Below are 43242 nucleotides of genomic sequence, written 5' to 3' on the forward strand. Positions count from 1 at the left end.
GGAATAGTGGGCACGACTTGGATTCGCAAGCCACGTCTCCAAGCTCGGCTTTATCTAAGCGAAAACCGATAAGATAAACGACACTACTGAGCCCAGTGGCTTCCAGACTAAGTCTAATCTTTGCAAGCAACACACTGATATAATAATTTTGATACTTTCAATCTTTAGTAAGATAAATAGTCGTAATTAATACCCCGATCATGATAGAATGAAGGGGTATTTTTAATGCATTCAAATGAAAGAAGAGCGAACTAAAATGATTCAAATTCCTCAAAATATGACAGATGTAAAAGTGAAAATTGCAGAACTAGAAGAGTTAGGACATAAAAACGACGAGAAGCAAGTTGTTTTTGAAGCGATTCAGGATAATGCCCAGTCTCTACTAGACGAACAACTAGAAGGTCATTACTATTCTTGCAAGTTAAACGACGATACAATTACAATTTTTGATGTCATTCAAAAACCGATTGGTGACATTAAATCTCAAGGGGCCTCATTTGATGCCGATTTTCGTCAAGACGCTAATAAGATGTTAATCTATTTGAATACGGAAATTCATCGTGTGATTAATCAGCGTTAGTTAGCTTCAAAATTTTAAATAAGCTAAGGAGTTTCAGATGACAATAAAATTAATTGCGAGTGACATTGATGGTACGTTTTTGGATGATCAGCACGAGTTTGATCGCCAACGGTTTCAAGAACAACTGGATGAAATGAATCACCGAGGTATTCACTTTGTCGTTTCCAGTGGTAATCAATATCAACATTGTTTGCGCGTGATGGATGGCATCAATGGGGATTTGACCTACGTGGTTGAAGACGGCGGGTTGGTTGTTGAAAATGACCAAGTGCTAGACTCGAGTCCGATTGAGCCAGAATTGTGGCAGTCGGTGGTTGCAAGCATGGCCAGCAAGCTCGTTTTGGCGAACGGAGTGATTGTGTTGTCAGGTCAAAAAGGTGCGTATACTAATGTGACGAACTCGACAGAAACTTGGGGTCGCACACGGTATTTTTATGAAATGTTGACCCACAGTGATCGTTTGACGGATGTAGATGATGAAATTTATAAAGTCGATGTGAACTGGCCTGGTGTTGGGGATGTACGGGATAAACACGCTACACTAGTGGGTGAGTTTGGTGATCAATTGGCAGAAGTGATGAGCGGCTACAGCGGCATCGATATTATCAAGCCACACGTCACGAAAGCATATGGATTGGAACAACTGCAACGCATTTGGAATGTGTCAATGGCAGAAACAATGGCGTTTGGCGATAACCAAAATGATGCCGCAATGTTACAGGATGCCAAGTATGGGTATGCTATGAAAAATGCGGCTCCGGAAGCGAAGGCTGCGACATCGCTTGTGACACCACTTGATAATAATCATAGTGGTGTGTTGGACATGATTGATCGTGTTTTGATAGATCAACTTTAACTATAAAAGTGTAAATAAAAGCTTTGTGCCAAATTAATTTTAGAATTTGGTGCGAAGCTTTTTGTGTAGAACAATGGGTTTTGCCTTTAATTTGTTCAGATTTCGAATAAAATATTGATAATGAGCAGAAGTACATATATTTATTATAGAATTGATAAGCAAAAAGTTTGAAAAAGAAGCAAAGGCCATGTTACTGTACGGTTAATATATTTAGCGGGCTGTCCGGTTGATGGATGGCTCATTTTCATAAGCAAAGTCAGTAAGTGAAATAAAAAGGTGAAGAGGGATGTCGATGAAAATTTTAGTATGTACGGAAAATTATTTAATGGATGGCCTGAAAAGAGCAACAACAGTCGTAGCTAATGAATTGGCGAATCGGGTTGAAATTAACTATTATACGTTGGCTGATATCAAACCTTATTTTGATTTAAATGCGCCGCTAATTGTGGCAAAGCACCCTATAGATTCAGGAGGCAAGAGTTTTCGTGGTGAAAAGCCATTGCAGAAGTTTAAACAACAAATTAGAGATTTAGCAACAGTTTTAGCTGAAGGCGATTACGATGTTGCCCTATTTACGGCCGGATTGTTAACTAGTTTTACACCTGAAATTAAACGACGAGTACCAGACGTCCGGGTGATTACGTGGATGCATAATAATGCGGATACTTATCTGAACAATTATTATGCGCAAATGAAAAAGGAATTTTGTAGCGGATTAAGAGCTGCTGATTTAGTGGTGACGCTAACTGAACATGATTTAAAAGGATTCAAGCAATTCAACGCCCAGACAATCAAGATTCATAATCCGTTGACTTTAAAGTCTGCTGGTAAAGCAAATTTGGAGAATCATGTGATTAACTTTACTGGACGGATTGATATTCAACAAAAGGGGATCGATTTGTTGTTAGAATTAGCAAAAGATCTGCCAGATAATTGGATGCTTTCAATCGCGGGTGGTGGGAAACCAGATGACATGGAAAAATTTAAAGAATTAATTCAAAAACATGACGTTGCTGATAAAATAATTTATCGAGGACATTTAAACAATCGAGAGTTGACCGAAAATTATCAAAATTCATCTATTTTTGTAATGACTTCACGTTGGGAAGGATTACCATTGGTGATTGGAGAGGCAATGAGTTATGGTTTACCAGTTGTTTCGATGTACAATACTGGTGCTGAAGAATATTTGGCAAATGGTAAATATGGAGTATTGTTGTCTAATCATTGCTTGCCAGATTTTTATCAGGCCATCAAACCATTATTAGATAGTGTGGAAGAACGACAAAAGTATGCCAAGTTATCATTGAAGCGAGCACGAGATTTTGAGTTGAAAAAAATCACAAATCAGTGGTTACGGTTATTGAAGGGGATGCAACGGCCACACAAGGGTGGACAACAACTTGCTCAGTAGAAAAAAACTTAATAAATGAAGTGGCCGGAGGAATGTGCTATCACCAAATAGTTGATGCCAAAATTTTAGGTTGAAATTTGAACTCAAGTTCATTAGAATTACACTATAGGCGTCGGTAGTGTAATGGATAGCACATGAGATTTCGGTCCTCATGATGGGGGTTCGATTCCCCCCTGACGCATCATTAATATAGAGGTACTTTAATACAGGTGAAAACCTGTATTTTTTTGTTTTTTAACTAAAATTGAAGAACATTTTCCGGCAAAAATGATAATTACAGTTTACTTAAGAGAATTTTTAATTATAATGGTTAAATAAGAATTAAATTACTAACCATTTTCTAATTGTTTGTACTACTTAAACACTGTAAGGAGTCAGCCTATGCAAAACAAATCATACATACATAAAGTTATTGAGCAATCGATAATCATGTTGTTTTTAATTGCTTTTTTCAATATTGACAATACAAACCATCTCAATGTAAGACTTAATTTCTACAACATTTGGCTTTTTTTGTCATGGATCTGTCAGTTTTATATAGTAAAAAGAAAAATTTGGTCATTAAGCAACCTATCGTTTTTACAACTTGGTACCAGAATTACCCAACAGGAACATGCAAAATATCATAGAAAAGACAAATGGGGAGATAACAGTTATGCAAATGTGCAACACAATTTAAGCACCCAAAGACTGGCATTGTGGGATACTAATTTTGATATGACGGTCAACTTCTTTATTAGAATTGGATATGCTTTGCTTGGTCCGATAATTTTAATGTTTGATATCGTTAAAGACTTAGTGGAAATGAATGAGCACCAAAAATAGTAGGTGTCACTGGCAGTAAAATGAATGAGTGTTTAAAAAGTATGGCAAAACTACTACAGCTTACCATGCTTTTTTTGTTAAAATGAATATTTAATTTCTTATTTGATTTCAATTTAAAATATATTAATCCTGTGAACTAGTTTGCACCGAAGAACTTTTTGATTGGCTACTGGAACTACTACTAGGTTTTGAACTTGAACTAGCCTTACTTTGTGGGTTAGAACTTGCTTTGGCAGATTCGCTGGAAACTTTTTCTGCATTCGTTGAGTTTTGTTTGGCAGCTCTTGCCACCGAACTAGCATCTTTAGCGGATTTTGCCTGTGCACGTTTCAACGAAGCAGCCATTTTTCTGTTGGCTGCTTTTTCACGTGCTAACGATTCTTTAGCTTTACTGATGGAACTACGAGCACGGAAAATTGAGGAAGACTGAGCGTTAGATCTGTCTTTAGCACTAAGGCTAGATTCAAACTTGGCAATTGATGCGGATTCGGCACGTTTTTCTTTTCGGGAGCTAGCGGCACTCAAGGTCAGATTATTAGCGGGTGGTTCGGAATTGACATGACGAATATAAACAAATGCCATTGTTGCAATAAACAGTAAGGCAATTGATGTCCAAAGCGTAAACTTAAGAATTCTTTTTCTACGCTGTGTATTGCTGGAACGGGAATCTTGTCGTTTCATGAGTACTAGTGCACCTCCTAAACTAGCATTGATAACCGGATTATAACTAATTTTTTATCTTAGCAGGGTAATCCCCAAATTGTTTTTTTAAGTAGTTTCGTAATTCAAATTCACCAAAAACGGTAACTTAGGAAACGTTCTTAGTCCTTCATTATACGATCTAGGGTCAGAAAAAGGAAAGATTTTTGATACTATCGTAAGGCTTATTCATGAACGTATCAAAAATAAATTTTGAATAAACCTGTGTATTTATTCATTAAATAATGAATAAAAGCTTAAATTATTGATTGTTATTTGAAAAACTGCATATATTTCAGGAAAAGTGCTAAAATAGTCAAGTATTTCTATTTTAGAGAGAAGGATTTGTTTTGGAAGAGTTGGAGAACACAAAACAGCATAAAATTGGGCTGGTTGGCTTAATTCTTATGGTGTTTACCTCCATTTATGGAATTTCAAATACTACGGTTGCATACGATCAAATGGGGTATGGCGCCATTCTGTGGTACGTTTTGGGGGCAATTTTATTTTTTCTTCCTAGTGTAATGATGTTTGCCGAATATGGCGCTAGTTTTAAAGAAGCTCATGGTGGAATTTATTCGTGGCTGGCAGGTTCAATTGGAGAAGAACTGGCATTTATTGGGACGTTCATTTGGTTATCCGGGTGGATCGTTTGGTTGGTTTCGGAATCATCCAAGATCTGGATTCCATTTGCGACAATGTTCACAGGATACGACACGACCCAGTCTTGGCACTTTCTAGGATTGAATAGTGTGGAAACGATCGGTCTTATCGCGATTGTGTTTATGTTTGCCGTGACATTTTTCTCAACGCATGGAATTAATCAGATTGCGCGGTTTGCAGCGTTTGGCGGAATTATTACGTTAACCATCACCGCGCTATTTTTACTGATTAGTTTAGTTTTATTGGCTGTTCAAAGTGGACATTTAGCAGAACCATTTACAGCGCGTTCCATTATTCATTCACCAAACGGGCAATTTGGTTCGCCAATTGCAATTATGTCGTTTATTGTATACGCAATTTTCGCCTATGGTGGCATGGAAACTATGGGTGGTGTTGTGGATAATGTGAAAAATTCATCCAAAACTTTTCCACGCGCGATGATCATTTCGACCATTATTATGTTGATAGCTTATTCCCTAGGCATCTTTCTGTGGGGTGTGAGTGCAAACTGGCACGCCGTTCTTGGTAATAAAACGAGTGATTTAGGCAACGTGTTATATGTTTTAATGAATAACTTAGGTGTGTCAATTGGGAAAACTTTACATTTATCAGCAGCCGCCAGTGTTAATTTGGGAAACTGGTTTGCGCGGATTATTGGTATTGAAGAGTTCTTGTCCGATATGGGTGCGTTTTTCGTTTTGGTTTATTCACCTTTAAAATCCTTCATTATGGGATCACCGGCTAAATTTTGGCCTAAAAAAATGACCAAATTAAATAAGTTTGGCGTTCCTGCGTATTCGATGTGGCTTCAAGCTATTATTGTGGCGGTGATTGTGTTTGCCGTTTCCTTTGGGGGTAGCAATGCACAGTCCTTTTACACGGTTTTGCAGGATATGGAAAACATTTCCTCGGCTGTGCCGTACTTGTTTTTAGTCGGCGCTTTTCCGTTCTTTAAAAAACGCACGGACTTAGAGCGACCCTTTGTTTTCTTCAAAACAAAGGCTATGACGTGGACAATAACGATTGTGACGTGGCTGGTAATTTTGTTGGGAATTATATTTACGGTAATTGAGCCACTTTCAATTCATGATTATTACACCGCATTTTGGACAGTTATTGGACCGATTTTCTTCGCGCTGGTTGCTTGGATTTTTTATGAAGTGTCTGTAAAACAACGAAAGATTAACGTTCCTCATATTGACGATATTGATTGAGAAAAGCATTGGTGTTGAGCCAATGCTTTTTTTGAGGTTACTTGATTTTACTAGTTAGGGACTAAATATAACTGGTACATTTCTGATTAAAAAGACTAATATTGTAAACAGTGGGGATTAGTATTTATTAGTAAGGAGGAACCAGAATGAGTGAAGAAATCGAGTTTATAGATCGCCATTATTCGGAATTTGAAAAATTGTTGATTGAATTTGTGGAAACGCGATCGGTAAGTAATGAAGATGACGACATGACAAATTGTATTAATTTCTTAAAACGAATTTTTGAAAGATTACTGGACGCCCAAGTAAGTGTCATTGAAACAGCCGGATTACCATCGCTCGTTGCCCAAATCAAAGGGACGACTGATCGAACGGTGCTCCTTTATGGTCATTATGATACGATGCCTGGCGGTGACCGCAGTTTGTGGGATACGGATCCGTTTAAACTGATTTTGAAAGACGGTAGATATTTTGGCCGTGGTGTTGGTGATAACAAAGGACAGTTGATGGCTCAGATTCTAGGCATCTATACCTACAAGCAACTCCATGGTGAGTTGCCGTTCAACATCACATTTTTGGTGGAAGGTGAAGAAGAACGTGGCAGTGTGAACTTAGGGTCAACAGTTGCAAAACTGCGGGACTCATTACTGAAACAGGTTGAGTTGGCGGTAGTGGTTGATGGATCGATCAATCAAGATGGCGAGCACGTGGTCCGATTAGGGAATCGCGGGTTGTTTGGGTTTGAACTGACTGCGCATACCGGTCAGAATGATAATCATTCAGGGAATGCCGGTAATATTATGACGAGTGCTGCAATTAAACTCATTGAAGTATTGAGGAGGCTGTATGATTTTGATACGAAAAAAGTTCTGATTCCTAATTTCTATCAGGGTGTTCCGATAAAAAATGAAATTAAGTTAGATTTATTGGACAAGCTACCATACGATAAGAAACAAATTTGTGCGCAACTCGGATTGAGCACAATTCCTGATAAAATTGAGTTTTACGAACGCTTAATGTATCGACCAACGTTTAATATTGCGGGCATTGAGAGCGGATATACAGGAAAGGGCCTTAAAACCATTATTCCGCATCAAGCCACCGTTAAAATTGATTGTCGTCTAGTTGGGCATCAAAATATTGAAACCCTTAAAAAGGGCCTTGAGGATGTTCTTGCGAATGAAATACAAAATAAGGAAGTTTCAATAAACTACCTAGGTTCGATTCCGCCGAGCACTTCTGATTTATCTAAAAGTCTGATCACCACTTTTACGTCAATTGTGGAACAAGCAACTGGATCTGTTGTTGTGGAACCTGTCATGGCGGGAACTGTGCCTAATTATGTTTGGACCGATATTCTCAAAGTGCCGGTAGTAACCATCCCATACGCTAATTACGATCAGCATAATCATGCGCCCAATGAAAACATGACGAAGAAGGATTTTGTTGATGGAATTCGGATTTCGTATGAACTGGCGGATAGAATGTTTAAGTAACAAAGTTAGTTTTGTTTAGGTACTAAAAATTGATCAAATAACAAAAGGAAGCCATAATCAAAATTGATTGATGGCTTCCTTTTATTTATCGAGATGGTTAAGTTAAAATGCTATTGCCGATTGATTATGGTTAACAGCATGTAATAACCGCTGGCCTTCTTTAATTGCATTTGCGATGCTATATACGCCAGAATAATGTTTAATTTCAATGTGGTTTTCAATAAGATCAACAATTTTTCTGTTTTGTCGTACCGCATCAATATCTAACATTCTAAGCAATGCCCACTCAGTATCCTCACCATAAACGACTAAATGTTTTGGCTTAATAATATTGCATTCTTGAATAAATATATTAGCACATTCGATAAATTTAGCTCGATTCTTTTTAACTTGAGATTCGGCTTCTTCTAATGAATCGAAATGGCCTGAATTATTTTTCTTCGATGCTTTTTTGTTTTGATCAGTCTTAAATAATGTCTCTGCCATTTTTGTAATATTTGAATGCATCAAATTATATCTACCTATCTTTGATGATATATATTCTAATTTTTCAGCTTCACTTAGCACTTTCCAGTCGTTACTGGACATGTATTCTTTTTTTCTTCTACTAGGAGTGGATATGAAGAAATTTTGTTTTATGTTGGCACTATTACTGTCGATAGTATCTTTGATAATATCCGTTATGTAACAGCCATCAAAACTGTCATCAAAGTGGGATTCAACAAAGTTGTATACCATGTTGCTGTCCAATTTAGGTGATTTGCTGTTCTTTTTTTTAATTGTTTCATCTGTGTGAAACATATACCAATCATCTTTTTGATCTGCTAGCTCTTGAGAATTTGCAGTATTAGAAATATTAAGTCCGATAAACATTGCGCTGTTATTAAATTCTGATTTTCCTTTTTCCTCACTAAAGTCTGTAAAGGATTCATCAAAATCTAGATCCGTTACTTTCAACTTGTAATGTGTTAAAAGATTTGTTGGTGTTGGCACCAAATCATCCTTCGGAAAATCAGAAAGGAGCCGTGCAGAAGTTAACAACTTATCGTCCACAGTGACTTTCTTATAAGTTAGAAAGGAAGAAATTTCATGCATGTGTGGTTTTCTACCTTCATCATTGCCTAAAGTTACTTGAATATTATCTATTTCTTTAGCTATTTCAGCATTTGTTTTCATATTTTGTATCCTCCAATCAAATCGCTAATTTAGTTTTTTTTGAATGTTATGATAGAGCTCGTAAATTAATATGTAACCAAGTTTGTTACTTTAGTTTTCTCATGCCTGTGCAAGGCATGTCTTTCTCCTTTCTTGATGTTATCAGCAAATGTGTGGTACTAAGTGAAGCTCTATTTACAGTACGCGGTTATTATACATAATGCCAACGACATAATTTGGCGATGAAGATATATAACTAAAATAATTTGATCTTTTTCAATAGAAAACAGATATTTTTAAAATAAATTTGTGTGAATCAAAAATTATCAAATCTTTTTTTCTTTCTCATCTCAGATTGCCATATTATGGCACAGTACAGTGATAACATAATGATGTTGTCAAGCCAAGCCACATCAATCTAAGGAGATAATTGCGATGAGTGAAGATAAATTGATCCAAAACGATGATCTGAAAAATGAACAAGACGAGGAACCTGCTTCAAATCATCAGAAATTGGAACCTGAATATGGAAAGTATATGTATTGGGAAATTATCCGTGACTTTCCGATTATGGCAGACTATATTGGTCACTATATTCAAGGAAATCGATTTACGGCTGTTAATTTGATAGATTTGGCATCATCGCTGGGGCTTCGATTAGACTATAGTAGTGAACTGCGAACTGACTTTAAGTTATATCGCACGAAAAAAAGTGATATCGATGTGCTCATCGTTTCCGCGCGCCATGCCAGTATCCAGGATAAAGCTTGGTATGCAGCAAAAGGCATGGCAAACTATATTCTTGGTGACGCTGAATATGTGCCCGACTTCTCGCAAAATCAAGGTGCCTTAAACAAATGGACTGATGAAAAAATAGCTGCTAAGTTGTTGTTACCTAATGATTTGTTGGAAAGAGATATTGACTTCGCAACTACCTATAATCGGGATCTCCTTAATGAGGTTGGGGGAACGCAACGCTGGGGCACTATTTCCGTATGCCCGGTTGAACATCATCGGCCATACTGCCGCGCAAATTGCCAATGTCCCGGATTGGTTAATGGAACAAAGGGTTGACGAATTCTATAATGGCTAGAAACGGCATTGAGAATAAAATGACGTTATGTTAAAAGAATGATGGTAGTGTCTTTGCGGATGCTACTTTTTTTGTGCGCATAATTTGAATAAAACATTGGATGTTTGAAACAGAATGCAACGTTAATTGGAGTGAAGCATTGTCTGTTAGTGATTTTTGAGTATTTTAAATTAAAAATATGATTTTGGCGTATTTAGCTAAGTGCAAGATAAATTTCGAATGAAATGACTAATTATGTGTTTAAGCGCACACATAAGTGGTATGATGGTTGGCTACATAAAAAAGTAAATGAACACAGTCAAAAAGAAATGAGGAAACTTTTCATGACACGAAGACAAACACGGTTCAAGGGTGATCCCTCCATATTTATGACAAAAGTTGAAAACAAACCTGACTTAACGATAGCCATGAACAATGTTGTTGAAAATTTTTTCAAAAAAGATTTTCAAGTTGATTTGATTCCGGATCATGGCAGTTTAAGAGGGCGTCGAGAAATCATGCGCTTGATTCAAACCGATTTCCCAAATTTAACGCAAGCGCAATGGCATCAAGCGTATTTATTTTTAAAATACAGACATGCCTATTTTGACGCCAGCTTTGTGTTAAAAAGTGTCAGCTTATATTTAATTGTGAAATGGGTAACTACTCAAAATTTAAGTGAATTGGAACAACAGTTTATGGCGGCAGTTACCATTGAAACCAGTGTAGAACTTGATATCCAAACTAGTGATCCTGCGTTTACGGAGAATATAAAGCAACTTAATGAAGAACTGCAGGAAAAACAAGGGGCTGACAATCATGATACAGATGATTCTAGCACTCGTTTTGATGTGTGGAACGGCAATAACGAAAGGGTACTAACTCATCTAGATCAATTAGTTGAAACGCAAAAACCAGATTGGAAAATTGTAAATTGGAATTCCAAACTTTTGTGTGAATACTGGCTAGAACCCACAAAAAAACAAGTGGTTAGTTTGGATGCAATTGTTGACCCAATGCTCTTAGAATTAGAAGCCAAACATACTGAGTTAGGTGAAAAATGTTATGAGGATTCATTTCTAGCCAAGGCTCCAGCTGAGAAAAAGATTACTTTTATGGACCTTACAGCAATTGTGGCTGACAATCCGTTAGCCTACTATTTATTAGGTAAATTGGCGGTTCACTCGACCACGATAGGTCTATTGATTGTGAATCAACTGCAAGTATTTACACATAACAATCGTTACTGGTACCATGTGGGTCGTTATTCACCAAGTGTCAGGAAAGATGCCTTATTAATCGAAACAGCGCTTTTACCTTTAGCCAGTTCGCCAAAACAAACGGAGTGGGACTTTTTTACCTTGCTCGTGGATAAATTTGGTCAGTTTTGGGATTAATCGTCCTAATGGAAGCTACTATACAGGAGCGGATGTTAAAAAAGTTTAGGCGTACATGCATGGTCGGAGTTGCTTCATTAAAACTAAATTAAAAAATATGTTGACTTTTAATTTACAACTCCTATAATAAGCATCATCAAGTCGAAAGGGGTGAAGTCACATGACCAGTTTTGTTAAAGCAATTTTAAGTAATTTAGTCATTATTAGCTTCTTAATTAAAGCGCACGGTTCTGCGACTTCAATCCTTAGCTAATAATTTTTTAGTATCGTCATAAGAGGATAATTAGGTTGCTCGCTGTGCTTCGTAAAGAAGTATAGCGGGCATTTTTTTATTTATTGAGAAAAAAGAGAGCGAATTGTATGGATAAAAAATTGAAAGTTTCAGCTTTGTTTCTGGTGGCCGCTACGATGTTGGCAGGCTGCGGGAGTAAAAGTGCAAGTGCAGGAACCCATGATTATGCGACTAAACAAAGTTATAATTTGATGGCTAGTACTGAGGTGGAAACGATGGATCCGTCCCTCGCGGATGACTCTACCTCACTGACACAAATAGAAAATACAAATGAAGGACTTTACCATCCCAATAAAGCCGGTAAGTTGGTTGCTGAAGCGGCCACCAAAACAAAGGTTAGCAAGGATGGCATGACGTATACATTTACAATACATAAAGGGATGAAGTGGAGCAATGGCGATCCCGTCACCGCACAAAACTTCGTCTATGGTTGGCAAAGAAGTGTTAATCCAAAAACGAAGGCCCCAAATGCCTTTCTGTTTGCGCCAATCAAGAATGCTGATGCAATTACAGCAGGCAAAAAGAATCCCAAAACTTTGGGTGTCAAAGCAATCAACAAGACAACTTTCAAAGTTACTTTAGTTAAACCAGCACCATATTTGAAACAGATGACGGCACTACCTGCTTTTTACCCCCAGGATAAAAAGGCGGTCGAAAAGTATGGTAAATCTTATGGGACTTCCAGTACAACCACAGTTTACAATGGGCCCTTTGTTCAAAAAGGGTGGACGGGTAGCAATTTAACTTGGAAACTGAAGAAAAATAAAAAATACTGGGATAAAAAATCTGTTCATTTGACCACGGTTAACATGCAGGTTGTTCAAAATTCCAGCACGGCATTGAATTTGTATCAAGTTAAGAAGTTGGATGACATTTCTTTGTCAGGTGAGCAAGCCACTCAAGAAAAGAATAATAAAGATTTTTATTCAACACTGGCAAATTCCATGTCCTATGCAGTTTACAACTTTAAGAATAAGGCAATGCAAAATATCAATATTCGAAAAGCAATCTCGCTTGTGCTGAATCGTAAACAGGTTACCAGCAAGGTTCTTGCCGATGGTTCTATTACCCCTAAAGGTTTTGTACCATCTAAATTGACTGAAAATCCAAAGACTGGCAAGGATTTTGCAACTGATGCAGCAGTTGCCAATTCGGTTACTCAAAACAAGAAGCTTGCCAAAAAGTATTGGGCTAAAGGAATGAAACAACTTGGAAAAACTAAATTGACGATCAATTTGATGTGCTGGGATGAAGGATCCAATTCACAGGTTGCTGAATATATGCAAAGTGAAATCAATCAAACTCTGAAAGGTGCGGATGTGAAAGAAACTACCTTGCCAAAGAAATCAGCAATCACAAAGATGTCGAGTCATAAAGGGTTTGACATGGCGTTGACCGGTTGGAGTCCAGATTTTCTTGATTTGATGGATGTTTTGCAGCTTGAACAAACTGGAAATCCTTATAACTTTGGATCATTTAGTAATAAGAGTTTTGATAAGGATATGAAGGCTGCCATTACAACAGATGCAACTAATAGTCAAGCTCGTTATGATGATTATGTAAAGGCTGAAAAGATCTTGATGAAACAACAAGGTGTAGCCATGATTGATCAGGGAGCTTCAACATTCTTGCATAATCCTAAGGTAAAGGATGCCGCAACAACCACTGACGGTGGCACTTTCTTTAAGGGTGCTTATGTTGTTAAATAATTTAATCTAAGATTTAAAACACAGAAAAATCTCTGAATTTCAACAGTAAAAACTATGACTGTTACGAATTTTTTGGAGATTTTTTTGTTTCCAGAAATTTATTTAGGTATTATCACATGGCTGTGCTAGACTTTAAAAGGATAAGTAGTTACTGAAAAGGGAGTTTATAAATTATGACTTTTGATGGAATTGTTGAAAATCTTTTGTCTGAAATCAAAATGCGGACGCATCCACGTACTGATGGCATTAAATATCAGTTTAGAGAATGCACATTTCCTGTGACATTTACGCGTGATGGGTACAAAGAAGCGGATGGTTGTGCAATCTTTTTGATGGAGCCGGACGGTAAATATACCGTGAAAAAGTTTGGTACTCGGTATATGGATGTGGATGATCCAATCCGAGGTATTTATCACGGTGCTATTTTTGATTGTGAGGAAGAGCCTGATAAAATGGATGCCCTCATTGAAGCTGTGGAAAAAGGGACTCCTGAAATTAAATAAGCTTTTCTGTGGCGATTTAAAGCTCTTTAACTTTTCTAGATAGGTAAGTAACGCAGAAAAGTTATTGAGCTTTTTTGTTTTGTGAAAGCGCTGCAATTTGGTGCTAAAATGAGGTGTACCAATAAGTAAATTAAAGTTTTGAAGGGAAGCCTCACAATGGCAGAATCAACTCAATTAATTTTAAATGCAATCAAGCAAACAACGGACGAATGGCGAGCAAATGATCAAAAAAGGGATGCTGGATTGCCCACTCAATTTCCTGATGTGACGCGGTACGACAATCTGAGCTATGGTCCCGCCGGTGTGGAGAACCTGTTGGATGTTTACACACCAAAAGAAATTAAGAAAAATGTGCCCGTCATTATTGATGTTCATGGTGGTGGAAATGTCTACGGATCTAAAGAACTGTACCAACACTATTGTTTGGGATGGGCACGAGCAGGCTTCGGCGTAGTGAACTTTAATTATCGTTTGGCACCTAACACCCCATTTCCAGGAGCACTCCGAGATACAGCTTTAATTGGCAAATGGGTTTCTGAACACGGTGAAGCCTATCATTTGGATACGAATAACGTATTTATTATTGGTGATAGTGCAGGCGGTACGCTGGCCGAACAATATTTAACGGCGTATTCAAATGAAGATTATCGAAAATCCTTAGGCTTAGCAGATAGTGGCAAGCTTCAAATTCGGGGTGGCTGTTTGAATAGTGGCTTTTATTTCATTAAACGCGCTGGGGCGGTGCCTGAAAATAGCATGATGAGTGCCTATTACACGCCGGCAGTGTTAAAGAAATATGATCGGGAGCTGCATACGGAAAACTTTGTGACCGAAAAATTCCCATCTGTATTTGTTATGACCGCAAATCATGATTTTTTGCATGATGAAGGAATTCGGTTTGATCAATTTTTGATTGACCGGGGGATTACCCATGAATTTCGGGTTTATGGTACTGAAGAAGAACCTAGGGAACATGTTTTTCAGTTGAATCAGCGGGATAATGTGGCGGCGAAAGCTAACCATGCTCAGGCAGAATTCTTGCGTAGCTTAGTAAAAAAATAAATCAGAATGAAATTTTTCTGTTATTTCGAAAGTGAATTAAGCTCAAATAAGAGTATTTTTATTCGTATTAATGCTAGTTTGGCAGTCTTTTTTCAAAATTATCGACTTAGGTTTGAAGATTATTACTGAATAAAAAAAGAAACTGACCATTTTTAATGAATAAAGTGGTTAGTTTCCTTTTATATAAACGGAAATTTTATTCAGCAAGAACTTGGAAAAATAAAACTGAGCCCCATGGCTGACCTTTGATTAAGCTCTTAGCTTCTTTTGCGGCAGCTGCTGAGTCATCTGGGGTGACTTTGAATTCAAGCTTCATACCTGTTTTCTTAACGAATTCGTATTTGAAATCGCCATCGGATTCAGTTAAAAGTTTGGTAATATCGTCTTGTTTCTGTGGTGAATTGATTGCAATCATATTTTTCTCTCCTTGTATTATGTCAAATTTTGTTTCCTAGACACATAAATTCTATTATAAATAACAGAAAAAGTAAACCCTTTCAAGCTTGTTGAACTGGGAACATAGACGTAGTGTTCTAAGGTAGTCAGTTGGTCAAAAGTTAGGCGATTTGTGCTTGAAAAAGTGAGTTTTTGATAAATATTGATAAGTCGCTTGTAATCGATTTAAATTTCGGGTAACGTGAAAACATAAACATTGCTGAAGCAGAAAGGAAATTCTATATGGCTGATAGTGAAATATTTGGGAAAAAACGTGCTGATTATTTAAAATTTAATGGCAATTATGCAGCAGGAACTTTTTTAGATAATAATGTTCAAAAATCAAATTATACTAAAGTTGCCCTTGTGCCAACGATCGATACCATTAACTCATGGTCGAAACTATATAAGCAATTTAAACTTGGTGAAGACTATTCAAATGACCAATATTGGCAAGATAAATCGAAGTATTTGTCCGATGTGACCCAGGCAAAAGAGTGGTTGGAAGAATTATTCAAGGATGCGTTTAAAATCACAGCGATTGGCGCCGAATTTTTGGAGAGTGTCGGTAACCGTTCGTCAGAAAACTCGGTTCAACTGACAGAAGCGACTGACATGGATAATAATTGTTATTACATTTTGCAGAGTGGTTTTCCAGCGCTTGAAGCCAAGAGTAATGCCATGAAACAGTCCCCAGATTTTGCGTATGATCGTGATGTATTTAATGTTGATGACCAGCGAAATATTTCCTTTGATGAGCGCAACATGGATCTGTTAATCATGGCAATGGTCAAAGATTATTTTGATCGCGACATTACGCCACAAGAGTTGGTCTCCAAACTGCCCGCGTTTCGAGTTTGTGGTACGTTTAATGATTATGGTCGCCCAGCTTCTGATGGCAATCGGCTGTGCACAATCATCAAAACGAGTCACAAGAATGATTTAAATCAAGCTTCTGACGAAACTCAATTGGCAGCATTGAAAGCTGGTAAGCCATTAGCAGTCGATGTTGATCGCAGTGCGGCCTGGAAAGCAAACGAAAAGAAACGTTTGGAATGGTTGTTGGCTGGCGAACCTGCAGCGCAAGTTGAAAAATAGCAAATAATGAGGCCCCAACAAAAATTGTTTTTGTTGGGGCCTCATTTATATTTCCTGAATATTATTTCCAAGACGTTCTTTTTATTTCAGACGACTAATTTGATGAAGGACTTGCTGATGAAGCATGGTATTGGGGTTTAGTCCTGGTTGATCGTTTGGCACTGATAAACCGAGTTTGGAATAATAATCTAACCAATAGGGCAAAACAGCCCCAGTCGTTTGGTCAGAAAAGCTCATGGGAATCAGTTTGAAAATTTGGTTGTTTGCAAAGGCATAGTATATGAAATCAGCACAGTAGTAGCCTTGCTCACCAGGAATATAGCTGGCATTATAAGGTTGATTCAAAAGCTGTTTAGCTTGTCGAATGATTTGTGACGCGTTGATTTTTTGATTGGCACGAAACAAGTCAATGTGAGTCCAATTTCGAGTTTTAAAAGTGGAATAAGGCTCACGGATGCTGCCAGTTGAAGGCAAGGCGTGGAGAATGAAAATTTGGTTGTCAGTTGTTACTTCAACCAGCGCAACGTGATCATAAATATCACTTGTCAAAGATACGGTGCTATCTACAATGGCCTGAGAAAGCTCATCGGGAATACTTTGTAGAAAGAGTAGGTCAGCATTTTTAAACATGATGTTCTCCTTGTTGATTCTTGCGGGTAAGGTTGAATTGTAATTCTTTTCTTTTAACGATTTAATCTTTTAGATTTCCACAACCGGAATCGAACCAGAGCCAGTCACCAGAGTGGAAGGCAGAACTAGATACGTTTAACGTTTCCGCGCCATACCCAACCTTTAGCACTGCCATGTTTGGAGTGTACATAGTAATAAATTGCGCCACTTTCAATTTTTTCGTGCCTAGTTGCAATCCAAATTGTTCTGGGATAATTCTTTAGGTAATGTAGCTTTTTACCACCAGGCTTGGAATAAATCCAAGCATTACTAGTTTTTCGTTTGGTGTTAAATAATTTCATTGACTTGTTCCAAATTACAAAATTACGGCTATATTTTGTACACCAGTTAGCATTAGTTTGGGGAACAATGAAAAAAGTGCGGCTATTATGGTAATATTTTCCGGATTTAACTATATAGCCCCCGGTACTCATTAAATATCCAGATCTATAAAATGCTGTACCTCGTTTGATGGTGCCATAGTTGTAGGCGATGTTTTTTGCTTCATAAGTGCCAGTCTTTACTTTATAAACTTTAACGGTCTTTTTAGCAATAACATGTGTTTTTGCTTCTTTAGCATAAGAGTTACCGCTTAAATATTTTGATGCTTGCGCGTTAGTAGGAAACAACACTACAAAGACTAATGCTAATAGCAAAGCCAAACTAATATTTCTTTTTTTCATTCTTAACTCCTCCGGAGAGTATAACAATTTATCCATAATTTAAATGGACTAGTGAATTTCATGGATATCAATTAATCGCTCCACAAATAAGTATAACAAAAGCAAAGCGTAATGTTAGATGAAGTACGGTTTAATTTGAACAATTATGTGTAAAGGGTCTTTAGAGATAGTAACCAACCTAGTTATGTGAAGCAGATATCTTTGGTACGACATTTAGTCAGTAATTCTGGGACAAGTTACATTCATTTTGGTTTAGGGCCTACTTGATGTTTTTAGAAATATCCGACTTATGCTAGTGGAGAGGTTGACGCAAAGAGTGTATCGATGCGACTTGGCGATTTATCTCTGTAGCGCCCACACTCTTGTGCCAACGTTGCAACGAAACAAAATATAAAACCATTGCCAAGTAAAGTTTCAATCTGACATTTGCAGAATCCAGGTTGACATCCGCCAAGTTTAAGACTATTGTAATCACAACACAAAAGACCTTTAACTTAGTCCGAGAGACCAAGAAGGATTCCGATGAAAGTAACAGGAAGATCCCTTGGCTGAACGGCTAAGGGATCTTTTTTAAAATTAAATAATGTCACTGAACCATTTAAATGTTTCCTGAGAGAACAAAACGGTGCAGTAAAGTCTTTGCAAAAAAACTTTTCGCAAGGGGTCTACACGCAACAAGCTAGTGCACTTAGTTAATCAGAAAACGATTAACTAAGTGCTTTTTTTGTGAAATGAAAGGGAGAAACACCATGGCAGAACAAATACAAGCAAATTTAGTTTCAATCGATCAGTTAACCGCAGATGAGGCCGTAGATTTAATTCATGAAGCTCAAGATTTTAAAGCTGGTAAACAGGTACAGTTACTAAAGCCAGCGTATGCGATGAATTTATTTTTTGAAGATTCCACCAGAACCAAAACCAGTTTTCAAATGGCGGAGAAAAAACTAGGGATGCAGGTCTTGGACTTCAACGCCGCAACGAGTTCTGTAAATAAGGGTGAAAGTTTATATGACACCTTGCGAACAATTGAAGAAATTGGCGTCAACATTGCGGTGATTCGCCATCCCAAAAATGAGTATTATCAAGATTTAGTTGAGAATCCTAACTTAAAAATTGGAATTGCCAATGCCGGCGATGGTTCCGGGCAACACCCTTCCCAGTGTTTGTTGGATATGATGACCATTCAGGAGCAATTTGGGCACGTTAAAGGTTTAAAAGTGTTGATCAATGGGGACATTTTCCATTCTCGAGTAGCAAGATCCAATGCAGAAATGCTTTCCCGATTAGGCGCCGAGGTTTACTTTTCCGGTCCTGAAAAGTGGTTTGATGCGAAGCTAGAAAGATATGGAAAGTTTGGTGACTTTGAAGAACTTTTACCTCACATGGATGTGATTAACATCTTGAGGGTGCAACATGAACGGCTTTCAGGAAGCGCAAATAGTGATTTTGACGAGCACACCTATCGCGACAAGTTTGGCATTACCGCAAGCCGCATTCAGAAAATGAAATCTGATGCCATTATTTTACATCCGGCCCCAGTTAATCGGGGTGTTGAAATTGATGATGACTTAGTTGAAAGTCCCCATTCAAAAATTTTTACCCAAATGAAAAATGGGGTGTTTGTTCGAATGGCCATTTTAAGTAGTATCTTGCGCTACCAAAAACTTTTGTAGGAGTTGAGTTGGGATGACACTGTTATTAAAAAATGGAATTGGGTTGATCGATCATAAGTTACAAACACTGACAGTTTTGATTGCAAATAACCGTATCCAAGAACTTAACGGCTCGACAGCCGAAGCAGATGAAGTGATTGAGTTACATCAAGATTTTATTTCTCCTGGTTTGATTGACCTTCATGTGCACTTACGCGAACCCGGTTTTACCAATAAAGAGACCGTTAAAACGGGGGGTATGGCGGCTTTACATGGGGGCTTCACGACAATTGGAGCGATGGCAAATCTGAATCCAACTCCAGATACTGAAGAACGTTTCAAACGGCAATTAGAACTTAACAGGCAAACCCCAATCAAAATTAAACAGTATGCGCCCGTTACCAAAAATCGTGCAGGCCAGTTTGTAGTCAATTTTGGTCAACTGGCAAAGGCCGGGGCATTCGCATTTAGCGACGATGGCTCTGGAATCGAAAATGCCCACATAATGCTGGAAGCGATGCGAGAACTTGCCAAACTACATTTGCCATTATGTGATCATGCGCAGGATATGGCTTTGACAAATGGCGGTGTCCTAAACGCGGGGATGACTGCTGAAAGGTTGGGCGTACCCGGAGTGAATAATGTTAGCGAAGCTGTGCAAATCGCCCGTAATTTGGTTTTAGCGGCTAATACAGGTGTGCATTATCATGTTTGTCATGTGTCCACTAAGGAAAGTATCAATTTGATTCGGCTTGCTAAAGCGCAAGGTGTGAACGTTACCTGTGAAGTGACCCCACATCACCTTTTGTTAGACGATTCCATGATTGTTGGTGATGAAAAATCGCAGTTTAAAATGAATCCGCCGCTGCGAAGTCCAGAAGATCGCTTAGCTTGTGTGGCCGGATTGATGGATGGCACGATTGATATGATTGCTACGGATCACGCCCCACATACGGATGCCGAGAAAAAACAAGGAATTTTGGCATCACCCAACGGAATTGTCGGATCAGAAACGGCCTTTGCGTTGTTATATACGAAATTTGTCAAAACTGGTCTTTGGCCGCTGGATAAATTAATCGATTGGATGAGCGGGGCACCAAAACGGCTGTTTCACTTAAACGAAGCGGGACAACTTAAAGTTGGGTCTTTGGCCGACATTGCGGTCTTTGATTTAACTCAGGAAAAAATAATTGAGGCTAAAAATTTCTTGTCAAAGGGACATAATTCACCTTTCCTTGGTGAAAAAGTTTTCGGAACCACAGTTTTGACAGTAGTGGATGGAAAAGTGACATATCGGAGGAAGCCAAATAATGACTAAAAAAAGATATTTAGTATTAGCAGATGGCGGTATTTACGAAGGAAATGCGTTTGGTGGCGAAGTCAGCTGCACTGGTGAACTGGTTTTTAATACAGGGATGACTGGCTATCAAGAATCTATCACCGATCAGTCTTATAACGGTGAGATCCTCATGTTTACATACCCGTTAATCGGAAATTACGGCATCAATTTTGATGATGATGAATCAGTCACACCAAGAACAGCGGGGGTGGTCGTCCATGAGTTAGCACGCAAAGTTAGTAATTGGCGCAGTCAAATGAACCTGGATAAATTTCTGAAACAGCATCAAATTCCCGGCATCTCTGGGATCGATACAAGAGAGTTAACCAAGATTGTGAGAGCACAAGGTACCATGAAAGCGGCACTTGTCAACACTGTGGAAGAAGCGCAGGACTTTATTCACGGTGGTTTGAAAACGACACTGACTACCTTGGTTGAACAAAGTACGACGCAAAACGCGTACCCGAACCCCAATTCTGGCAAACGAATTGTGGTGATTGATTTCGGTTTGAAACATAGCATTTTACGCGAACTTGCTCAGCGTCAATGCAACGTCACGGTCTTGCCAGCCACTGCCACCGCTAAACAAGTTCTAAATTACCAACCTGATGGGGTTTTTCTAAGTAATGGTCCTGGTGATCCGAAAAATGTGCCGAATGCCTTGGAAATGATTCGCACAGTTGAAACACAGGTGCCTTTGTTTGGAATTTGCTTAGGTCACCAGTTGTTTGCCTTAGCTAATGGGGCCGATACGTTCAAGATGAAGTTTGGGCATCGCGGGTTTAACCATCCTGTTCGAGAAATCGCAATTAATCGGATTGACTTTACGGCGCAAAATCATGGCTACGCGGTCGCCGCCGATTCAGTTGAGCAAACCGATTTGTTGGTGACTCATCAAGAAATTAACGATGAAACTATTGAAGGTTTACGGCATAAAAAATATCCCGCCTTTTCGGTTCAGTTTCATCCAGATGCCGCCCCCGGTCCCCACGATGCAAGTTACCTTTTCGATGAGTTTTTAGATAATATCGACAGTTTTCAACGTCAAAGGAGGGTCAGCACACATGCCTAAACGTCAAGATATTCATAAAATTTTAGTGATCGGTTCTGGTCCAATCATCATTAGCCAAGCCGCTGAGTTTGATTATTCTGGCTCACAAGCTTGTTTAGCTTTAAAGGCGGAAGGTTACGAAGTCGTCCTCGTCAATTCTAACCCGGCCACAATTATGACGGATCCAGAGATTGCCGACCAAGTTTATATCGAACCACTGACTTTGAAATTTGTGAGTCGGGTTATTCGCAAAGAACGGCCGGACGCCATTTTACCAACGGTGGGTGGTCAAACGGGATTGAACATGGCTAAACAACTGGCTGAAGCTGGTGTGTTAGCTGATTTTAACATTGAACTTTTGGGAACCAGTTTGAAGTCGATCAATCAAGCTGAAGACCGGGAACAGTTCAAAGAGCTGATGCAAAAATTAAACGAGCCGGTACCCAAATCGTTAACGGTAACGACCGTCAAAGAAGCTCAAGACTTTTCTGCAAAAATTGGGTTTCCCGTTATCATTCGACCAGCGTATACATTGGGTGGAACAGGCGGTGGGATTGCTGAAAACATGGATGAGCTCACCGCCATTGCTGAGAACGGGTTAGACTTGTCGCCAATTACGCAAGTCTTAATTGAACAGAGTATTGCTGGATTTAAGGAAATTGAGTTTGAAGTGATGCGGGATCACAATGACAACACGATGGTGGTTTGTTCAATGGAAAACTTTGATCCAGTGGGCATTCACACCGGTGATTCAATTGTGTACGCACCAGTGCAAACTTTGTCGGATCGTGAATATCAAATACTACGGGATGTTTCCTTAAAACTAATTTCAGCATTGAAAATCGAAGGCGGGTGCAACGTTCAATTGGCCTTGGATCCCAACAGTTATCAATATTACATTATTGAAGTCAATCCACGGGTGAGCCGTTCGTCAGCATTGGCTTCAAAAGCAACCGGTTATCCGATAGCAAAGATGGCGGCTGAAATTTCGGTAGGTTTAACGCTTGATGAAATTAAAAATCCAATTACCCAAACAACTTATGCAGCATTTGAACCCGCTTTAGATTATGTGGTCTGTAAGATTCCATGCTGGCCATTTGATAAGTTCAATCATGCGGATCGTCTGTTGGGCACCCAGATGAAGGCTACTGGTGAAGTCATGGCAATTGGCCGTAACATTGAAGAGGCTACTCAAAAAGCGGTCCGTTCGTTGGAAATTGGGTCCGATTTGATGGGCTCATCAGAATTAACAAGGCTAACAGAACAGGAACTCACAGAACGGTTAGTCAGAGCTCGCGATGATCGGTTGTTTTGTGTCATGGAAGCTTTACGGCGGCAGTGGTCGGTTGCCGAAATTCATGAATTAACTAAGATAGATGAATTTTATTTAGATAAATTGAGCCATATTTTAGAAATTGAAACTCTGTTGCAACAACATCCCGGTGATTTAGCGGTGTTAAAACTTGCCAAACAGAATGGCTTTACCGACGTCGTCATTGGCAAGGCTTGGCATAAAACAGCTGATGAAATTAGAGCCTTACGTCGAACTAAACAAATTTGGCCAGTGTACAAAATGGTTGATACGTGTGTGGCCGAGTTTGAATCGCACACGCCTTATTTTTACAGTACCTATGAAGAAGAAAACGAAAGTCATTCAAGTGAGCAACCCACCGTTATGGTCATTGGCGCAGGGCCAATTCGGATTGGACAGGGAATTGAGTTTGATTATGCGACTGTGCATTGTGTTCAAACTTTAAAAGCTGCTGGTTATCGGGCGATCATTATGAATAATAATCCCGAAACAGTTTCAACGGACTTCTCAATTTCGGACAAACTTTATTTTGAGCCTTTGACACTAGAAGATGTTTTAAACGTTGCTGATTTAGAAAAGCCACGCGGAGTGATTGTTCAGTTTGGTGGGCAAACCGCCATCAATCTAGCGAAACCATTAGCCGATCATGGTGTCAAAATATTGGGCACTGCGGTCGAAGACGTCAATCGTGCTGAAGATCGAGATCAGTTTAATCAAATTATTGAAGAACTTAAAATTCCCCAACCATATGGCGATACCGCCACTACCAATGAAGAGGCCCTCACAATTGGTGAAAAAATTGGCTATCCGTTGTTAGTACGACCAAGTTAGGTGTTAGGTGGCCGGGCCATGGAAATTGTGCATAATAACGAAGAATTAAAGCATTATATGCATGCAGCAATTGAAGTTTCGCACGAGCACCCCGTTTTATTAGATCGGTATTTAGTAGGTAAGGAGTGTGAAGTTGATGCAATTTGTGATGGTGACACAGTTGTGATTCCGGGCATTATGGAACACATCGAACGCGCTGGCATTCACTCTGGTGATTCAATGGCCGTCTATCCACCGCAGACATTATCCACAACCGTTATTAAACAAATTGAACAGGCCACCATTCAATTAGCTCATTCCTTGAACTGTTTTGGGTTGATGAACGTCCAGTTTGTCATTCATCATGAACAAGCTTATGTTATCGAAGTGAATCCACGCGCCAGCCGGACTGTGCCATTCCTGAGTAAGACGACTAAAATTCCAATGACTCAATTAGCAACGCAAGTCATTATGGGTCAAAAATTGGCCGACTTAGGGTATGAGACTGGAATTCAGGCGCCGTCCAAACTGGTTCATGTCAAAGCACCGATTTTCTCCTTTAGTAAATTAAACCGCGTGGACAGTTTATTAGGACCGGAAATGAAATCAACTGGAGAAGTGATGGGCAGTGACTGTTCCTTTGAAAAGGCACTGTACAAAGCGTTTGAAGCCAGTGGGGTTCACTTACCAGCCCACGGCAATATCTTGATGACCGTGCGGGATGCTGAAAAGCCCCAAGCAACTGAATTAGCTCGACAATTAGTTCAGCTCGGTTTTAATTTGTACGCGACAGAAGGAACTGCTCAGTATCTTACGGAACGCGGCGTGTTAGTTAAACAGCGAGTCGAGAAGTTAAGTGAAAATTCACCGCAAATTGCACAATTGTTAACAGATCAAAAAAATCAACTGGTCGTGAATACGGTGGATGACAATATGGAGTCCGTTAATGATGATACCAAGATTCGAGCGCTAGCAATCAGTCATGAGATTCTTGTATTGACCTCACTAGATACCTTATCAGCAGTTGTCACCATGCTAAAGAGCCAAGCTTACTTAATTCAAGCCATTTAAAAACGGAGGTTGCATCGAATGTCAGAAAATAAATTAGCAGTTAGTTTACCTGGTTTAGAACTTAAAAATCCTGTGATGCCAGCCAGTGGAACTTGTTGGTATGGTCAAGAATTTGCGCAACGTTTCGACTTGAATCTTCTTGGTGGGCTGGTTGTGAAGTCCACAACCATAGAACCGCGTACCGGCAATCCTAAGCCACGTACGACGGAAACGACTGCCGGGTGGTTAAACGCCAATGGTTTACAAAATGTAGGTGTTAAACAAGCCGTTGCCGAAAAACTGCCTTGGCTAGATGCTCATTTTCCCGAATTGCCCATTATCGCCAGTGCAGCGGGATTTAGTGAAGACGAGTATATTGCGGTTGTCAAAGGTTTAAACGAATCACCCAACATTAAGGCAATTGAGTTGAACATTTCGTGTCCCAACGTTAAAAATGGCGGATTAGCCATGGGAACGGATCCTAAACTGGTGGAAAGGTTGACACGGAAATGTGTAGCGGTTAGCCGGGTGCCCCTATATGTCAAACTGACACCCAATATTACAGATGTGACGGCGATCGCCAAAGCTGCTGAAGCTGGTGGGGCGGCCGGTTTGACCATGATTAACACCTTGACTGGGCTTAGTATTGATTTGAAGACACGGAAACCAGCTTTAGCCAATGGTACAGGAGGGTTATCAGGTCCAGCCTTGAAACCAATCGCGTTAGCCATGATTCATAAAGTTCATGAAACCTGTCAGTTACCAATCATTGGGGTGGGCGGTGTTTCGAGTGCCGAAGACGTTTTGGAGATGATGATGGCCGGAGCGAGTGCGGTCGAAGTCGGCGCGGCGAATTTCCATGATCCGCTAAGTTGTCCGAAAATCATCGCCCAGTTACCAATAGTGATGGACTTTTATGGCATTGATAATTTGAAACAGTTGCAGGAGGTTCATTTTGATTAAATATTCGCCGATTGTGGCTTTAGATGTTGCTAATCTAGATCAAGTAAACACAATTTTAAAACAGTTGGACGTTAATCCGCGGCCGATGGTCAAAATCGGAATGGAAGTATTTTATCACTTCGGACCAAGGATCGTTAAACATGTGCAAGCCATGGGATTTACCGTTTTCTTGGATTTAAAGTTGCATGATATTCCTAATACAGTGGAACGAGCAGCACGTGTGATTGGCGCCCTGGGGGTTGAAATGACTACTATTCATGCCGCTGGTGGGTCAGAAATGTTGGCGGCCAGTAAAAGAGGTTTAATGCAAGGAGCTCAAGAAATTGGTAAAGCACCGGCCAAACTCCTCGCAATTACTCAGTTAACCTCGATTGATGATCAGATTTTACATAACCAGCAGTACGTAGCGATTTCTTTGCAAAAATCCGTGCAAAATTATGCCAAACTAGCTGAAAGTACTGGTTTGGATGGCGTCATTTGTTCCGCATTGGAAGTGCCGGTGATTCGTGAGGTAGTTAATCCGGATTTCTTGTTCATCACCCCCGGAATTCGACCCAATTCTGCTCAAAATGGAGATCAAAAACGAGTGGTAACACCCAATCAAGCCGCCAAACTGGGCAGTAACGGCATTGTGGTTGGCCGGCCAATTACCCAAAGTGTGGATCCTAAATTAGCATACAAACAGATTGCTGAAGAGTTTAAGGAGGAAAAATAAGATGACAATTGCTGAACAAGTTGCACATTCTTTATTAGAAATTGGCGCGGTGGCATTACGCCCAAACGATCCATTCACCTGGGCAAGCGGATTAAAAAGTCCAATATACTGCGATAATCGATTGACGATTTCCTATCCTAAAGTTCGCCAGTTGATTTGTAAAGGTTTAGTAGAATTAATCAAAGCCAATTATCCAGATGTAGAAGTAATTGCCGGTACCGCTACGGCAGGGATTCCGCATGCAGCATGGGTGGCCGAAAAACTGAATCTTCCTCTGATTTATGTGCGGTCTAAACCTAAGGATCATGGTCAGGACAAACAAACCGAAGGCGTACTGAAACCTGGTCAAAAAGTGGTTGTCATTGATGATCTTATTTCAACTGGCCAAAGTGTTTTAGGAGCTGTTCAGGCGGTCCAGAAAGCGGATGCGACTGCAATTGGAGTAGCTGGCATCTTTAGCTATCAATTATCAGCAGCTGAGGTGAACTTTAGGGAAGCCGCGTTACCATTACACACAGTCACTAATTACAGTACATTAATCAGAGTAGCCAAAACTGAAAACAAAGTTAGTGAAACTGAACTTGAAATTCTTAAAAAGTGGCGGCAATAGAGAATACAAAAAATCTCTTCTGGTTTATAATCAGGAGAGATTTTTTTGAGTTATAAAATTAGTTTTTAGTAATTTTCTTGGGTAAAGAGGTAATTAATATGGTTGCGAGCACACACAACGCGGCAAAGAATAGGATAACAGAGTGGCTACCAACCACGGTTTGTTTAACTTCTGACAGGTTAGGATATTTCTGAGCGGTCATTGCTAAAATTGTTGAAGCAATCGCAGTCCCTAGTGATCCCGAATATTGTTGTAAAGTATTAAAAATTGCGTTACCATCACCAATTTGGGCGGGCTTTAATTGTTGCAGGCCAAAGGTTAACGAATTGTTGAATAAAAAGCTGAATCCTAACATGTAAACTGTATAGAAAATAACGATTGTGGTAGTTGACAGGTAGTTTGTAAAGATAAGCAGGAGTCCAATCCCCAACAAAATGAATATTGCCCCAATTGAAAATGGTATTTTTGGTGAGTAGCGATCGAGTAATTGACCAGTTAGGGGAGCGACAACTGCAGAAAATAAACTACCAGCCAGTAACATCATACCCGACAGCATCACACCTTTCTGCAGGGAGAGTTGGGCGAAGGTTGGCAGTACAAAAGTCAAACCAATTTGCACAAATTGGATCAAAAAGTAAATTAGTACAGCTCGGGTAAAAAGCGAGTTTTTGAAAATATGAATATTAATTAAAGGCTGACTACTTCGAAGTGACAGAATGACGAAAATGGCAAAACACAAAAAGCCAAAAATGAAATTTCCATATACAAGTGGGGTTGTTAAACTACCACTACCAGCGTGATTGATGGCCAAAGTAAGACCTGTCAGGCCCAAAAAGATCAAAATAAATTGAGCAAACGGAAAACTACTTTTGACTGGTGACTGGCCTTGTTGAATGGTCGAAATAGCCAGTACACAGCTGACGACACCGATCGGCAAGGTTATCCAGAAAATTAGTGGCCAGTTATACATTTGAGTAATAAAACCTCCATATGTTGGACCTAGGGATGGTGCAAAGGCGACAACCATACCGGCTGTTCCGACATATTGGCCTTGCTTGCTGAGAGGAATCTGTTGCATAATGATGGCAAACATGAGCGGCATGGTCAAGCCAGTACTGATTCCTTGAATAATTCTACCAATTAATAGAAATGTCAGTGAACTGGCAGAACCAGAAAATAGAATTCCCAAAATAAATAAAATACCGGCCGCACTCAAAATCGTTTTAAACTTAAACCGACGTTGAACAAACGCAGTGACGGTCATCGTTGCTGCTACGACTAACAAGTAGGCGGTCGTGACCCATTGGACGTTATTTAAGCTTTCATGAAACTGAGCCATTAAAGTCGGAAAGGTGACGTTCATGGCTGTTTCGACCAGAACTCCACAGAAGGCCAAGCCAGCGGTACCCACAATGGATAATTTCGTTTTCGTACTAATTGATGATGTTTCTTGCATAAAAAAACCTCCAGAATTCTAACTGAAGCACCATATACCTTAATAAGGTATGTTGCACTTTCACTAGAATTGGAGGTTAATTTGTTAAAACCGCTGAATATCTTCTGTTGGAAGTCGAACATTGAGCACAAAAATATATGTGCTTCAGTTTTGTTTACTTTCTCATTATATCGGATAAATTTTGAAAATACCAAGTAATTTTTCAGAAAAGATTTTCTATTGAGAATTTGTGATTTTTGATTCTACTTTGAAGCTGTGAATATGTGGCAATAAACAGATTTGCAAGCCAAATCATACAAGTTATGATGCGTTTGAGGCTATAATAAAAGTGATTAAATTATAAAAAAGGGATGACTCTATGTCAGATTATAAATTTTTAGATCCGTTTACTTTTGCAAATGGCGCAACCGTGCGGAACCGCATTGTCATGCCACCAATGACAGAACGGAGCGCTTTCGAGGATGGCGTGGTTTCTAATGATGAGATTGAATACTATCGGAAACGAGCCGGCGGAGTTGGTATTGAGATTACGGGCTGTGCGAACGTTTCGGAACTTGGTAAGGGTTTCGAAGGTGAACTAGCAGTTAACAAAGATCAAGATGTTGCCCAATTAGCACGTTTAGCTTCAGCAATAAAGAGCCGCGGTGCTAAGGCAATCCTCCAGATTTTTGATGCTGGCCGGATGACTAACAGCGCAATTTTACGTGGTGAGCAACCGGTTAGTGCTAGTGCTGTCAAAGCATTACGGCCGGATTCTGAGACGCCACGCGAACTGAGCGAAGAAGAAGTCGAAGAAGTGATCAAAGATTTCGGTAGCGCCACAAAACGCGCAATTAATGCGGGTTTTGATGGTGTTGAGATTCATGGTGCCAATACTTATCTTATTCAACAGTTTTTCTCTCCTCATTCTAATCGTCGTCGCGATCAATGGGGTGGTACGTTGGATCAACGAATGAACTTCCCAGTAGGTGTTGTTGAAGAGGTTCGGCGCGTCGTTAAAAAATATGCGCCAGCCACATTTATTGTGGGATATCGAATTTCACCGGAAGAAATTGAGAATCCAGGGATCCGAATTGCGGATACATTGGCGTTGATTCCTTCCTTAATTGAAAGTGGAATTGATTATCTTCACGTTTCGTTGAATCAGGTTTGGCAAACTTCTGCAAATGACAAAACTGACAGTCAGCCACTGATTGAAAAGATTCAAAAAGTAGTCGATCATAAAGTGCCAATGATTGTGGTTGGTCAGATTACAAAACCAGTCGAAGCCGAAAAGGTGATTGCCGATGGGTTTGAGTTTGCGGCAATGGGCCAAGAACTTATCCGGGAACCAAACTGGGTTCAAAAAGTGATCGCAGGTGATGAGGATGCCATTCGCTATGAGTTGTCACCCAGTGATCTAGAAGAATTGGGGATTACCACACCTTTATGGGAATTCTTGAATCAAGGCTTTAGCAAGACAATTCATATTACAAGTGCATAGGCTAAAAAACTAATTAGCAGAAACTTCTGTTAATTAGTTTTTTGAGTTAAAGTTGTGAAAGTCGTTTTCGCAAAGCAGATTGACTCGCATAAATATACAAACCTCGAACACCACGTTTTAAGAGCACATTAAGGGTGTTCATAATAAGTTGTTTTTTGATTTTAGTGAGCTCTTTAGGATCCGTTAAATCAGCCCGTTTTTTAAAGATCTCACTATCCGTGACTTTGGCTAAATTAATCGTGACGCCATCAGTTTCCGGATCATATTCGATAGGCGGTCCCAAAATAACGCCAACATAATTCAGGTCAAATCCTTGAACCGTATAGATTGACCCAACTTCATTAATGGTTTCTGGTTTTTCGGCCCAGGACTGCCGTGAATAATTATACTGATCCCATGGCAACTTAAAGTTACCTTCTACAATATAATGTTTGCCCCCGTCTAATTTGGAAGGATAGCCAGTCGTTGAAACGATTCTGGATAAACCGACTTTTTGATTTTGTTTGATTATTAACTGGTGCATTGCTTCGGCATCGTCAAAAATCCGAAAATCGAAGTGATCGTCCCTGTGCTGTGGAACTGGGGTGAGGTGGCCATGTGTGAATTCATCGATCCAAGTGACTAGCTTGGGATCGACCTGCATTCGAAACTGATCGTGCAGGACGTATTCCTCATGCGAATAGGGCTGAACGATTTGGGATAAACGTGCGCGATCCCAGTAGCTTTTGGTTTTTAAAACTTGGTTTTCATCGAATACTAAAACTACAATTTTGCTGTGCTTGATAATTTCGACTAATTGATTTTGTTGATCAAAATTGTCGTAACGATCCGGTCGCGACAATAAAAGATGGGCTTCATCAATGATGGCAATGTCGTAAGTTAGATGATCCTTGTTGCGACGATTGATAAAAGAGGTGGGGCGATCAAAGTCCTTTTTAAACAGGTGTGGTTGCTCGCCAGCAATTTCTTGATAAACTTTCAAAATCTCGGGATGGTTCACCAAAAAAACGTTTTTTGTACCGTTTAATGGATCGTCTGCCTCGCTACGTGCTGCGGTTTGAAGATCGTTAAAGATCTGACTTAAAACAACGCTTTTACCAGTTCCCGCTGCGCCATAAATGGTAAAAACGGCATGTTTAGATTGACCAAGGTGCGCATTAATAAAAGTCATGATTTTATTTTTTAAATTAAGTTGTTCTGGTGATAATTTCTTAAATGGCGACAGTTTGTAACGCGCGTCATTGAGCTGCTTTGGCGTCAATTGAAGACCTTCTTTCTTAAAATGTCCTAATTTCATAGTAAGCCAAAAAGCGAGATCCTTCAAAGTGGTATACTTTTCACATTCACTTGATAAGGAAAGGATTTATATAGAATGTTAAAAATAGTCGCATTAAACAAAGAAAACATGGCAGATTGGGATGCTTCAAACACGCAATTTGAGCTAACAGGACGGGTTGTTCCAAGCTTGAAAGATGGGCGGTGGACAATTAAAGAAATCCCCTTTGAAACGGCCAAAGCAACTAAATTTCCCGCTGAAAAACCAGATGCTTCGTATTTAGCCGATCCACAAAAGCAGTTGTACTTTGCCTATTTGGACGGCAAAAATGTGGGTCAAATTCGAATGTTTAGGAACTGGAATAAGTTTTGCTACATTGAAAATATTGCCATTCAGGCAGGCCATCGTCATGCAGGAATTGGGCAACAATTATTTGATGCTGCTGAAAAATGGGCGCGGGATAATAAGCATGTGGGTCTTCAATTGGAAGCGCAAGATGATAATCTAAATGCGTGCCAGTTTTATCAAAAACAAGGAATGAAACTTGGTGGTGTGGATACCCTGTTTTATACAGCCAATCCTAATATCAGTGTTGCACTACAGTGGTACAAAATATTTTAATTTTATTTTAGTTGATCAATGCAAATGTTCGTAAATTAATTTTTCTTTCTTTATACTTAAGCCATTAACTGATAGGGAGAAAATAATGACTTTAAATAAGAAACGCGTATTAATAATTGGTGGGACTTCAGGATTTGGTGGTAAAGTCGCTAAACTGGCTTCTAAGAAAGGTGCTCAAGTGAGTGTTGTTGGTCACAATCAAGAACGATTAAATGAATTTTTGATTGAAAATACAGAAAAATATCCAAATATTTCTGGCAAAGCTTTTGATGCGCAAGATGCAAAATCGTTAAATTCTTTTTTTGAAGAAAATGAACCGTTTGATCATGTGATTTCCACACTCGGGGGTGCAATGGGTGGTGGCTTTTTGGATAGTTTTTTAGACTTAATTCGTAAAACGATTGAGGATAAGTTTTTTGTGAATTTGCAGGTAGCTCAAATTGCCAGTAAGCATCTTAACAAAAAGGGTTCCTTAATTTTTACATCGGGTTCAGGTGGTCACCCAAGTGATGCGTCTGGTGCGATTATTGGAAATCAAGCGATCAATACGATGGTCGCGGGCTTGGCAGTTGAATTAGCACCAAATTACCGAGTCAATGCAGTTTCACCAACTTGGACGCCAACAGGATTGTGGCGAGAACTATCAGCAAGTTCTCTTGAAACGCAAGAATCGCAGTTTGCCGAAAATGTGCCGCTAAAACGAGTAGGGACTATTGCGGAAGTAGCATCGGCTTATTTGTACTGTATGGAAAATGACTTTATGACAGGACAAGTTATGCGAATTGATGGTGGCGTGGATTTGTAAGGGTTCAAACAAAATTATTGTTTGAGGAATCTTGGTTTCAGATCTTTGATTGCTTTTTCATTGAGTTTTAGGACCGTTCGACAAGTCAAAAGGCAGATAATAAGCACGATTCCTGCGGGATTGCGATCCCGCCTCCATCATGCTTATGGTTTTAATCTTTTATAGTTGAGGACAGCTCCGCAAAACAAGACCGGCAATATAAGTATGACTCCAGCAGGACTTCATCCTGCATCCGTCACACTTATATTGCCGGTCTTCTCGTTTTGCTTCACTCACTATCTATTCGTTATGGTCCTCACCCGGCGCCGTATCCACCAAGCTATCCAACGTTTCCATATCTTCATCCGGAATCACAAAATCTAAATTAGTATTTTCCTCAATATGGGTTGGGTTAATCGCCTTTGGCAACGGCACAATATTATGCTGCAAACAGTACTTAATGGCCAACTGTGCCACCGACACATGATTATTCTTGGCAATATCTGCTACATCTTGATTATGCAATAAGTAACCCGTTGCCAATGGAGAAAATGCCTCCACCAACATGCCGCTTTGTTTGGCAAACCGCACATTACCAGTTTCCGTATACCCAATATAATACTGAAGCTGATTAACCATTGGTTCAATTTCACAGTTTTCCAAAATGTTTTTTTGATCCTGAACATTGAAGTTAGAAATTCCAATCGCCTTTGCACGACCTGATTTATAAATCTCTTCCATTACCCGCCAAACTTCGACGTTTTCTTTAGAATAATCCGCACCCATTTCATCCCATGGCCACGGCGCATGAATTAAGAACAAATCAACATAATCCAAACCAAGGTTCTTAATGGATTCTTCGAAATATTGCAGACTTTCTTCGTAGCTCTTACTTTTTGCTGGCAATTTAGTTGTGACAAAAATTCGGTCACGCGCAATTTCGGAATCCCGAATTGCTTTACCTACGCTGTCTTCATTGCCATATTGCCAAGCAGTATCAATATGACGATAACCAGCTGCCAAGGCGTTTTTGACAGCATTGTATGTAACTTCACCATCAGGAATCTGCCAAGTACCAAAGCCAACCTTAGGAATCTTGACGCCATTGCGAAGCTCGAATGTATCAGTTAGTACGCTCATCAAACATCTCTCCATTTCGATTTCAAATTTATAACTCATGATAACACGCTTTGACTATTCGAAAATTAAATTGCGAACTAAAAACGTTTCACCAGAAATTTCTAGTGAAACGCTTTTATTAAACTCGCACTTTTTTACGCATAAAGTACTTGCGGATCTCTTCAATTAACACAAGTGGAATTGGAATGCAGACTAACAAAATCCAGTCTTGCCAGCCAATTGCAGCTGTATTGAACAATCCCTGTAAGAAGGGCACATAAATTAGTAAGGCTAGGAGAAACACTTCAAAAATAATGCCGCCCCAAATACGTCGATTACTGAAAATACCAATGCTAAAAATTGAGGAATTCTTTGTTCGACAATTCAAGGCAGCCGCAATTTGACAGAAGACAATTGCAGCTAACGTCATGGTTGTCGCTTCCTGATAAACAGAACCAGATGCTGCCAACGCCACATTTGGCCAACCGTGTTGATGGTTAACGAAGAAGTAACCCACAGTTGAAATGATGGACGCCACTAATCCATACCAGGCAAAAGCCTTCAAAATAATCCCTCGGTTTAAAAGATGAGCAGTTCGTAAACGCGGTGGCTGTTTCATAATTCCGGGTTCACTTTTTTCAGCCCCTAAGCCTAAAGCAGGTAACATATCAGTTCCAAGATCAACAGTTAGAATTTGCATAACTGTTAATGGCAAAGGAATTAAACCGCGTGAAAACAGGAATAAGATTGAAGGAGCAGCTTCAGGCATATTACTATTTAAAATATATAGGAGAAACTTTTGTAAATTGCTGTAAACGGTTCGACCTTCTTCAATTGCGGCGACGATTGAAGCAAAGTTGTCATCAGTCAAAATCATGTTGGCGGCATCTTTAGCCACATCAGTTCCTGTGACACCCATGGCAACCCCAATATCGGCTTTTTTCAAAGCAGGAGCATCATTAACACCATCACCGGTTGAAGCCACAATCTCACCGATACTTTGCAACGTTGAAACAATTCGATACTTTTGTTCAGGAGCCACACGAGCAAAAATCACTTCACCCTTTAAAGCTTCTTTAAGATCAGCAATGTGCATTTCAGCAAGTTCGTCACCTGTAATAACACGCGCTTTGTCACTAGCGACACCAATTTTAACTGCAATACTCTTGGCAGTTAATGAACTATCACCGGTTACCATGATAATACGAATACTTGCTTCATGACATTTGCGAACCGCTTCAAAAATTTCTGGACGGGGTGGGTCTTCCATAATTGTTAAGCCAACGAAGGTGAGATGTTGTTCAGCGTTTTCGATCGTCCAGTCTTTAGTATCATCAGGTAAACTATCATCAGCTGAAGCATCCCGATAGGCAATTGCTAAAGAGCGTAAACCTTGGGCCGCATATTTTTTGTCAGCTTCGTTAATTTGTTCTTTATCAGCTTCAGTAAGGGGACGCAGTTTACCATTATCTAGAATCGTGTCACTAATTGGCAGGATACCATCCAAAGAACCTTTTACACAAATAGTAGTTTTGCCATCGACATCATGAAAAGTGGACATTCGTTTCCGATCGGAGTCAAAAGGTAAAGCCCCAATTCGTGGAAACTTTTTGGATTCTGATTCAAGATTAATTCCAGCCTTTTCAGCTAAAATAACTAATGCTGCTTCTGTAGGGGTACCAATAATTTTAGGATTGTCACCAGCTACTTTTGGCTGTTCTACCTTAGTATCGTTATTCAAAGCCGCAACCCGAAGTAGCATTTCTAAGTCCGGTTGGGCTGACAGATCAACATCTTTGGAATCAAGCTGAATATGACCGTTGTTCACATAGCCCTGACCAGTAACGGTATATTCATGGCTGGCTAACCAAAGGTGATTAATGGTCATTTGGTTTTGAGTCAAAGTTCCAGTTTTATCAGAACAAATGACAGTCGTTTCACCAAGGGTTTCAACACTGTTTAAATCCTTAACTAACGCATGTTTCTTGGTCATTCGAGTAACACCCTGGGCCAAAGACAGCGTAACGGTTGGTAATAGTCCTTCTGGAATAAAAGCCACAATCATCCCTAAAGCAAAAATAAATGACTTGGCCATTGGGTAATGCACAAAAAAGATTGCGGAGACAAAAAAGATGGCGCCAATTAAAATGGCAATTACCGATAATTGACGAGTTAAATGATTCAATTCGATTTCAAGGGGACTGGCTTGGTGTTTTTGATTCTGGGTTAGTTTGGCAATTTTACCAAATTCAGAGTGCATGGCAGTTGCGACCGCTACTGCAGTCGCCGTACCACTACCTGCGACAGTTCCCGCAAACACGAGATTTGCCTCTGAAAAACGACCTACACCATGTGAATATTCGGCTTGTTTACTAACAAGAACCGATTCGCCAGTTAGCGCGGATTCGTCAACTTGAAGGGAGGTTGATTTGATGATCCGGGCATCTGCAGAGATACTGTTACCAGCTTGAATAATGAATACATCGCCAGGTACCAAATCTTCCGAATTGATTTGCTTCGGTTTGCCATCTCGTAACACTTGTGCATAGGTTGGCAACATTTTCAACAGAGAATTAGTTGCTTTTTGAGCCTGATGCTCTTGCCAGTAGCTGAAAATACCATTGATCAAATTGACGGCCCAAATTGCAATTCCTAGTTCAACCATTTGCGCAAAAATCGCAATGAAACCACTGATCCAAAGTAAAATTGCCATCAAGCTTGTAAAGTTTTTCAAAAAAGCTTTAACTTGCGATTGCTTTTTGTTTCTTTGAATGGTATTTGGTCCAAATTTCTTTAGTAATCCAGCTGCTTGTTCTGAAGATAAACCGGTTTCCTTTGTATCAAAGTACTTATAGACATCATTGATATCCATAGACGCATAACGTGTTGTACTTTTTTGGTTTACTTTATCCAAAATACTGGCCTCTTTCTATCCAATTTTAAATGCAATTCCTTGCACCGTATTAGTATAACGCCATTTGATGAAAAGCAGTTATTTTTTTGAGATATTAAGCTTGGATTTTGTTGGATTACTACGTATAAGTCATGTTTTTACAGTCTCTGAGGTCTATATTAGAGTTTGAGACTGTGCTATGAAAATATGAAGCTGGAATGTAGTGGCCATAACTTCTGAACCGTTTTAATATGAAATACTATATCCCAATTATAATTTTTGAATAGCTGTCTTTCGAGAAGTTTGCTTAAGAAATTGACAGAACTAAACCTTTCGATATCTTTTCAACCCCACAATATTTAAAACTGTCAGGACAATCAAGAAACCAAACAAGACTGTTATTTCTAATCCAAGTGACGACAAACCCGCGCCACGCATCATAATTGCGGTTACTGCGTCTCCAGAATACTTAATTGGGACGATATATGAAATTGTCTTAATCCAACTAGCCATCTGATCCAACGGAATGATACCAGAAAAGAAGATCTGGGGAATGACCACTAACGGGATAAATTGCATCATCTGGAATTCAGAGCTTGCAAATGTTGATAACAGAATCCCGAAGGCTAACGCTACCAGAGCCAATAACAAATTAATCAAAATAATGCTGAACAAACTACCAACCACTTCAGCGCCGAGTAACCAAACCGTGACCAATACGATCAGCACGGTTTGAAAAATAGCTAAGATTCCGTAGCTGGCCATGTAACCAAACACAATTTCATAGCGTTTAACGGGGGTCGCCAGCAGACGATCTAGCGTACCACTAGTCCGTTCTTTGAGAAGCGCCATTCCAGAAATTAAGAAAACAAAGAAGAAAACGAAAAATCCCATCAGAATTGGCAACATCTTATCAAAAAAGCTGGTGTTAGCATCGCCGTATACATAATGGTTTGTGATTTTTGGCGTGGCCATTTTCTTAGAACTAACCTGTGCTAGTGTCACGTGATTAGATTTAGAAGTTTTAACTTTTTGATTCGTCGACTTGGCAACTTGGAACTGTAACTTTGCCAGTGCTTTGGAAGTGATTGTTAACTGGTGTCTGAGTTTGCCGATGACAGTTGTTGAGGTTTTAAGACCTGTTTTTAGCTCGGCAGTTCCTCGGGCTGTCAGGGCATTTTTAACCGCCATTTTAACCGCTGTGGTTTTAGTGGAATCAGTATTCGCATGGGTCAGTATATAATCGTTATGCTTTTTTTGAATAATGGCATCGATGTGAGTCTTTTTCAATGCTTTTTCAGCGGCAGTTTTGGAATCATATAATTTCACGTCAACATGGTTGCCTTTACCCAATTTTTTATTCATGGCTTGGGACAATGAAACGGTTCCGATTGTGACATTCGTCGTGGAATTCGATGAAAAGATGGCATTCATTAAAAACAAAATCAAAATTGGCGCCAAAAACATCAAAGCCAGTGTCCGCTTGTCGCGTAAAAGTTCTTTTAAAACCCGAATCATAATTGCAATAATTCTCATAGTTGTACACCTTCTGCCTTCAAAAATACGTCTTCGATCGAGTTCACTTGATACTGCTTTTTAAGAGCGGCAGGTGAGTCAAACGCCATAACTTTACCGTTTAAAATTAAGGCTACTTCATCAACAAGTTCCGCTTCATCCATGACGTGGGTCGTGATCAAAATACTACGATTTTCGTGACGAATTGTGTTTAATTCTTTCCAAATTTGACGTCTCAGAGCGGGATCAATGCCGCCAGTGGGTTCGTCCAAAATTAGTAGCTCTGGGCTGCCTAATAAGGCGATTGCCAAAGATAAACGCCGCATCATGCCGCCAGAATGACTGCTAACGCGTTTATTTAAGTCGGTGGTTAAATCAACAACCTCTGCGACATGGGCAATTTCAGCATGAATTGTCTGTTTTTTTAGACCTTTCATTTGTGCAAAAAACATCAAGTTTTCTTGACCACTCAATGATCCATAAAGAGCGTCCGTTTGGGCCATGTAGCCAATGCGAGACAAAAGCTTTCGGTTGGGCATTACCTGATTAAAAACGGTGGCGGAACCACCATCGGCAACCTCCATTCCCAGAGTAGTTTTGATGATGGTGGATTTACCGGCGCCTGAGGGTCCGATCAAACCCACAATTTGTCCTGGTGAAACCGTAAAATTAATATCTTTTAAAACGGTTTGTTTGCCAAATTGTTTGACTAAATGATTAAGTGAAATACTTGTAGATGACATTGAAGAGTCCTCCTTTAGGCAGGTGAGTAATTACTCACCTTTCTTCAAAAATGATTATAGCCGGTTCTATTTTTAAAGTCAATATAGAAAAAATCCTCACAGCTATTCAATAGTTATGAGGATTTCAGTTTAATGTTGCACATTAATATCCGGTTTTTGTTTTGTACTGGAAATATTCAAGACGTACTGTTGGATGAAGCTGACGATCTCCCCATTTTGGGGCAGATCATGATGGGTCGTGTCTTCACCAGTTACGGTGATTTGAGTGTAATTCTTTGCCCGTTTTTGGAAAATATATTTACCGGCTTCCACACTCGCAAACGGCACCGTTCCGTCATTGTTGTAGTTTTCCGTGCCGGCCACGGAATACATGACTAAATTGGTTGGAATCTTACTATTATCCTTAATTAAATCTGTCAACATTTGGTTACGTTTATCAATGTTTGTTTCCGAGAAATTATAGGGTGAAGCAATGGTCATCAATGTGTTAATACGCATTTTTTGTTGGTTAAAATATTTTTCTAAATAACGGGTTAAAACTAGACCACCATTGGAATGACCAATTGCAGAAAAGTGATTAAATCGGTATTTGGCACTCAAAATGGTCATGGCGTGGCTAAACCATTTAGCCTGTTTTTTAATATTTGAGTAGCCATCATGGTTATTTTGAAACGCAATGACAATGTATGGATGGCTTTTGCCTGGTTGAAAAGTGCCACTATATGAAAGGTGGTTATCCGTATGAACAGTTACTTTTAATAAACTACTGGATGTTTTGGTTTTACCATTCAGTTCATTGACCATGGCATCAAAGCGCTCTTGAGTTTCACTGCTACCGGGCACCAAAATAATTGGTGAGACGCGTGAATTTGCTGATGGAATGGCATTGCGCATGTTTTGGTGGGTCCATTGCAAACCGAAAACGGCCATGAAACCCAGTAATACAAATAAGATTAGTGGACGAATCCATTTAAGCATGAGACTCATCTCCGTTTCTTTCTGGCAATTGATCAATCAAAGAGACGAATGGGTAATAAATTAAGCTTGATAGGATCAAACCGATTAAACTGACAAAAAGGGCGCCAAAGTTTCCGTTTGTTCCTAGAAAGGCTCGTAAAATACTTGGTGTTGCATATGGAATTACGTAGGCCGCAGCCGGGACGAGATGTGTGATAATGGCTAAATAGCCAATGCTCATACTGACAAACGGAGCGACTAAAAACGGAATTAAGAAAAGCGGATTAAACAAAATGGGAATGCCAAACATGAGTGCTTCGCTTTGATCAAAAACAGTTTGGGTTATGGATAAACTGGCCACCAAACGGGCGCGTTGATTTTTAACTCGAAGGAGGATAGCACCGGCCAGTGCCAGTAACATGCCGTTTCCGCCCAACGCCCCATATGAGTCGTACAACGAATGTAACGTGATTGGATAAGGAATGTTCCAGAGATTATGATGTTGGGCAAGATACGTTAAATTGGCGGTCTCTGATGAAAAATGATTGCCGATTGTGGTGGTGAAATCATTAATGATGCCAAAAAAGTGGCCGAAATTGCTAAGCAGAGTTGCAAAAGTAATTTTCCAAAAGGTTGGATGATTTCCAGTTTGTAAGAAGTTTTGTACTTGTTGCGATATGTAATTAGGAAAGAGTTGTGTTTGGTAGACCGTAAAGCTGATGCCACCAATTAAAATGATTAAGAGACTGAAAATCACAATGAGATGAGTAGTCGCCCAGTAAGTCACGGTTAATTTAAGTGAAGATCTTTTGGCAAGAAAACTGTATCCATATCCAGTAAACAGGCCAATCAAAATCGGGATGAGTAAATTACCCGCAACGTCAGTGATTTGTGGCAAATCAAGATTGGGTGCAGTTTCAACGATGAGCAAGAAGTAAATAAATAAACTCGTAATGCCGGCTAAATGTTCATGAGATAGCTTTGCGCGTAATTCGAAAAGATTTTCGGCCGTAAAAAAGGCCAGTAGTAATGAAATGGTGATAAAAGTCAGGTCATTTGTGGATTTGAGCAGATATGAGATGCTGTTAAATCCAGGCAAATTGGTGTGCAGATCCCAGATGACTTCTAAAATACCATTACGATGGAAGCAGGTTTCAAAAATAATGTGAAAACTAACACCCACAAATTCTAGCGGGAAAATTAGCCATAAGGCCGAAAGGATTGCCCGATAAAAATTCATTTTATACAATTTTCGTGTCACAATTAATAATTGCTTCATTGCGAATCACTCCCCCGTGAGCTTTCCTTGATTATACAACATCTAGATTGGTTTTGATGAGTGGTAGAAGGGATTAAGTGATATTTAGACGACAAAAAAACCAGCAACTAATTTAATTGCTGGTCTTTTTCAATTAATCACTCAAATAACTCTCTAAAGTGACTTGAACGTGTTTACGTTTACGGACAATTTCTGGTGTGACATGTGGCAAGAATAGCACAGTCTCTTTCTTTGCTTCCGTAACCTTTTGGTCTTGGTGAATCATCTGCCAAAGGGATAATAATAAGAGGGCACAGACCGCGATCAATGGGAATCCCGCGATAGAACTAATTGCTTGGACCGTTTTAAAGCCTCCGACAAATACAATCCCAAACGAGAAGATAATGAAGACAATTACCCAAATTAATCGGTTAAATTGACTAGGTTGCTCGCCAGGTGCCAAATGTTTACTTGTAAATGACGACACGATGAATGCCGATGACGAAATGGTTGTGGCCAAAAAGATAAAACACGAAATGCTGTAGATTACTAACATGATCATCTTTAATGGTAAAGTGCTGATTACGGCCGCGATGGCAGCTGATTGTCCTTGGGTGTTCAAAATATGAACAAGGTTGATTACCCCAGTTTGTTGTAGATAAAGTGAGTAACCACCTAAAATAGCGTAGAAGCTCATGCAGCCAAGGGCACCGTAAGTCAGCATGCCGACAATTACCTGACGAATGGTTCGACCACGAGAAATACGGGCGATAAATAAGCCCATAACCGGCATATAGGATAACCACCAACCCCAATAGAAAATTGTTTCTTGTTGAGCAACTCCAGGTTTACCGTTGGTTGTGGTGCTAGCACTCATCGTTATAAACTTTTCAACCATTAAACGTAAACTGTTACCTTCATCATGGAAGATGGTTAGCGTTGGGCCGATAAATAAAACAATGAGTAAGAAACCAATGGCAGTCCAAATATGGGCAGCGCTAAGTTTATCAATCCCACCTTTAATCCCGTGAAACACGGTAACAGCAAAGATGACAAACAAAATTAAGAACATAAAAAGTTTTAAGAGTAAATTATCGGGAATTCCAGTAATTTGATTAATGATTTTTGAAAGAACCGGAATTTCCATGCCGACGGATGAACCAATGCCACCCATGATCCCAAACACAACCAAAAAGTCGATGATTTGACGAATAATTTTTTTGTAGTGTTCAGGTCCTTTTAGAAATGAAATAGCGGCACTAATCCGCATGACCCGTACGTTACGAACGTACATAACGTAAGCAATGGCAATGGTGGCAGAAGCAAACATCATCCAGGCCATGGGACCCCAGTTGAACTGACCCAACATGTGAGCATCACCGTAAGCGGCAGCAGAATAAGGTTTGTCACCAAAAACGGGGCTTTGAACGTAGCGTAAAGGGTCAACCATACTGAGCATGAGAATGCTGGCGTCGATGGCGGTGGCAAAAACCATGCTACCCCATTGGAAGCTACTGTACTCGGGTTTGTCATTGGCGTGACCAAGTTTGATTTTACCAAAATGACTGAAGGCAAGGTACATGAAGAATACGAAGTTAATGATGTAGATGCCAAGATAAGCCCAGGACATGTGAGCGGTGATCCCGTTCATGACGTCGCTGAGAACGGCACGAAGTTGGGAACCGCCAAGAATGAGTCCAAGGGAAACAAGGGCGAAGAGACTAACGGTTGGAATAAAAACGGTTTTATCGATATTACTGTGGTGTAAAATAATGATCCTCCTAATATATAAGTGAGTGTAGGGAGGCGATTA

Annotated in this window: 35 protein-coding genes, 1 tRNA gene and 1 pseudogene; 23 read left to right on the forward strand and 14 right to left on the reverse strand. The window is 39.7% G+C overall.

Annotated features, from left to right (window positions below; genetic code table 11):
* Positions 1-256: 256 nt before the first annotated feature.
* The 5 genes from DD627_RS01755 (at position 257) to DD627_RS01775 (ending at position 3675) form a co-directional block, all read left to right on the forward strand.
* Complete coding sequence (locus DD627_RS01755) at positions 257-580, forward strand: hypothetical protein (RefSeq protein ID WP_260274822.1); 324 nt, start codon at positions 257-259, stop codon at positions 578-580.
* A 37-nt stretch (positions 581-617) separates the two neighbouring features.
* Positions 618-1436, forward strand: a complete 819-nt coding sequence (locus DD627_RS01760; protein ID WP_260267919.1) for a Cof-type HAD-IIB family hydrolase — start codon at positions 618-620, stop codon at positions 1434-1436.
* Positions 1437-1728: 292 nt separating this feature from the next.
* Entirely contained in the window at positions 1729-2850 is a 1122-nt protein-coding gene (locus DD627_RS01765) for a glycosyltransferase (protein ID WP_260267920.1), read from the forward strand.
* Between the two features lie 109 nt (positions 2851-2959).
* Positions 2960-3031 (forward strand) — tRNA-Arg (locus DD627_RS01770).
* Positions 3032-3231: 200 nt separating this feature from the next.
* Positions 3232-3675 (forward strand): hypothetical protein, encoded by a 444-nt coding sequence (locus DD627_RS01775; RefSeq protein ID WP_260274821.1) that lies wholly within the window; start codon positions 3232-3234, stop codon positions 3673-3675.
* A 123-nt stretch (positions 3676-3798) separates the two neighbouring features.
* Here the strand turns inward: DD627_RS01775 and DD627_RS01780 are convergent, their stop codons facing one another.
* Complete coding sequence (locus DD627_RS01780; protein ID WP_260274820.1) at positions 3799-4356, reverse strand: hypothetical protein; 558 nt, start codon at positions 4354-4356, stop codon at positions 3799-3801.
* 368 nt (positions 4357-4724) lie between these two features.
* Between DD627_RS01780 and yjeM the strand changes: the two genes are divergently transcribed.
* Positions 4725-6251 (forward strand): glutamate/gamma-aminobutyrate family transporter YjeM, encoded by a 1527-nt coding sequence (gene yjeM / locus DD627_RS01785; protein WP_260274819.1) that lies wholly within the window; start codon positions 4725-4727, stop codon positions 6249-6251.
* Positions 6252-6397: 146 nt separating this feature from the next.
* Positions 6398-7747 carry a M20/M25/M40 family metallo-hydrolase gene (locus tag DD627_RS01790; RefSeq protein WP_260274818.1) on the forward strand — a complete coding sequence of 450 codons (1350 nt, stop codon included), beginning with the start codon at positions 6398-6400 and terminating at the stop codon, positions 7745-7747.
* 102 nt (positions 7748-7849) lie between these two features.
* Here the strand turns inward: DD627_RS01790 and DD627_RS01795 are convergent, their stop codons facing one another.
* The gene (locus DD627_RS01795) at positions 7850-8923 is read right to left on the reverse strand and encodes a hypothetical protein (protein WP_260274817.1); all 1074 of its coding nucleotides are present in this window, start codon (positions 8921-8923) and stop codon (positions 7850-7852) included.
* 414 nt (positions 8924-9337) lie between these two features.
* On the opposite strand from DD627_RS01795, the gene DD627_RS01800 reads away from it, so the two are divergent.
* The 5 genes from DD627_RS01800 (at position 9338) to DD627_RS01820 (ending at position 14937) form a co-directional block, all read left to right on the forward strand.
* Positions 9338-9976, forward strand: a complete 639-nt coding sequence (locus DD627_RS01800; protein ID WP_260274816.1) for a hypothetical protein — start codon at positions 9338-9340, stop codon at positions 9974-9976.
* Between the two features lie 342 nt (positions 9977-10318).
* A complete protein-coding gene (locus DD627_RS01805; protein ID WP_260274815.1) occupies positions 10319-11371 on the forward strand; it encodes a hypothetical protein in 1053 nt (350 codons plus the stop codon).
* Between the two features lie 360 nt (positions 11372-11731).
* The gene (locus DD627_RS01810; protein ID WP_260274814.1) at positions 11732-13372 is read left to right on the forward strand and encodes a peptide ABC transporter substrate-binding protein; all 1641 of its coding nucleotides are present in this window, start codon (positions 11732-11734) and stop codon (positions 13370-13372) included.
* A 173-nt stretch (positions 13373-13545) separates the two neighbouring features.
* Positions 13546-13875 (forward strand): hypothetical protein, encoded by a 330-nt coding sequence (locus tag DD627_RS01815; RefSeq protein ID WP_057783347.1) that lies wholly within the window; start codon positions 13546-13548, stop codon positions 13873-13875.
* 156 nt (positions 13876-14031) lie between these two features.
* Positions 14032-14937, forward strand: a complete 906-nt coding sequence (locus DD627_RS01820; RefSeq protein WP_260274813.1) for an alpha/beta hydrolase — start codon at positions 14032-14034, stop codon at positions 14935-14937.
* A 196-nt stretch (positions 14938-15133) separates the two neighbouring features.
* Here DD627_RS01820 and DD627_RS01825 read toward each other — a convergent pair whose 3' ends face one another.
* Positions 15134-15352: a hypothetical protein gene (locus DD627_RS01825; protein WP_057783342.1), complete on the reverse strand. Its 219-nt coding sequence runs from the start codon at positions 15350-15352 to the stop codon at positions 15134-15136.
* Positions 15353-15615: 263 nt separating this feature from the next.
* Here DD627_RS01825 and DD627_RS01830 point away from each other — a divergent pair, with 263 nt between their 5' ends.
* Entirely contained in the window at positions 15616-16470 is an 855-nt protein-coding gene (locus tag DD627_RS01830) for a hypothetical protein (RefSeq protein WP_068806426.1), read from the forward strand.
* Positions 16471-16551: 81 nt separating this feature from the next.
* Here DD627_RS01830 and DD627_RS01835 read toward each other — a convergent pair whose 3' ends face one another.
* Together DD627_RS01835 and DD627_RS01840 are read right to left on the reverse strand one after the other, a co-directional pair.
* Positions 16552-17100: a YiiX/YebB-like N1pC/P60 family cysteine hydrolase gene (locus DD627_RS01835; RefSeq protein ID WP_260267935.1), complete on the reverse strand. Its 549-nt coding sequence runs from the start codon at positions 17098-17100 to the stop codon at positions 16552-16554.
* Between the two features lie 125 nt (positions 17101-17225).
* Positions 17226-17822, reverse strand: a complete 597-nt coding sequence (locus DD627_RS01840) for a hypothetical protein (RefSeq protein WP_068806421.1) — start codon at positions 17820-17822, stop codon at positions 17226-17228.
* A 749-nt stretch (positions 17823-18571) separates the two neighbouring features.
* On the opposite strand from DD627_RS01840, the gene DD627_RS01845 reads away from it, so the two are divergent.
* From DD627_RS01845 to pyrE, 7 genes and pseudogenes are all read left to right on the forward strand, one after another.
* A complete protein-coding gene (locus DD627_RS01845; RefSeq protein ID WP_068806418.1) occupies positions 18572-19495 on the forward strand; it encodes an aspartate carbamoyltransferase catalytic subunit in 924 nt (307 codons plus the stop codon).
* Positions 19496-19508: 13 nt separating this feature from the next.
* A complete protein-coding gene (locus DD627_RS01850) occupies positions 19509-20792 on the forward strand; it encodes a dihydroorotase (RefSeq protein WP_260274812.1) in 1284 nt (427 codons plus the stop codon).
* On the forward strand, positions 20785-21885 hold the full coding sequence (locus DD627_RS01855; RefSeq protein ID WP_260274811.1) for a carbamoyl phosphate synthase small subunit: 1101 nt from the start codon (positions 20785-20787) through the stop codon (positions 21883-21885). The genes DD627_RS01850 and DD627_RS01855 overlap by 8 nt, the downstream gene beginning before the upstream one ends.
* Positions 21878-25057: pseudogene (gene carB, locus DD627_RS01860) on the forward strand (carbamoyl-phosphate synthase large subunit). Before DD627_RS01855 ends, carB begins: the two are co-directional and overlap by 8 nt.
* Positions 25058-25075: 18 nt before the next feature.
* Positions 25076-25999 (forward strand): dihydroorotate dehydrogenase, encoded by a 924-nt coding sequence (locus tag DD627_RS01865; RefSeq protein ID WP_260274810.1) that lies wholly within the window; start codon positions 25076-25078, stop codon positions 25997-25999.
* Positions 25992-26714, forward strand: a complete 723-nt coding sequence (gene pyrF / locus DD627_RS01870) for an orotidine-5'-phosphate decarboxylase (protein WP_260274809.1) — start codon at positions 25992-25994, stop codon at positions 26712-26714. Before DD627_RS01865 ends, pyrF begins: the two co-directional genes overlap by 8 nt.
* 1 nt (position 26715) lies before the next feature.
* Positions 26716-27324, forward strand: a complete 609-nt coding sequence (gene pyrE, locus DD627_RS01875; protein ID WP_286984566.1) for an orotate phosphoribosyltransferase — start codon at positions 26716-26718, stop codon at positions 27322-27324.
* 58 nt (positions 27325-27382) lie between these two features.
* On the opposite strand, the gene DD627_RS01880 is transcribed toward pyrE, so the two are convergent.
* Positions 27383-28780 carry a DHA2 family efflux MFS transporter permease subunit gene (locus DD627_RS01880; protein ID WP_260274808.1) on the reverse strand — a complete coding sequence of 466 codons (1398 nt, stop codon included), beginning with the start codon at positions 28778-28780 and terminating at the stop codon, positions 27383-27385.
* Positions 28781-29138: 358 nt separating this feature from the next.
* Between DD627_RS01880 and DD627_RS01885 the strand changes: the two genes are divergently transcribed.
* On the forward strand, positions 29139-30263 hold the full coding sequence (locus tag DD627_RS01885; RefSeq protein ID WP_260274807.1) for an NADH-dependent flavin oxidoreductase: 1125 nt from the start codon (positions 29139-29141) through the stop codon (positions 30261-30263).
* Positions 30264-30309: 46 nt separating this feature from the next.
* On the opposite strand, the gene DD627_RS01890 is transcribed toward DD627_RS01885, so the two are convergent.
* Positions 30310-31560 (reverse strand): DUF2075 domain-containing protein, encoded by a 1251-nt coding sequence (locus DD627_RS01890; RefSeq protein ID WP_375710192.1) that lies wholly within the window; start codon positions 31558-31560, stop codon positions 30310-30312.
* 75 nt (positions 31561-31635) lie between these two features.
* Here DD627_RS01890 and DD627_RS01895 point away from each other — a divergent pair, with 75 nt between their 5' ends.
* Entirely contained in the window at positions 31636-32160 is a 525-nt protein-coding gene (locus DD627_RS01895) for a GNAT family N-acetyltransferase (RefSeq protein ID WP_057783315.1), read from the forward strand.
* A gap of 85 nt (positions 32161-32245) precedes the next feature.
* A complete protein-coding gene (locus DD627_RS01900) occupies positions 32246-32965 on the forward strand; it encodes an SDR family oxidoreductase (RefSeq protein WP_260274805.1) in 720 nt (239 codons plus the stop codon).
* 279 nt (positions 32966-33244) lie between these two features.
* On the opposite strand, the gene DD627_RS01905 is transcribed toward DD627_RS01900, so the two are convergent.
* From DD627_RS01905 to DD627_RS01935, 7 genes are all read right to left on the reverse strand, one after another.
* Positions 33245-34084: an aldo/keto reductase family protein gene (locus DD627_RS01905; protein WP_260274804.1), complete on the reverse strand. Its 840-nt coding sequence runs from the start codon at positions 34082-34084 to the stop codon at positions 33245-33247.
* Between the two features lie 118 nt (positions 34085-34202).
* Positions 34203-36935: a cation-translocating P-type ATPase gene (locus DD627_RS01910; protein ID WP_260274824.1), complete on the reverse strand. Its 2733-nt coding sequence runs from the start codon at positions 36933-36935 to the stop codon at positions 34203-34205.
* A gap of 345 nt (positions 36936-37280) precedes the next feature.
* Positions 37281-38492 carry an ABC transporter permease gene (locus DD627_RS01915; RefSeq protein ID WP_068806387.1) on the reverse strand — a complete coding sequence of 404 codons (1212 nt, stop codon included), beginning with the start codon at positions 38490-38492 and terminating at the stop codon, positions 37281-37283.
* The gene (locus DD627_RS01920; RefSeq protein WP_260274803.1) at positions 38489-39214 is read right to left on the reverse strand and encodes an ABC transporter ATP-binding protein; all 726 of its coding nucleotides are present in this window, start codon (positions 39212-39214) and stop codon (positions 38489-38491) included. The genes DD627_RS01915 and DD627_RS01920 overlap by 4 nt, the downstream gene beginning before the upstream one ends.
* A 129-nt stretch (positions 39215-39343) precedes the next feature.
* On the reverse strand, positions 39344-40192 hold the full coding sequence (locus DD627_RS01925; protein WP_260274802.1) for an alpha/beta hydrolase: 849 nt from the start codon (positions 40190-40192) through the stop codon (positions 39344-39346).
* Entirely contained in the window at positions 40185-41450 is a 1266-nt protein-coding gene (locus DD627_RS01930) for a PTS transporter subunit EIIC (RefSeq protein ID WP_057783303.1), read from the reverse strand. The genes DD627_RS01925 and DD627_RS01930 overlap by 8 nt, the downstream gene beginning before the upstream one ends.
* 133 nt (positions 41451-41583) lie before the next feature.
* The gene (locus DD627_RS01935) at positions 41584-43164 is read right to left on the reverse strand and encodes a BCCT family transporter (RefSeq protein WP_260274823.1); all 1581 of its coding nucleotides are present in this window, start codon (positions 43162-43164) and stop codon (positions 41584-41586) included.
* Between the last annotated feature and the right edge of the window lie 78 nt (positions 43165-43242).

The organism is Pediococcus sp. (genome assembly GCF_003533255.1).
Lineage (GTDB): Bacteria > Bacillota > Bacilli > Lactobacillales > Lactobacillaceae > Pediococcus > Pediococcus parvulus.

Bases quoted from the DNA above. Each gene is read 5' to 3' on its own strand.
- DD627_RS01915 (WP_068806387.1), bottom strand. From the start codon at position 38,492: ATGAGAATTATTGCAATTATGATTCGGGTTTTAAAAGAACTTTTACGC.
- DD627_RS01795 (WP_260274817.1), bottom strand. From the start codon at position 8,923: ATGAAAACAAATGCTGAAATAGCTAAAGAAATAGATAATATTCAAGTA.
- DD627_RS01790 (WP_260274818.1), top strand. From the start codon at position 6,398: ATGAGTGAAGAAATCGAGTTTATAGATCGCCATTATTCGGAATTTGAA.
- DD627_RS01850 (WP_260274812.1), top strand. From the start codon at position 19,509: ATGACACTGTTATTAAAAAATGGAATTGGGTTGATCGATCATAAGTTA.
- DD627_RS01885 (WP_260274807.1), top strand. From the start codon at position 29,139: ATGTCAGATTATAAATTTTTAGATCCGTTTACTTTTGCAAATGGCGCA.
- DD627_RS01910 (WP_260274824.1), bottom strand. From the start codon at position 36,935: ATGGATATCAATGATGTCTATAAGTACTTTGATACAAAGGAAACCGGT.
- DD627_RS01775 (WP_260274821.1), top strand. From the start codon at position 3,232: ATGCAAAACAAATCATACATACATAAAGTTATTGAGCAATCGATAATC.
- DD627_RS01830 (WP_068806426.1), top strand. From the start codon at position 15,616: ATGGCTGATAGTGAAATATTTGGGAAAAAACGTGCTGATTATTTAAAA.
- DD627_RS01930 (WP_057783303.1), bottom strand. From the start codon at position 41,450: ATGAAGCAATTATTAATTGTGACACGAAAATTGTATAAAATGAATTTT.
- DD627_RS01890 (WP_375710192.1), bottom strand. From the start codon at position 31,560: ATGAAATTAGGACATTTTAAGAAAGAAGGTCTTCAATTGACGCCAAAG.
- DD627_RS01880 (WP_260274808.1), bottom strand. From the start codon at position 28,780: ATGCAAGAAACATCATCAATTAGTACGAAAACGAAATTATCCATTGTG.
- DD627_RS01835 (WP_260267935.1), bottom strand. From the start codon at position 17,100: ATGTTTAAAAATGCTGACCTACTCTTTCTACAAAGTATTCCCGATGAG.
- DD627_RS01755 (WP_260274822.1), top strand. From the start codon at position 257: ATGATTCAAATTCCTCAAAATATGACAGATGTAAAAGTGAAAATTGCA.
- pyrE (WP_286984566.1), top strand. From the start codon at position 26,716: ATGACAATTGCTGAACAAGTTGCACATTCTTTATTAGAAATTGGCGCG.
- DD627_RS01840 (WP_068806421.1), bottom strand. From the start codon at position 17,822: ATGAAAAAAAGAAATATTAGTTTGGCTTTGCTATTAGCATTAGTCTTT.
- DD627_RS01815 (WP_057783347.1), top strand. From the start codon at position 13,546: ATGACTTTTGATGGAATTGTTGAAAATCTTTTGTCTGAAATCAAAATG.
- DD627_RS01855 (WP_260274811.1), top strand. From the start codon at position 20,785: ATGACTAAAAAAAGATATTTAGTATTAGCAGATGGCGGTATTTACGAA.
- DD627_RS01925 (WP_260274802.1), bottom strand. From the start codon at position 40,192: ATGCTTAAATGGATTCGTCCACTAATCTTATTTGTATTACTGGGTTTC.
- DD627_RS01900 (WP_260274805.1), top strand. From the start codon at position 32,246: ATGACTTTAAATAAGAAACGCGTATTAATAATTGGTGGGACTTCAGGA.
- DD627_RS01865 (WP_260274810.1), top strand. From the start codon at position 25,076: ATGTCAGAAAATAAATTAGCAGTTAGTTTACCTGGTTTAGAACTTAAA.
- DD627_RS01895 (WP_057783315.1), top strand. From the start codon at position 31,636: ATGTTAAAAATAGTCGCATTAAACAAAGAAAACATGGCAGATTGGGAT.
- DD627_RS01825 (WP_057783342.1), bottom strand. From the start codon at position 15,352: ATGATTGCAATCAATTCACCACAGAAACAAGACGATATTACCAAACTT.
- DD627_RS01810 (WP_260274814.1), top strand. From the start codon at position 11,732: ATGGATAAAAAATTGAAAGTTTCAGCTTTGTTTCTGGTGGCCGCTACG.
- DD627_RS01760 (WP_260267919.1), top strand. From the start codon at position 618: ATGACAATAAAATTAATTGCGAGTGACATTGATGGTACGTTTTTGGAT.
- DD627_RS01800 (WP_260274816.1), top strand. From the start codon at position 9,338: ATGAGTGAAGATAAATTGATCCAAAACGATGATCTGAAAAATGAACAA.
- DD627_RS01805 (WP_260274815.1), top strand. From the start codon at position 10,319: ATGACACGAAGACAAACACGGTTCAAGGGTGATCCCTCCATATTTATG.
- DD627_RS01845 (WP_068806418.1), top strand. From the start codon at position 18,572: ATGGCAGAACAAATACAAGCAAATTTAGTTTCAATCGATCAGTTAACC.
- DD627_RS01780 (WP_260274820.1), bottom strand. From the start codon at position 4,356: ATGAAACGACAAGATTCCCGTTCCAGCAATACACAGCGTAGAAAAAGA.
- DD627_RS01820 (WP_260274813.1), top strand. From the start codon at position 14,032: ATGGCAGAATCAACTCAATTAATTTTAAATGCAATCAAGCAAACAACG.
- DD627_RS01920 (WP_260274803.1), bottom strand. From the start codon at position 39,214: ATGTCATCTACAAGTATTTCACTTAATCATTTAGTCAAACAATTTGGC.
- DD627_RS01905 (WP_260274804.1), bottom strand. From the start codon at position 34,084: ATGAGCGTACTAACTGATACATTCGAGCTTCGCAATGGCGTCAAGATT.
- DD627_RS01765 (WP_260267920.1), top strand. From the start codon at position 1,729: ATGAAAATTTTAGTATGTACGGAAAATTATTTAATGGATGGCCTGAAA.